The following is a 57,671-nucleotide window of genomic DNA, read 5'->3' on the forward strand; positions in this document are numbered from 1 at the left end:
ACTTTTACGCCCAAAAGGAGAGGACTTCAAATGCATTTGTCGGGCCAGTTCCGAGAAAGGGAACAGAGAATGGAGGCGACCTAATTCACTCGTTGCAAAACTTTGACGATATTTTTTAAGCATATCGAACTCGGTAAAACCTAAACAAGGTTCGATTTCTGAGATTTTTTGTATCTTTACCATGTGTTTTTATTTTTAATTACCCCCGTTTTGGCCGTCAAACCGTTTTTTGGGGGGAATGCTTAAAGATACAAAAAAGGCAACTAACTCGCAATGAATTAGTTGCCTTAAATTTTATTATTTTAGGAATATCCCGAGGGTAATCACGTTAAAAGAGAGTTTCGATACATCTCCTTACTATCAAATTCTTACATGAAGAACTATTTGGTCACCTTGTAAGTTCCACTTCCATACTCCTTTGACTTCATCTCTCCGGGAAGGGTTACGGTAGCGGTAACACCCTTAGGAATGGTGAATTCCCAAATCCAGGTATCTCCTTCGTATTTCCAGGCACTCTTGATGAGTCCGGCGGCGGAACGGTATTCGGCAGTCACGTGTCCTAACCGCTTGTCTGGAATGGGCTTCATAATGATATGTTTGAAGCCGGGGGTGGCAGGATCGGCTGCGATGCCGGCAACGGTTTCCCAAATCCATTCACATACGCATCCATAGGCATAATGATTGAAGCTGTTCATGCCGCGCGGTCCCATTCCTTTGTCTATCATATAGCTGTTCCACCGTTCCCAGATGGTGGTGGCTCCATTGTCCACAGAATACAGCCAGCTTGGGTTCTTACGTTGAAAGAGGAGTTCATAGGCAATGTCTTCCATGCCATTCTCCGTGAGGGTGGCCATGAGAATGGATGTGCCCAAGAATCCGGTCTGCAAGCAAAGATCGTGCTGTGCGAAGTTTTCACGCAGGCGGTCTATCATCTTCGCTTTGGCTTCGCCTTCCACAAGCTGGTTCTTTAGGGCAAATAAGGCAGGAGTTTGCATGGTGTTGAGGATGGCGGTTTTGAAGGTGCCGTCCTCGTTGAGGAAGTTCTCTTTGATGTATGCCTTTGCCGAATCGGCCATTTGCTGGTACTTGGCGGCATCGCGACCAGTGGCGGCAGCCATATCCCGCATCATGAAAGCATCTATCACCCAGTAAGAAGCGCTCAAATAGTTCCAATAGCTGACGGCATCAGGAAGCGGGCCTTGGGGAGAGAAAGCGAGTCCGCTACAACTTTCCAGTGGTTCGTAGCTCAACCAGTCGGCCCATTGGTAGTTGCCGTTCTCACCGCAGAGAGTCTCGTGATTATACTTGGTGTCGTTGATGTGGTTCATAAACAGGTCCATGGCGTTCCAGCTCTCTTCAATAATTTGCGTGTCACCGAATTGCTTCCATACCGTCCAGGGCACAATGATTCCGGCATCGGCCCAACCCAAACGCATTTTCTCATCACCGTATTGTGCCAAGGGAGCCACTCCGGGGAATCCACCCAAACTGTTTTGAGTGTCGCGCATGTCACGCATCCACTTATGGAAAAACTTCATGGTGTTAGCAAAGAACGTACCGGTTTCTGCAAACACTTGTGTGTCTGCTGTCCAGCCCAGACGCTCGTCACGCTGCGGACAGTCGGTGGGTATAGACAGGTAGTTGGATAGCTGTCCCCAATAAGTGTTGGAGATGAGCTTGTTCACAAGGTCGTTGCCTGTGGTGATAGTGCCGGTCTCCAGTTCCTTTGCGATGGAAGTAACGGGGATGGACTTCAACGACTTGATGGCAACATTCCCGGTGGCAGTTATGGAGACATAGCGGTAACCGAAGAAGGTGCAGTGAGGATAATAGGCCACATAGTTATCTCCGCCAGCAAAGGTGTAATCCAGACGGATACCGGTGTGGGGGATGCGCAGGTTTTCGCGATGGCAGCTTCCTTCCGGACCGTCCATCCCACGAATCTTGGCGCCGTTGCCGTCATTGAGCAGCTCTGCAGGAAGGCAGGTCAGCACCGTTCCCTCGGCAGCTTTGAATACGAAAGAGGGTATGCCGGCGCAATTTTGCCCGAAATCCACCACTAACGTCTCTCCCGGACTTACGGTTATCTCCTTGCCCGATGCGAACTCACGGGCGATAATCACCTTACCGAACTCGTTCTCTTTCGCTCCTTCTATATTCTTCCAAATATATGCTCTGATAGGAGCAAGAGCAAGATCTGTACGCAGATAGACTTCCGCTCCGTCCGAAGGCAGAATGTCGCCAGAAAATTCGGTGTTCTCTTCGGGTATGGAGAGTTTATCCACACATTCGAAGCCCATCGGTTCGCGTGCATCGTACTCTTCTCCGTCAAAGATACCGGCATGTTTCACCGGACCGGCAATTCCGGCTTTCCAGTTTTCGAGGTCGGTACCGTAACGCTTCTTACTTCCGTCAGAAAAAGTTAGTTCCAGTACACCACGGAAGGCACATTTCTTGCCTATCATGCCGTCATATCCTCCGGGAGTTATGATTTTGTCACCCCACCATCCCGGCGTTACCTGTACGGAAAGCATGTTCTCGGCGTTTAGCTTGGTACGGATGATGTCTGTAATATCATAAGTGAAAGAACGTTTGGTCTTGGCATAGTGTGTGAAGCCCGGTTTCAGAAATTCCTCGCCTACGGGTTTCCCATTCACATACAACTCGTAAACTCCCAGTCCAGCGGTCATCCACTTGGCGGAGACAATTTTCTGTTCATTTTTCACGGTGGACACGAACCAACTCGCGCCATCGGCTGCGCGATCGTCGTTATGTCCTTTCACTACAGGAGCGTCTACTGCGGAAATCCATTTGGATTCGTTCCAGGCTGATGCTTCCAATGCGTCAGTACGTTTTCCGACTTCGGTTGCGTTTATCAGTCCGCTATTCGAGAAAAGCGCGAGAATCATTATCGGGATAAGATTCGCAAAACAATGAAGATTCATTTTCATACTTATATGTATTTTTAGTATTAAAAGATTAACTTGGAAATGCTGTTTTAGTTTTACAGGGCTTGCACAACAAAATTACAGAATTATATGATATGACAGACGATTTCTGCATTTTTTTTGACTCAATGATGGTTTCTATTCAATCCGGAGAACTGACTCATAAGTCCGAACTGATTGAACAGACAGCAGGAGCTTTTTACGTTGAATGATCGATTATCGGGCAAAACAATGACATATTGTAAAATAATATAATCAATACACTCATTCAGTATATTGTAGAAATTATTTATTAAAGAAGAAAAGAAGATGCCGGTTATTCATTGCAATCATTCTTTCTTCTTTACACGAAAGCCTCGAAATCGAATAAACTCTATTCAAGTTTTTAATAAATAACAAAGAGGTTTATTATAAACGGTATCCAAGTTTATTATAAACTCTTTTTTGACACTTTCAATACCTAAAATAGAATTATTGCAACAAAAATGGGCAAGAACCTTCACAGTTTCTTGCCCATTCGTTATCCTCGTTATGCAATTCGCATATTAACCTATTGAACTTTATGTAATAAAATTTATATATTTCATTGTTATTTCTTTATTATTATTGACCTCAAATATACAAAATAAAAAGAAGAAAGTCAATAGGGAAAGCGTGGTTATCTGAAAATAAACACGTAAATTTGTGCCTCGAATTAGAAATAACAGTATAAATCACTATAAATAAAAACTTTATCACTATGGAGTACAATTTCAGAGAAATTGAAAAGAAGTGGCAGAAAAGGTGGGTAGAAGAGAAAACCTACCAAGTTACGGAAGATGATTCGAAGCAAAAATTTTATGTACTAAACATGTTTCCTTACCCATCAGGAGCTGGTCTACACGTAGGTCATCCGCTGGGATACATTGCTTCGGATATTTACGCCCGTTACAAACGACTGCAGGGCTTCAATGTACTCAACCCGATGGGATATGACGCTTACGGTCTGCCGGCAGAACAGTATGCCATCCAAACCGGACAGCATCCCGCCATCACTACCGTCAACAATATCAACCGCTACCGCGAGCAGTTGGACAAAATAGGTTTCTCTTTCGACTGGAACCGTGAAATCCGTACTTGCGACCCGGAATATTATCATTGGACCCAATGGGTCTTCCAAAAAATGTTCAACAGCTATTATTGTAACGACGAACAGGAAGCCCGTCCTATCGAAGAACTGGAAAAAGCCTTCGCCATCTACGGAAACGAAGGACTCAATGCCGCTTGCAGCGAAGATATCAGCTTTACTGCCGAAGAGTGGAACGCCAAAAGCGAAAAAGAAAAGCAGGAAATCCTGATGAACTATCGTATCGCTTATCTGGGTGAAACAATGGTAAACTGGTGTGCCGAATTAGGAACTGTACTGGCTAACGACGAGGTAGTAGACGGAGTCAGCGAACGTGGCGGTTTTCCTGTTATCCAGAAGAAAATGCGCCAATGGTGTCTGCGTGTATCCGCTTACGCACAACGCTTGCTTGATGGATTGGACACGATCGAATGGACAGATTCTCTGAAAGAAACCCAAAGAAACTGGATCGGACGTTCGGAAGGTGCTGAAGTGCAATTCAAAGTAAAAGACAGTGACCTCGAATTCACTATTTTCACCACTCGTGCAGATACCATGTTCGGTGTTACCTTTATGGTATTGGCTCCGGAAAGTGAATTGGTGGCACAGTTAACGACTCCTGAACAAAAAGCAGAAGTAGACGCCTACCTCGATCGTACCAAAAAACGTACGGAACGCGAACGTATTGCCGACCGTAGTGTTACCGGTGTGTTCAGTGGTTCGTATGCTATCAATCCGTTCACAGGTGAAGCAGTGCCTGTATGGATCAGCGATTACGTACTGGCCGGATACGGAACAGGAGCTATTATGGCTGTACCTGCTCATGATAGCCGCGACTATGCATTTGCCAAACATTTCGGATTGGAAATCCGTCCGTTGGTAGAAGGTTGTGATGTTAGCGAAGAAAGTTTCGATGCAAAAGAAGGCATTGTTTGCAACTCTCCGCGTCTTGATGTCACTCCTTACTGTGATCTTTCATTGAACGGACTGACCATCAAAGAAGCGATAGAAACAACCAAGAAATATGTAAAAGAGCACAATCTGGGCCGTGTGAAAGTGAACTACCGTCTGCGTGACGCTATTTTCTCTCGCCAACGTTACTGGGGTGAGCCGTTCCCTGTTTACTACAAAGACGGAATGCCCTATATGATTGACGAAGCCAGCCTGCCGCTGGAACTTCCGGAAGTCGCTAAATTCCTGCCTACCGAAACAGGTGAGCCTCCATTAGGACACGCAACTAAATGGGCTTGGGATACAGTAAACAAATGTGTCGTAGAAAATGAGAAGATTGACCATGTAACCGTCTTCCCGCTGGAACTGAACACCATGCCGGGATTCGCCGGTTCTTCGGCTTATTATCTCCGCTACATGGACCCGCATAATCATCAGGCATTAGTTGATCCGAAAATTGACCAGTACTGGAAAAATGTAGACCTATATGTAGGTGGTACCGAACATGCAACAGGGCACTTGATTTATTCTCGTTTTTGGAATAAATTCCTGTATGACATGGGTGTGTCTGTAATGGAAGAACCCTTCCAAAAGTTAGTAAACCAAGGAATGATTCAAGGCCGCAGCAACTTTGTATATCGTATCAAAGACACCAATACTTTCGTTTCACTGAACCTGAAAGATCAGTACGAAGTTACCCCTATTCACGTAGACGTAAATATCGTATCTAATGATATTTTGGATTTGGAAGCATTCAAAGCATGGCGTCCTGAATATAAAACAGCCGAATTTATCCTCGAAGACGGAAAATATGTCTGCGGATGGGCAGTTGAAAAGATGAGTAAATCTATGTTCAATGTAGTCAATCCGGATATGATTGTTGAGAAATACGGTGCAGATACACTTCGTATGTATGAAATGTTCCTCGGCCCGGTAGAACAGTCTAAACCGTGGGATACAAACGGAATCGACGGTGTACACCGTTTTATCCGTAAATTCTGGTCGTTGTTCTACAGCCGTACGGACGAATATCTGGTAACGGACGAACCTGCAACAAAAGAAGAATTGAAGAGCCTTCATAAATTAATCAAGAAGGTGACTGGTGATATTGAACAGTTCTCTTACAATACATCTATCAGCGCATTCATGATTTGTGTAAACGAACTCTTCAACCTGAAATGCAGCAAAAAAGAGATTCTGGAACAGCTCGTTATCACTCTCGCTCCTTTCGCTCCGCATGTCTGCGAAGAGTTGTGGGATGTATTGGGACACGAAACTTCCGTATGCGACGCCCAATGGCCTGCATACAACGAAGAATATCTGAAAGAAGATACTATCAACTATACCATCTCTTTCAACGGAAAGGCACGTTTCAATATGGAATTTGCAGCAGATGAAGCTTCGGACGCTATCCAAGCCGCAGTATTGGCAGACGAACGTTCACAGAAGTGGATTGATGGCAAGACTCCGAAAAAGATCATTGTCGTTCCGAAAAAGATTGTAAACGTTGTAATTTAAAGTATTAAGTATAAAACAATAAGTATTAAGTAATAAGTATTATCCGTAGTCGTTTTCCAAATATATCCGTCAGGTTAATACTTATTACCTAATACTTGAACTTAAAATCCATGCATAAACTGACAAAAGCGGAAATAATGAGAGAAGTGAAAGATTACATCTATATCACTCTCGGATTGATAAGCTATTCTTTGGGATGGGCTGCATTCCTGTTACCTTATCAGATAACTACCGGAGGAACTACCGGTATCGGAGCTATTATCTATTATGCAACAGGATTTCCAATTCAGTGGTCATACTTTATTATCAATGCAGTTCTGATGACGTTTGCCATCCGGATATTGGGTCCGAAATTCAGTATAAAAACGACTTATGCTATTTTTACGCTGACTTTTCTGCTTTGGTTATTCCAGTTAGTGGTGAACAATTACGTAGAAGCACCGGATATGACGCCGGACGGTAAGCCGCTATTGCTCGGTACAGGACAGGATTTTATGGCCTGTATTATTGGTGCAGCCATGTGCGGTGTAGGCCTCGGTATCACTTTCAACTACAATGGAAGTACGGGTGGAACAGATATTATCGCAGCCATCGTCAATAAATACAAAGATGTATCGCTTGGACGAATGATTATGATTTGTGATGTATTCATTATCAGTTCCTGTTACTTTATATTTCATGATTGGCGCCGGGTTATTTTCGGTTTTGTCACCCTATTTATTATTGGTGTTGTGCTCGACTGGATTATCAACAGTGCCCGTCAATCGGTTCAATTTTTCATCTTCTCCAAGAAATATGATGAAATAGCCGACCGTATCATTAAAGACGCCGACCGGGGAGTAACGGTACTCGACGGTACGGGATGGTACAGTAAAACCAATGTGAAAGTGTTGGTAGTACTTGCCAAGAAACGTCAGTCACTCGAAATTTTCCGTTTGGTAAAACGCATTGATCCGAATGCTTTTATCTCTCAAAGTTCCGTTATCGGTGTGTATGGCGAAGGATTCGATAAGCTGAAAGTGAAATAATAACCGGTTGATAAGTAGTGAACAACCCTGTTAAAACAAAAAATAAGATGATGAAACGCAAACTTGTATTTGCTACCAATAATGCTCATAAACTGGAAGAAGTGGCCGCTATCCTGGGAGATCAAGTAGAATTATTAAGTCTCAATGATATCGGTTGCCAAGCGGATATTCCCGAAACTGCTGAAACACTGGAAGGAAATGCGTTATTAAAATCTTCCTATATCTACAAAAACTATCATCTGGATTGTTTTGCCGATGATACGGGATTGGAAGTGGAAGCCTTGAACGGAGCTCCCGGAGTCTATTCCGCCCGCTATGCAGGAGGTGAAGGACACGACGCCCAGGCAAATATGCTCAAACTTCTTCACGAACTGGACGGAAAAGAAAACCGTAAAGCACAATTCCGCACCGCTATTTCGTTGATACTGGACGGAAAGGAGTATCTCTTTGAAGGAGTGATAAAAGGCGAAATAATCAAAGAAAAACGTGGTGATTCCGGATTTGGCTACGATCCTGTATTCATGCCTGAAGGTTACGACCGGACTTTTGCCGAATTGGGAAATGATATAAAAAACCAAATCAGCCATCGCGCACTGGCTGTACAGAAACTTTGTGAGTTTCTGCAAAGCTGATTATACATACCCACTTAAAATATAAAACACAATGAAGAAAATTACTTTATTTACTTTACTTACGCTCCTATTGTGTACTTCGTGTGTAACAAAAAAGAAGTTCATGCTTGCAGAGATGGCAGCCACCGCAAGCAAAGACAGTCTGCAAGGGTTGTTGAATAACTCCCGCGAAGTTGGTAACCAGCTATCGGCACAAGTCAAAAACCTCTTGCGTGATACGACCAAGATGGGGAACAGTATCCGCCAATATCAGAGTATGTTGAATGTCAACATGACTGAACAGGAAAAACTGAATGCGCTGTTGAGCCAGAAGAAAAATGAGCTGAACGAAAGAGAACGCACGATCAATGAATTGCAGGACATGATTAAGGCACAGAATGATAAGGTACAAAATCTCTTGAGTAATGTAAAAGATGCATTACTTGGTTTTAGTACTGACGAGCTGACCGTTCGCGAAAAAGACGGAAAAGTATATGTAGCGATGTCCGACAAATTATTATTCCAGTCAGGAAGTGCCCGCCTAGATAAACGTGGAGAGGAAGCTCTCGGCAAACTGGCCGAAGTATTGAACAAACAGACGGACATCGACGTATTTATCGAAGGACATACGGACAACAAACCGATCAATACTGTACAATTCAAAGATAACTGGGATTTGAGTGTGATCCGTGCCACTTCCGTAGTTCGTATCCTCATCAAGAATTACAATGTAAATCCTTTACAGATTCAGCCTAGCGGCCGCGGTGAATATATGCCTATTGATGACAACGAAACAATAGAAGGAAGAAGCAAGAATCGCCGTACGGAGATTATCATGGCTCCGAAGTTGGATAAGTTGTTCCAGATGCTTCAAAGTTCGGAAGAATCCAAATAAAAAATAATTGATTCAATAATCAACAATAAAAAATCCTCTCGGTTAATAAACTGGGAGGATTTTTTTATCTTTAAAGAATTGAATTATTTTAAAACAGTTTCTAACTGTTATTCATTCAAGAACAATAATAAAAACCAAATTTCTTTATAATCCCAACTTAGCCGAAATCTCCAACATCCGCTGAATCGGCTTCACTGCCTTCTTAGCCACCTCCGGATCTACCGTTATTTCCGGTGCTTCATTCTTCAAACACTCATAGAGCTTCTCTAACGTATTCAACCGCATGAAGCTACACTCATTACATCCACATGTACTATCGTTCGGAGGAGCAGGAATAAACGTCGTCTGCGGACACTTCTTCTGCATCTCATGCAGGATACCTGATTCGGTAGCCACAATATACGTGTTTTCCGGATGATTTACTGCATACTTCAACAATGCTGCCGTAGACCCTACCACATCCGCCAGTTTCAAAACCGTACTCTTACATTCGGGATGTGCCAAGACTAACGCTTTCGGATGCTGCGCTTTCAATTCCACAATCTTTTCAACAGAGAATTGTTCATGCACATGACAAGCTCCGTCCCAAAGAAGCATATTCCTGTTCGTAACTGAGTTGATATAATTACCCAAATTCCTATCCGGACCAAAGATTATTTTCTCATCTTTGGGGAAGCTTTCCACAATTTGCTTCGCATTGGTGGAAGTCACCACCACATCTGTCACTGCTTTCACGGCAGCTGTCGTGTTGACGTACGAAATAACGGTGTATCCCGGGTGTTCTTTGACAAACTGTGCAAACTGATCCGCCGGACAACTGTCCGCCAACGAACAACCTGCCATCATGTCGGGCACCAATACTTTCTTGTCCGGACAAAGCACCTTTGCCGTTTCCCCCATAAAGTGAACGCCACACATCACAATAATGTCCGCTTCCGTCTTGGCTGCCCATTGAGCCAATGCCAAACTGTCGCCAACGTAATCAGCGATGTCTTGTATTTCCCCCTTCTGGTAGTAGTGGCCCAGAATGATTGCATTCTTTTCTTTCTTTAGCTCATTAATAGCCTTTATGAGTTCATTCATAATAATATTCTTATTTCTTTCCTTTTAAAAAAAATCCTTTGTTAGTGATGATAGCCTGTTAATAATGTTAGCAAATAAATACGATTTTTCTTGCCGGATAAGTTATTAGTCCATACTTCTGCTTTATGAGTCGGTTATGAACTGATATAAAGGGCAAGATATCCTATCCTACTTGCTTCATTATCAATGAAAGCATCGTTAAATGCCGTCAAATGGAAGTTTGCTATTAACTCCCTGTTGATAAAGTGCAAAGTTAAAAACTTTATGGATATAAACAGGCAGATAAGTGCTGAAAAATATGTTTATGTCTGTGTAGAAAGTTTTGGGTTAGTTTTTTGGAATGTTCATAATGAAGGTCTCTTATATCTTCTTTTGAATAATGCAAGAATTATTTTTCAAAATCTTTGCCGATAGTTTTGACAGGTTTTAAACCGTTATCAACACCTTGTTAACTGAAAAGAATTACCTTTGTGGACAAGAACATAATAAAAGAAAAGACGTATGCGTAAACTGAAAATAACAGAGCTGAACCGTATCAGTGCCGAAGAGTTTAAACAGGTTGAAAAACTGCCTCTGGTGGTAGTGCTGGATGATATTCGTAGTTTGCATAATATAGGTTCTGTGTTCCGTACTTCGGATGCTTTCCGTATTGAATGTATCTATCTGTGTGGTATAACAGCTACCCCACCGCACCCTGAAATGCATAAGACTGCGCTGGGTGCAGAGTTCACTGTCGACTGGAAGTATGTTAATAACGCTGTTGATGCTGTTGATAACCTCAAAAATGAAGGGTATATCGTTTATTCTGTAGAGCAGGCGGAAGGAAGCATCATGCTTGATGAACTCCAACTGGATAAAACCAAGAAGTACGCTATCGTTATGGGAAACGAAGTGAAAGGGGTACAGCAGGAGGTTATTAACCATTCGGATGGCTGTATAGAGATTCCTCAATATGGTACAAAACATTCGTTGAATGTTTCTGTAACTACTGGTATTGTGATTTGGGATTTGTTCAAAAAGTTACACTAATAGTCATAATACAGGATTGGTTAATAAGTTGTTTATAACGAGTTAATAGCTTAGTTAATTCATTTATAATCAATAACTATGTTCTGTTTATAACTATATGGAGCCATGTTGATTCTATGGGTGTTGGGTAGTTATTATTATAGTTGTTGATAGTTCGTTTTCAGGCTGTTGATACTTGAGTTGTCAGGTATTAACAGCCTATATGATACATATTAATAGCTGGGAACTCAAGTATTAACTTCTGAGAAACCGGAAATTAATACCTTACAGGAAGTTTGTTAATTCTTGAAATGATAACTAGTATGGTTGAGTAGTGATCAATTAGTTTATAAAGTTGATAAACTTATAAGCTGATTGATTTTAGATCTGTCCGTTCTCCACCATCAACACTACACGTTCCGTTAGTTTGTCTTCACCTTGCGGATCATATTCTTTTTTTAAACTGGCTCCGAACAATGCAGCAAAAGTCTGATAGAATCCCGCTTTGAAAGGTCCCATAAATGCTTTCACCAGTTCATAACTGGTAGAATTGCTTTGGCGGTCTATTAATTTAATCAACAGTTTCCCCTGTGCAAACGATAGTTTTTTCATTCGGGGAGTATATTGATCTTTCAATCCTTTTTCAACCCGTTTGATATGTTTTTGGCGGGCTTTCTCATTGGGTAAAGTCTGAAGATATTCGTAAGTTTCAATGATGGCCTGGTTAATTTCTCTGGAGATAGGATATACCTTTTTCACATTGCGGATCAGTCGGTAATATTCCTGGCGTTCCTTTTCATTTTTGAATTTCAACGGACGGAAAATATACACAGTTCTTAACTGGACACATGGAATGGTATCTCCGTTGTAGATACACATCGGAACCAAATATCCATTGATGCTTTGTTTATCTTGAGCTTGCAGGCGCAACGAACAACAAACAATAGCAAACAGCGTCATTACTACTATGTTAAGCCTTTTTTTCACGATACAAAAATAGAATTAAAATTTTATTATTCAGACATTTCTCTTCGATGTTAACCTATTTAAAGTATCTTTGCGGCCTTATCTGTTAAAAAGCAGGAAGAATAAACCATTTTATTGATGAAAACTATTCAACTTTTACGGTTGATAAGTATTATAAACAGCCTGTTAATAATTCCTGCTTGTAGTGCTCAAAACCTTTCTGAAAGTCTTTTAGAAGATGTTCTTGAAGATTTATCTGTTAATAACGGAACTGATAACTCTGTTAATACTCCTAATTGGGAAAATGAATTGGAAGAACTTTCCAATCGTCTGCAGGAACCAGTTAATTTGAATGTTGCTACCCGTGAACAACTCGAACAGTTTCCTTTCCTTAGTGATATTCAGATTGAACATCTGCTGGCCTACATCTATATACACGGACAGATGAAAACCATCTATGAACTTCAACTGGTAGAAGAGATGGATAGGCAAACAATCCAGTATTTACTACCTTTTGTCTGTATAAAAGCTATTAACAATGAACCTGCTTTTCGGTGGAAAAGTCTGTTGAAAAGCGCAGCAAAGTATGGAAAGAATGAGCTGTTAACTCGCTTTGATATACCATTTTATAGGCGAAAAGGTTATGAACATACCTATTTAGGACCTTCTGTTTATAACTCTGTGAAATACAGTTTCCGATACAGTGACCGACTCTATGCAGGAGTCGTTGCTGAAAAAGATGCCGGAGAACCTTTTGGAGCTTTACACAATCGCTACGGCTACGATTATTATTCCTTTTATCTGTTATTAAAAAATTGTGGACGATTAAAAGCATTAGCTGTTGGTAACTATCGGCTTAGTTTCGGACAAGGATTAGTGATTAGCACTGATTATCTGATGGGAAAAACAATCTACGCCTCTTCTTTCAACAGCCGTAGTAGCGGGATAAAGAAACATTCTTCTACCGACGAATACAACTATTTCCGAGGAGTAGCTGCCACTGTTTCTTTAGCAAAAGATTGGGATATTTCCGGTTTCTATTCACACCGTTCATTAGATGGAGTAATCACAGACGGAGCAATCACCTCTATCTATAAAACCGGGCTACATCGAAGTCAAAAGGAAGCAGATAAAAAGAACCTGTTCACCATGCAATTAACAGGTGGAAACGTGAGTTATCAACACAACCGTATCCGACTGGGTATCACCGGTATTTACTACCTTTTCAACCGACCTTATGAACCGGAATTAACAGGCTATTCCAAATACAATCTTCATGGAAACAACTTCTATAATCTGGGAATAGAGTATGCTTATCGCTGGCATCGTTTTTCTTTTCAAGGAGAGACGGCCATAGGAAAACAAGGTTGGGCCTCTTTGAACCGTTTGCAGTATTCACCGGTTCAAAACACTCAAATCATGTTGATACACCGGTTTTATTCTTATAACTATTGGGCCATGTTTGCCCATTCTTTTGGTGAAGGAAGTACGACACAAAATGAACAGGGATATTATATCGGCATGGAGACTTCTCCTTTTGCCTATTGGAAATTCTTCGCCTCATTCGATTTATTTTCTTTTCCGTGGAAAAAATACAGAGTAAATAAACCCTCTCGCGGAACAGACGGATTGCTTCAAGCCACTTTCACTCCACGCAGCCATCTATCCATGTATCTGAAGTACCGCTATAAACGCAAAGAACGGGATTGGACAGGTAGTAAAGGATCACTAACACTTCCTATTTTTCACCATCAACTTCGTTATCGTTTGAACTATTCTTTAGGAGATGTGTTAAGCAGTCGTACAACTTTAGATTATAATCATTTTCATTCTCAGGACAGAGCTGCTAATATAGGATATCAGGTTACACAAATGATATCCTCCCAACTGCCTTGGGCCAGGCTGTTTGCTGACGTTCAGGGCAGTTACTTTTTTACAGACGATTATGATTCGCGTGTATATGCTTCGGAAAGCGGATTGCTTTATATGTTTTACACACCGTCCTTCCAAGGTTGTGGATTTCGCTGCTCCGTTCGTTTCAGATATGAACTGAATAAGCACTGGTTGTTCATAACCAAGTTTGGCGAAACAGTCTATTTAGACCGGAATGAGATCGGTTCGGGCAATGATTTGATCTGTGGAAATAAAAAAGCAGATGTACAAATGCAACTGCGTATTAAGTTTTAATGTATATTTGTCTGCCAGAAATAACAGAAGAATACGATATTAAATGGATGACAGGGCTACTTTTGACAAAATGTTTAATGAATGGTATGCACAGTTTGTATATTTTGCATATTATTTTATAAATGACGCTGAGGTATGCAGAGATATCGTAAGTGATGCTTTTGAGTATTTGTGGCGTAATTATGAAAAGATAGAAGAAGCGACGGCTAAAACTTATCTTTATACAATCATTCGTACACGTTGCATTGACTATCTTCGCAAGCAAAATATCCATGAAGAATATGTAGAGTTCACTTCGCAATTAACTGATAAAATGATAGAAGTCGATTCACAACATTCTGATTCTCGTGTTTTGCGTATTCGTAAAGCTATGGAAAAGTTGACTCCTTATAATTATCATATATTGGAAGCATGCTATATTCATAATAAGAAATATAAAGAAGTGGCCGAAGAATTGAATGTAAGTGTTGCGGCTATTCATAAGAATATAGTAAAGGCTTTGCGTATTCTTCGCGAAGAATTGGGGCAAGAGGGTAACCGGAATAGACTTTAAAACGTAAATATATATATTGAATACATTATTTATGGATGAAAAGAATATAAATATAAGTAAGTCGGAAGAAGAACTCCTGGAAATTATGGAGAATCGTTCTCATATAACTGCTGATCAATTACATAATTTGAAAGAAGATGAGGAGTGCTTGTAAGCATGTTCTGATTTGGCAGAAATTGTGATAGAGATGCAGAAAAAACAAAATATGCTGGCAATTGATGTCCGGAATGAACTGGCAGATTTTCATAATAAACATTCTAAAAACGATCGAAGAAAAAATACACGCATACTGTTGTGGGCCAGTATCACAGGTGTAGCGGCAACTGTTGTCATAATTTTAGTTTTGCGTGCAATGATGATTTCGTCGCAACCGGAAATCATTCAAGTGTTTCAAGCCAATCATGTTGCCCAACAAGTCACTTTACAAGTGAATGATGAGAAAGAAGTAAAGCCACTGAAAGAAGTAGTAGAATCTTTTTCGTCTTCTTCCGCTGCACAGTTGTCTTCTAAAGAAATAGATTATAGTCGCGCTCTTCTTCAAACAGAAACTAAGGAAGTGGGAAAGCAGAGAATACAGATACATAGATTAAGTATTCCCAGGGGAGAGACATTCAAAGTTGTTTTATCCGAAGGAACCGAAGTCTTCTTGAATTCAGACAGCCGATTAGCTTACCCTACGATTTTTAAAGGAAAAGAAAGAGTCGTCTCTTTGGAAGGTGAAGCTTATTTTAAAGTTACTAAAGATGCAGAACATCCTTTTATTGTGAAAAGTGGAAATATACAGGTTCGCGTATTAGGAACGGAATTTAATGTGCGTAGCTACTCTCCTACTGACGTTCGTGTTACGCTCATTACAGGAAAAGTGGCTGTTAGCGATACTTGTGGAGTTCATAGTGTTGAAATGATGCCGGGACAAAGTGCACAACTTTCTTCTAACGGAACATTTGCTGTGAAAGAGGTGGATATTGAATCATTTTTATATTGGAAGGAAGGATTTTTCTATTTTGACGATGTTGCTCTGGTTGACATGATGAAAGAAATAGGGCGTTGGTATAATATAGATATTGAGTTCCGCAACAGCAAAATTATGGATCTTCGTATGCATTTCTTTGCAAATCGTCATCAAGACATCTTTCACTTGATTGAATTATTGAATCGAATGGAGAGAATACATGCTTATTTTGAAGCAGGAAAACTAATTATCGAATAAAAAGCAAGCAAAAAGATATAAATCTGAATAGAAAAATATATTTCTGAAAAAAAACTCTTTTAAGGGTAACCATTCTTTTTTAAACTTCGTATACAATTAAAAGAATGAAATATTATTTAACTATTCAGGCTTATGAAAAAGAATCAAGCACAAAAGTTCATTGTTTTATTCTTGTTTTTCCTTTTTGCTTATTCATGGCGTGTTGAAGCACAAACAGGTAAGGAAAAGCAACTAACAATGGAGTTTAAAAATGAAGGGTTGCCCTCTATTTTTAAACGTTTTGAAAAGGTATCGGGATATAAAGTGCTTTTTATCTACGATGAAATCAGTTCTTATACTTCTACAGGAAAAGTAGAAAAAGCTACAGTTGATGAAGCATTGAAAGTGATTATTGGAAAAAACCCGTTAAAATACCACATTGACGGACAATTCATAAATATCACAAAAAAAGATTCTAAGAAGTTTTTCTCACAAGTAAAGGGAAAAGTTTTTTCCGAGGAAGACGGACTTCCGGTTATTGGTGCCACTATTATAGTGGAAGGTCCTAGTAATATCCGTACTATTACAGATAATAATGGTAATTTTCAGCTCTCTGATGTTCCGAAAGATAGCCGAGTCAGAATATCGTATGTAGGTTTGGAAACCCAGTTCTTGAATCCTTCATCCTATATGTCGGTAGTGATGAAGTCTGATACAAAGGCGCTGGATGAGGTAGTGGTGACAGGTATGTTCAATAGGAAGAAAGAGGGATTCACCGGTTCTGCTGTTACTATCAAGGGTGAAGACCTGAAAAAATATAGTACGAATAATGTGGCTAAAGCGATAGCTGCTGTCGCTCCCGGGCTTCGCATCATGGATAATATAAATATGGGGTCTAATCCGAATAATCTGCCTGATATGCGTATGCGTGGCGGTGCAAATATGGATATGGCTACACAGTCTGCGGTAGATTTTAATTCTACCAGTAATGACGTATTAGCAGTTCAGGGCGAATATGAGACCTATGCCAATCAACCGCTGCTTATCATGGACGGATTTGAAATCACCATACAGACACTTGCCGATATGGATCCCGACCGTGTTGCTTCTATCGTTGTGTTGAAAGATGCGGCAGCTACAGCTATTTACGGCTCGCGTGCGGCAAATGGAGTAATTGTTATCGAAAGCAAGACTCCCAAACCGGGACGGATTTGGGTGACTTATGGTGGGGAACTTCGTATTGAAGCTCCGGATATGACCGGATATAATTTAATGAATGCAAGAGAGAAGATAGACGCAGAGTTGCAAAGCGGGCTTTATACATACGGTGGCGAGACAGTTGAAAAATGGCAGCTCTATCAATCTAAATTGCGTGAAGTGCTGGCAGGAGTAAATACTTATTGGCTGGACAAGCCTTTGCAAACAGCTTTCCAACAACGACATACGGTTACGTTGGAAGGTGGTGACGAAGCCTTGCGTTATCGGATGTATGTCGGATATAATAGTTCTCCGGGTGTGATGAAAGACAGTAAGCGTGATGTATTGACTGGTTCACTTGATTTTCAGTATCGCCTGAAAAAAGTGTTGTTAAAGAATAGCATTACGTTGGATAATTCGGTAGCTAATGAGTCTCCGTGGGGAAGTTTTAGTGAATATACCCGCTTGAATCCTTATCTGCGTCCGTATGGAGAGAACGGAGAAATACAAAAACGGCTTGATAATTTCGAAGGAGTGGGTGGTGAGTCGAGCTACCTGAATCCGATGTATAATACGACATTCAACAGTAAAGACCAAAGTAAAAACTTTACAGTACGTGAACTTTTCAAGGTGGAATATAATCCTACTAATGAATTACGGTTTGAAGGAGCTTTTAATCTGTCCAAGAGCGTAGGACATCGTGATATTTTTCGTCCTGCACAACATACGCTTTTTGATAATGTGACTGATCCTACCTTAAGAGGTGATTATCGCAGAAGTCAGAGTGAAGCTGTCAATTGGGGCATAGATTTAACAGGAAGCTGGAATAAGCAACTGGAAGATCACTACCTGACTGCTAATGCACGTATGAGTGTATTGGAGAATAATTCGGAGACTTATGGAAACTATGTGACTGGTTTCCCGAATGATAATATGGATAACTTGTTGTTTGGTAAGAAATATAATGAGAAGGTGACAGGAGATGAGAGGACAACGCGCTCCATTGGTTGGGTAGCTGCTGGAGGCTATTCTTATAAATATAAGTATTCGTTCGACTTTAATATACGCTTGGACGGTTCATCACAGTTTGGAAAAAATAACCGTTGGGCTCCTTTCTGGTCAACCGGATTACGTTGGGATTTGAAAAAAGAGAACTTTTTGAAAGATGTATCTTTTATTTCCGATTTTATTTTGAGGGGTACATACGGTACGACCGGTTCCCAAGGTTTTGATCCTTATCAGGCACATGGTTATTATACATATTCCAATTTACTGCTTCCTTATTACTCGTCAGATGCAACAGGTTCGGAAATCTTGGCTATGCATAATGAAAGTTTAAAATGGCAGACTACAAAAAGTACTAATCTTGCCTTGGAACTCGGTTTTTTCGATCAGCGTTTTACTGCACGTGTGGAATATTATCGGAAAATAACAGATAATATGGTTGCCAATATAAGTCTTGCTCCTTCTCTTGGTTTCAGCAGTTATCCGGAAAATCTGGGAAAGATAGAGAATAAGGGTTGGGAAATTTCTCTCTCGGCTATTCCTTATAAAAACACTGCTAAACAAGCTTATTGGACAATTACAGTAAACGGTTCTCATAATACTGACAAACTATTGAAAATATCGGAAGCGATGAAATACAGAAATGATAAAAGTGCATCAGATTTAAAAGATACGCCGTTGCCACGTTATGAAGAAGGTGAATCTCTTTCCCGTATTTGGGTAGTACGTTCATTAGGTATTGATCCGGCTTCCGGAGATGAAATATTATTGAAACGTAACGGGGAGATGACGAGTGCCGTTAACTGGAGTGCGAATGATGTAGTACCTATTGGTAATACAGAACCTAAATGGCAAGGATATATTAATTCTTCCTTTACATACAGAGGTTGGGGAGCAGATGTCAGCTTCAGGTATCAGTTTGGCGGTCAGGTATATAATCAGACCTTGCTTGACAAGGTGGAAAATGCTAATTTGAAATATAATGTAGATCGACGGGTAACTCAGCTACGTTGGGCGAAACCGGGTGATAAGGCACAGTTCCGTGTTCTTAATCCTAACGGTTTGGAAACGAAAGCCACTTCCCGGTTTATAATGGATGAAAATATATTCCAGGGAAGTTCGTTGTCTGTTTACTATCGTATGGATCGTACTAATACAAAATTTATTAGTCATTGGGGATTGAGTTCCGCTAAAGTGACGTTTAATATGGAAGACTTTTTCTATTGGTCTACAGTGAAACGCGAAAGAGGTTTGTACTATCCGTATTCCCGTCAGTTTACATTTGCTTTGAATGTTGCTTTCTAATTAAAAACCTATTTGTATGAAACAGATAATATATATACTATTAACAACAACAATGCTGGGACTTATGTCTTGCAGCGACTGGTTGGATGTATCTCCGAAGACTTCTATTCCTACCGACAAGCAATTTGAGTCGGAATCAGGATTTAAGGATGCGCTTACAGGTATTTATTTGAAGTTGGGAACCACGACATTGTATGCCGGAGACTTGACTTATGCTTATTTGGATGAGTTGGCAGGATTATATTCCGATTATCCGGGGTATAATACAAATGCTGTTTTCGACCAAAGTATCGTGTTCGATTATGAGAACATGTTTTTGAGTAAGAAGAATGGGATTTACTCAACGATGTATAACATCATTGCCAATATTAATAACTTCCTGGAGTATGTAGACAAAAATAAAGATGTTTTAGTTACCGAACGCTATTATGAAACTATGAAGGGAGAAGCACTCGGGCTTCGTGCTTTTCTTCATTTTGATTTGTTGCGTATGTTCGGTCCTGTTTATAAAGAACATCCTGCATCCAAAGCTATACCCTACCGTATTGCTTTTGATAAGGATGCCACTCCTGTTTTACCAGCCAGCGAAGTGGTTGATGCTATTCTCAAAGATTTGAATGACGCTGAAAAGTTACTGAAAGAGAGTGATCCTCTTGATTTCTTTACCGATCAGACGGATGAAGATTTTATAGATAAAAATCATTTTCTTGTCAATCGTGAGTTTCGTATGAATTTATATGCGGTTAAAGCTATGCTGGCTCGTGTATATTGTTACAAAGGTGATGCGGAAAGTAAAGGATTGGCCACAGAGTACGCTAAACAAGTGATTGCTGCCTCTAAGTATTTTACATTGTACAAATCGCAGACTGCTTCCAATTACAATTCCATACGCTATGCAGAGCAAATCTTTGGAATAACAGTCAATGAATTCTCCAATTTGCTTATTGGAAATTATATGGATATGGAGAATACCAATACTCAGCAACATTTCTATCTGGATGGAGATAAATTTAAATTTTTCTATGAAACTGCCGATGCAGGGAATACTGACTGGAGAAAAAATACGGAAATGTTTGAGGTTATTAATGGGGCAAGTCGGACAGATGTTTTTTGTAGAAAATATAATCAGAAACCTTTGAATGGCGGATATGCTTATTCCGGTGCTGACGCTATCCCTTTGATACGCTTACCTGAAATGTATTATATTGTTGCAGAATGTGTTTCTTCTGCATCGGAAAGTGCTGATGCACTAAATACCGTACGTTTTGCACGTGGTATTTCTTATAGTGATGAGATATCGTCTATCGGATATGATGACCTTGATAATACTTCGGAAGAAGACAAAAACCAGACTAAACGTATTAATGAGATAATGAAAGAATATAGGAAAGAATATTTCGCGGAAGGTCAACTTTTCTATTTCTTGAAAGCGCATAATTATAGCACTTATTATGGTTGTGGGATTGAAACGATGACTGAAGCCCATTATCAGATGACGTTGCCGGATGATGAGTATATTTTTGGAAACAACTCTAAATGATGAAGCATTATGAAACGTATTATATATTTTGTTTTAGCTATTCTTGTTTGCGGCATTTATGTAGGATGCAGTGAAAACGAGATAGACTTATATGACCAGACACCTCGTATCAATTTCTATGGTAGCACTACGCATGTCCGTACTTTGGTTGATACGGATTATGTAAAGAAAGAACCTTATGCTGTAGACAGTTTCGAGGTAAGAATACAAGGAGATTTTTTGAAAGAGAATCGTGATTTCTGTGTGAAAGTAACTCCGAATAATGATTATCAGAATTCAGTGGATGTATTATTGGAAAGCAAGTATACATATACTGACCTTGATACAGTTTGCCAGATATTCTATTATAAAATAAATCGTCCGAAAGTACAGGCAGGTAGAAATATCTATGGTTGTTATCTGGAGTTTGATTTGAATAACCCTCTTCATCAGTTTGATAAAGGTCTGGTAGAAAAGAATCAAATCGTTTTAAATGTCAGATGGGAGTTGAAACCGACCGAATGGAGTGATTATGTGGGATTTGGTAGCTATAGCGATGCTAAATATATGTTTATTATGGATGTATGCCAACGTGTATGGGATGACTTGGAAGATGAAGATATTGATGTAATCAAGCAAGCTTATAGAGAATATAAGGAGGCGGGGAATCCACCGATTTTAGGTGAAGAAGGTGATGAAATAGAATATGAATAAGATTAAAAAGAAACGTTATGAGGAAATATATCATCTGTATAGTAAGTTTTATCGGAGCGGCTTTATTGCAAACAGGCTGTTACGATGACAAGGGAGATTACGATTATCATGATGTAAATACGATGGATATCGTAATACCTGAAACGAAGGTACGTATGCCTAAAGAGGAAGCAGTGGAAGTTTCAATTATACCCGAGATTTCTCAGACTTTGGAGCAAAATGAGGAAAACCTTGTGTTTCAATGGAAGAAAACAATCGAAGGAAAGAAAGCGGGGTCGGACAGACTTAGTGATTATAAAGATTATTCCGTAGGCAAAGAATGTAAAGTAACAGTCGAGCCTTATGAATCGGAAAATATAGGTTTAATGTTGGTCATTACGGATAAAAAGAGTGGAACAATCTGGTATCAGATAGGTGAAGTTGCAATTATTCGTCCTTTAAATCCTTGCTGGTTTGTATTGCAGGAAAAAGAAGGAAAGGGAGTATTAGGAGCGATAGAGGGTACTCCGGAAGGATATTATGTTTATCCGGATGTCTTTAAATCAGAACTGAATCAGTCATTTCCGTTAGAAGGAAAACCTTTGGCGGTAAGTGCAAGAAAAAACTATGGAGATTCGTTTTTAAGTAGTATGCTGGGTTTTTTTGGTTTTAAAGTAAGTCCGGCGTTAATGGTGGTAACCGATCAGGACTTGGCCTTATTGACTCCAAGTACTTTAATAACGAGATATCCGTCGAATAAAATACTTTTTGAACCGACTGGAAAAGGGGAACCGTTGAATATTGAGTTTTATAAAATGAGTACTCATGGTGAATTGTTTGTAAATAGTGGAAAAGCATATTGTGCTCCTATGGATGGGTTTTGTGTACCATTCTCGGTAAAAAAAGAAAGTGAGTTTCCTGCTATTTCCGCTTATGGTTCGTATGGAGGAGGCTTTTTGTTTTTTGATTCTGAAAATCATCGTTTTCTTAGTGCATCTATTCCGGGGGTTGGTGATTATATGGGGAATCAGGCTACTCAAAGTATACGTAATTATGGTACTAAATGGAGTGACCAGAAGCCTGTATCCACGTATTCAATGTCAGACGAATCTAATTTGTTTGATCCGGATGTAATTGATCCGTCTTTAGAAGTACATGATATTGTTACGGGTGGAAATTGGGGAAATTTTGCTTATGCGATTGCTTCTCCCCGGAACGGAAAAGAGCTGACTGTGTTTAAATTCAGTGCGCAAGATGAAGATCCTATTTGTGCTGCCCGGTATACGATTGCTTTACCGTCCGAAGTAAATGTAGAAACAGCAAAATTTGCAGCTTCTTACGCGTATACGGCAAACCTTATATTTATGACATCGGGTAATAAATTATATCGCATTGATCTTGATCGCGGAAGGGCAATTGAACTTTATACTTATGAAACTGATCCGTCAGCACAGATAGTTAGTTTAAAATTTAAGGACCCTGAAAGTGTGAGAGAGGAAGATGACGATGAGGAAATAGGCGAATATAAGGAGAAACTAGGTATGTCTCTCGGGTTGGGTATCAATACTGCTGACAAAGGTGTAGTTGTCGAATTGCAATTGACAGTGGCGGGCGATGTAGCTCGTGAAGAAAACAGCATTTGTGTTTACGAAGATCCCGATCAGCCTATTGGGAAGATTGTTGATATTAGCTATAATTATGAATAGTATAAACCGGTCTTTATGCTAAAAGGAATTATCGGTGCAGTATTTCTTGCTGTTGTCTGTACTTGTCTGTACGGGCAACAGCAAAGTATTACAACTTTTATTAAAGAAGAAGCACCAGTGGAAGTTATTCCCGGTATGTTTACTACCTACCGAAGTGATAAACATATCTATTGGGAAATCCCGGATTCATTGATTGAACGTGAGTTTGCCGTAACGACAACTATCCTGACAGCTCCTGCCCGTCCGGACCGGGATATGGAAAAGAAATTCGGATATGCGGGTGACATGATAGGTCCGGTATTTTTCAGTTTCCGTAAACAGGGTGACGAGTTGTGGATGATGGATCCACAATATGAGAGGGTGATAGAAAATCCTGAAGGAACGTATGCAAAAATCGCCGCCCAACGTGGGAACGAAAGGCTTTATAAGATATTACCGATTAAAGCTAGGAATCAGGGAAGCAGCTTGATAGAGATTGGTGAAGTATTAAAAGATTTTCCTTTGTTTACTCTTGATATTGTATCTTTTGATTTATTGATAGGTACGCGTTTAAGAGAGAAAGATTATATTAAGGAAATTAAAGGATATGACAACCGCTTGTTGATACACGCATCACGAGCTTATCGAAGTTCGTCAATGAAAATACCAGGTAAGCCTGTTGCACCTCCTTATATTGGAGACTGGGATACAGGTATCTGCATAAAATTACTGTCAAAAAGACCGTTGGAGGCAGTTGCTGCAAATACCGGAGCTTATTTTTCTATCAGCAAGGAGTGTTTTCAAGGGAATCAGCCTGCTATTCGGAAATCTGTTGTCAAACGATGGCGGCTGGAAATAAGGGCGGAAGATGAAGAAAGATACATGAGGGGGGAACTGGTAGAACCCATACAACCTATTATTTTTTATATAGATCGTAATACACCGGAAAAGTACATCGACTGTATCATTGAAGCGGTGCGTGACTGGCGTCCGGCTTTCGAGAAAGCTGGATTTAAGAACGCCATTGATGCGCGGCTGGCTCCTACCGTTGAGGAAAATCCTGATTTTAGTATTTATGACAGTACTTATCCGTTCATCTCATGGAAGATATCAGGACAAAATAACGCTTATGGACCGACTCCATGCGAACCCCGGTCCGGTGAGATTATTGCTTGCCACATCGGTATTTTTTGCAGTGTCTTGAATTTGGAACAGAAATGGTATTTTGCTCAATGTGGAGCGAATGATCCGCAGGCATGGAATATAGAGCTGCCGGACTCTTTGCAATACGAACAGATAAAACAAGTGCTGACACATGAAGTGGGTCATACATTAGGATTGGAACATAACTTTCTGGGTAGTTCTCATTACTCCATCGATCAATTACGTGATAATGACTTTTTAAGTCAATATAGTATTGGTAGTTCCATTATGGATTATGTGAGGTGTAATTATGCTTTGCGTCCTCAAGATAAAGTTGATTTGAGAAACAGGAGGGTACGTGTCGGTGAATATGATAAGTGGGCTATTGAATGGGGCTATCGTATATTTCCGGGTAAAGATGCTTCTGAAAGAGAAAAGAACAGGAGCCTTTGGAATCAGGAAAAACAGAAAGATCCCTCATTACATTTTTCGGGCAGAATGGATGTAAGGGCTCAGGCAGAAGATTTGGGTAATGACCATGTTATGGTTAATACACAGGGAATAGAGAACTTGAAATATTTGTGTGAACATCCGGATGTCTGGAATGTGACGGATAAAACGTCTTTGCGTGTATTACAGGGGCGTTATGAAGCGGTATTGGAGCATTATAAACAGTGGGTACAGCACGTTTTGTCTCATTTGGGCGGGAAACGTCTTGCTGAGCCGGATGATGAGAATATTTACATACCCGAAAAAGCCGATTACAATAAGAAGGTTATGAGCTTTATACAGGCTTATATATTACAACCGCCTGTGTGGATGTTTGATGAAAAACTTACCGCTAAGTTAGAAATAAACGGTAGTCGGGAGTTCGATCGCTTTTATGAAGAGCTGATGTCGGAAATGATTCGTTCCCTCCGGGAAGTGGAAAGAACGGAGAATGTTTGTGAGGATATGTTGTCTGTAGATGAGTTTTTGGAAAGCATACATAAAGAATTATTTGCCGAATGGGCTGACAATATTCCTGTAAGTGACGCTAAGTATAAAGTGCAGCTGCTTTATGTGAGTAAACTTGTTAAATTGTTGGATAGATCAGAAAAGATAACTTCGTCGAGATTATTGGTTTCCATTATGCAGGCTTTGAATAGAATAAAGGAGGAAAGTCTTGATTATAGCCATAAGATTACGGATCCGGTTGCCAAAAAACGGGCAATGTTTCTTGTAGATAGTATTTTGTTTTAATGATGAAAAGTAAATAAAGAAATTCATGAAGAGAAGAAGATATGTGATTGGTATATTGTTGTGTGTCACAGCTTTGCTTCAGGCACAGGATTCCGTCAAGTCATTTGACGAGTTTTTTGTTGCCGGGATGGATAAGATCGACGGTGTGTTTCCTGTGTATGTAGCGGAAAAAGAAATCTATTTGGAAATACCCGAAAAATATATCGGGCGGGAAATTGAAGTCAGTGGACAGATAGACCGAGGGTTTGATTTGTTGAATCGTCCGGTTGACGGACTGGGAGTAGTGCGTATTATATCTCCGGATAAAGCTACAATTTGCTTTCAAAAACCGTTTTATACAGAGCGTATTTTAGATGAAAAAAGCACATATCACCAATCTTTCTCGTTGTCAAATATGCAACCTGCCGGTAAAAGTTATTCAGTGGTGGCCTATTCAAAAGAGCAGGGAGCTATTATTCGGATAACAGAGTATCTGATGACTGGCGATGACTGGTTCAGCTATAATGATAGTTTTATTCGTTCCTTGGTTCCGGAACTGTCGGAAATAATGAAAATACATCCTTTTAAGGAAGGTGTGTCGTTTACGGTCAGGCGCTATCATGGAGTTGAAGCGGAAAGATATATGCTGTCCAGTTCTGCCGTTCTATTGCCTGAAGGTAGTATGCCTTTGGAAGTCACTTGTGCAGTACGCTTGCTACCTCTGAAAAAAGATCAGATCCGCCTGGCAGATTACAGAATACCCTACCGGACATTGAGTTTCAAAGATTACTCGCAAAATCCTTATTGTATGGTAGAAGATTCATTGATTCTTCGTTGGGATATGTCACAACCGCTTACTTTCTATGTAGATACCCTTTTTCCGAAGGAATATTTCCAGGCAGTAAAGGAAGGAGTGGAAGCATGGAATACCGCCTTCCATAAAGCAGGTATTCATGATGCTTTACAAGTAAGGTATGCAGACCGAAAGATAATTCCGGCGGAACAACGTGCTTTTATATCTTATGATTTAAGAATACCGGGGATCAAAAGTGACTTTATCTGTCATCCTCGTACCGGAGAAATACTTTCATGTCGTCTGAATATCGGACATGGATTCCTAAAAGGAAAATTAGACGACTATCTGTTAAGTTGCGGTGCCTCGGATTCGCGTATTCTGGCTGACCGTTATTCTAAAGAAGTGGAAAAAGAATTGTTGCAAAATGAAATAACGGAAGAAATTGGATATCTTTTAGGTTTGCGCAGAAGTTTATCGAAAAGTTCGTGTGGAAAGACTTTAAAAGTTGGAGATGATGATTGCCGTACTATTTATTTTGGTTATCATCCTTTCAAAGGAGACCAAAATTGTTATGATGAACGGGAGAAGCTCCGCCAATGGATAGAGCATAATTTACCAGATCACATTCGTTTATTCCAACCATCAGGGAAGGAGAATTCTAATTCTTCATTTCCAGAAGATTATACGGTCAAAATATCGGATTTACAGACTGTAGTGAGTCGGTTGGACAAGATTGTGTATAAGGGGAAGAAATACGATAAAGGGAGTTCGCTCACTGATATATACAGAAAGGCTATTCGTCTGTATGGGAGTTATCTGATGGAAATAGCAAAGGTGGTGGGTAGTTCTCAACCGGCAGATGCGCAGCGTCAGGCAATGCTTGATTTGGACAACTATTTATTTCATTCTGTTAAAAAGATGGAATGTACCTATGTAAAAGAGAATTTGTTGGAAACAAGAAACAATCTTCTGTATCCGGAACTGGCGAAGTTGTTCAAACAATTGTTGAGTGTAAAGACAATTTCAGCTCTTCGATTGCAGGCGTTGCAGAGTGACCGGAAGGGGTATGACGATATTGATTTTTTCCGGGATCTTTATAAAGGATTGTTTAATGGTTTTGATCCGCAGTCTGCCGTTAGTTATGAACAGATGGATATTCAGCTGATATGTTTGGAAGCGTGGCTGGATATTATGCAGGAAGCTACTGAACATAATAGTATAAAGAAACGTTTAACGAACGAATTGCATAGTCTGCACGATAGACTGGAGGAGCTTAGCACGACACATTCCCAAAGGGAAGTACGTGATATGTATATTCTGCTTTTGAGAAGAATGGATCAATATTTCCGTGTGGTTTCTTGAGTGGCGTTAGAGTAATAATTTGTTTGGGATGATGAAAAAATGGTCGTACAGATAGAATAACCTATAAGTTTTGGGTTATCTTTGCTATGATTTATGAATAAATAATTAGAATAAGATGACTATTATTTTTCCTTCACCCATCTTCGGCCCTATTCATTCCCGCCGTTTGGGCGTTTCTTTGGGAATCAATTTATTGCCGGACGACGGTAAGGTTTGTTCATTCGACTGCATTTATTGTGAGTGTGGTTTCAATGCCGAACATCGTACGAAGAAACTTCTTCCTACCCGTGAAGAAGTCCGCACGGCTCTCGAAGAGAAACTGAAAGACATGCAGGCAAACGGCCCTGCTCCCGATGTACTGACATTTGCCGGAAACGGTGAACCGACTGCGCATCCCCATTTCCCGGAAATCATAGAAGATACACTTGCGCTTCGCGACAAGTATTTCCCAAAAGCGAAAGTAAGCGTATTGAGTAACTCTACATTTATTGATCGCCCTGCTGTATTCGAAGCACTGAACAAGATAGATAATAATATCCTGAAACTGGATACGGTGGATGAAGAATACATTCATCTGTTGGACCGTCCTAACGGAAAATATTCTGTTAAGAAGATCATCGAAAGAATGAAAGAGTTCAAAGGAAACTGCATCGTACAGACGATGTTTCTGAAAGGAGGTTATCAGGGAAAAGACATGGATAATACATCCGACAAGTATGTGCTCCCCTGGATAGAAGCAGTGAAAGAAATCGCTCCCCGTCAAGTGATGATATATACGATTGACCGGGAGACTCCCGACCACGATTTGCAAAAGGCTACGCATGAAGAGTTAGACCGTATTGTGGCTTTATTGGAAAAGGAAGGTATTCCGGCAACAGCTTCTTATTAAAATATAATTTAAACAGGGATATATTTCTTCTTGATAATACGTAAGAAAATTAATATAAGAGGGCGAACTAATAGAATTCAGAAGTTTTATACTTCCTATTCTATTGCTCGCCTTTTTATTGGCTTCATGAGCTGTTTCAGCCTATTCTGACAAGGGTATATTCTCACTGCGATGAGAAAAAATTCTCATTGCAGTGAGAGTTTTTTCTCATTATAATGAGTATTTTTTCTCATCGCAGTGAGAATGCTTGAGAATGTGTACTTCCCTGATAATGTTTCCTTTCTTCACATAATCTTTCGGCAATATCCCGAACTGCTTCTGAAAGCAACGGGCAAAGTACGAAGGATTATTGAATCCTACAATGAAACAAACCTCATTGATCCGGTATTTACGCCAAGTGTTATCTGCAAAACGTTCTTTATAAAGAACACTCTTTTCAGATTAAAGGACTTGTTTACCTAACTATGTTTCGGTAAAATGATTATTTACAGGAAACATAATTAGGTAAACAAAATAAAGTTCTTATATTTGCATGAATTGAAGGTTATTAAAAAACTGATTTTGGTATGGAAAAGACCCTGATACGCCAGAATGCCCAATGGAATGGCAAAATGTTTGATCACTTGTGTCCGAGAGACATCATGGACAATCTTTTGAAAAAGAAAACGATGCGTCATGTTCAGATACTGACCGGTGTACGTCGTTGTGGCAAATCTACTGTCTTCAAACTATTAATTAATGACCTGTTGCAATCAGGAGTGAGCGGTAAGTCGATTCTTGTACTTAATTTGGATGATCCGCAGTTCATTCCATTTTGGGATGATTCCTCCAAATTATTCGGCGTGATTGAAAATGCAGAACGTCTGACGGGAGAGAAAGTGAAATTCCTGTTTTTGGATGAAGTACAACATTTATGTGATTGGGAGATATTCATAAAGAGTGCTTATGACACTGAGATATTTGAAAAGATATATATTACGGGGTCTAACTCGCAATTGTTACAGAACCGTTTTTCCGCCTTGTTGTCCGGTCGTTATTTCGAGAATGAAGTGCGTCCGTTTTCTGTTCGGGAAGTTTTTCGTTCGCAAGGAATAACGACTTTGCTTGATTGTTATACCCAAACACCGAAAGTTCTGCGTATCATGGACAATGTCCTTTCTACAGGTTGTTTTCCTGAAATCGTATTGGGTGATGCTGATGAGGACATCAAACAGGAATTATTGAAAAGCTATTTCGAATCCATTGTGCAGAAGGATTGCATCGTTTATAGTGGCATACGTGACACCCATTTGTTCTTTCGTCTGGTCAGTTACTTGATGCAGAATATGGGGAGTCGTTTTTCTATACCGGCTGTGGGTAAGGCACTGAAAAGCAATGAAAATACAGTTGCGTCCTATCTCAACTTTTTGTGTGACAGTTATATTTGCGTCGATGTACGTAACTTTTCTTATTCTTTGAAAGAGACTTCCCGTTCCCAGCATAAGTGTTATTTCATTGACAATGGCTTGGTTTCAGCCAATGTCTTTCGTTATTCTCCGCAAAGTGGTAGTGCCTTGGAGAATCTTGTTTATAATGAGCTGAGAAATAAAGGGTATATGAATATTTCATTCGACAATAGTAAGACGGAATGTGATTTTTTGGCGTATAAAAACGGGAAAGCTTATGGCTTTCAGGTTTGCTATGAACTGAATGACATGAACCTGAAACGTGAACTGTACGGATTCGAACTGGAAAATGTGATGCTCGAAAAGAAGACCCTGCTTACTTACAACCAGAAGGAAACTTATGGGGATATTGAAGTTGTTCCCTTTTGGGAATGGGTTATGTCACCACCTTTCACATAATCTTTCGGCAATATCCCGAACTGCTTCTGAAAGCAACGGGCAAAGTACGAAGGATTATTGAATCCTACAATGAAACAAACCTCATTGATCCGGTATTCTCCTTCACGCAGCAGTTCTCCGGCTGTTTTGAGCCGTATCAACCGGATATAATCATTGGGTGGCATTCCGGTCAGCCCTTTCAATTTGCGCTGTAAGTTGGAACGGCTGATAGCCATCTCCTCTGCCATCTTATCGATGGTAAATTCTTCATTGGTGAAATTGCGGGTAATGATTTCATTGATCGTGTTCAGCCATTTCACGTCTGTTTTGTTCATTAATGTCTGGTCGTATGACATATTCGGAACAGTTGTAAAGTGGTTGAACAGCATGCGCCGGTTTTCCAGCAGATTATTGATGGTGGCTTTCATGTGACTTAGCGAGAAAGGCTTTTCTATATAAGCGTCCGCGCCATAGTCAAGACCCGCAATTTTTGAATCGATGCTGTCGAGTGCCGAAAGCAGGATAAACGGGATATGGCAAAGCATATTGTCGGAACGGATGGACTTTAATAATTCGAATCCGTCCATGTGAGGCATGACGATGTCGCTGATAATAAGATCTACTGTTGTTGTCTCCAGACATTCCAAGGCTTCCTTGCCATTGGCGGCTGTATGGATGGTATAGGTATTTCCCAGATTCTTAGCCAGAAACTCCAGCATATCCGTCGTGTCTTCCACTACCAGAAGAGAGTAACCGGCGGGTTCGCCTTCTTCTTCCAAAGCGGGAACCTTGTCGGGCATGGAAGTAATGGAGGGGCTGACAGAGATGCTTTTCTCCAAATACGGAATTTCCACACATACCTCGCACCCTTCCGTATAGCTGGGATTGATATAAACCTTTCCTTTATGCTTTTCCACCAACAATTTGACGAGACTCAATCCGATTCCTACTCCCGAACCGTTGTTTCCTGTGTTTCCCACTTGATAAAACGGTTCGAAAACCTTGCTGCATTCCTCTTGCGGAATACCCGGACCGTCGTCGCGTACACACAAGGAGAGCGTACGCCCTTCTGCAGACAGATGTTCGTCCAAAATCACCATAATGCGGGTGCGGGCATATTTCATGGCATTCGTCAGCAGGTTGCTGACAATTTTAGTCAGCGCCTCCTGGTCTACATTATATTGCAGATGTTCTTTCGGCAGGGAGACACTGAAAGAGATTCCGGTCAGGGAGATGGCACGGAAACGGTCGATGATGTCCTCTATCATCCGGTTGATATCCACTTCATGGAATGAAAGCGTATAACCTTCCTTGTCCACTTTTCGGAAGTCGAGCAATTGTTTGATAAGCTCCATCAGCCGGTTGGTATTCTTTTGTATCACAGACAGGTTGCTTTCCACTTCACTGTTCCATTCATGTGTTTCCAAAATCGCTTCCAGCGGAGCTTTGATAAGACTAACCGGAGTCTTGATTTCATGTGCCACTTGGGTGAAGAATGTAATTTTCGACTGGAACAATTCCTGATTCTTGATTTGTTCCATCTCTTTCATCTTTCTTGCTTTCACAGCCTGCTGTTTACGCAAATAAAGCTGTATCAGGAAATATGCGAGGCCACACGCTATTAGTAAATAGAAAATCTTGGCATAAATGGTCTTCCAGGGTGGAGGAAGAATTTCAATATGCAGGCAACAGTCGTCATTGCTCCAATATTCATCGTTGTTACTGGCTTTCACACGGAAAGTATATTCACCTGGAGGCAGGTTGAGAAAAGATACGTTATGTTTATCCGTATATATCCATTCTTTGTGAATACCGTCCAGTTTGTAGGCATATAAATTCTTGCTGGGAGCCACATAACTAAGACTTTCGAATGCGATGTCGAACGATACTACCTGATAAGGAATCGTTACTTGTCCGCTAAGAGCAGGTATACGCTTGCTAAGGCTTACTTTGTCGTCGGGGCTGTGCATATATACCGCCGAGATAGACGCCGTAGGTCTTACCTTATTAATCGATAATTTGAACGGATAGAAACTATTGAACCCGTTCACTCCACCGAAATAGAATTTCCCGTCACTGGCTTGCAGGGAAGAGCGGAAATTGAACTGGTTGCTTTGTAATCCGTCCTCGATGGTATAGAGCTGTGCCCGTTTGTTCTGCGGCTCATACCGGATCAGTCCCCTATTGGAAGAAAGCCAATAGTTACCCGATTGGTCGTCCAGTATGCCATAGATGATATTGTTTGGCAGATTCTCTTTGGTAGAGAAGTTTTCAAAACGGTCCTCCTGATAGTGATAACGGCAGATACCACCGCCTTCGGTACAGAACCATAGATGCTGCTTATGATCGATATACACACGGATTACCCAGTTGCTACAAGGAGAATCAGGATTTACTGGGTCGTTGCGATAGTTGTGCAATTTACCGGTTTGGCGGTTGTAACGCCAAATGCCGTCCCTTTTGCTTGCCAGCCACATGTCCCCATGTTGGTCTTCAACCATATCGTAGATAAAGATATGGCTTAAAGGTTCCAATGTCCGGAAAGAGTCACTTTCCGGGTCATACCGGCAGAATCCGGAAAGCGTTCCCAGATAAATGCTGCCATCCTTCGTTTGATAAATGGAGTAGATATGATCGTTAGGAATTGAATGTGGGTTTGCGCGGTTATGGCGATAGTTTTTCATTTTTCCCGTTTGAATATCCAGGATATATAATCCACGGGAGAAACTGCCAATCCACAATTTCCCTTCATTGTACAACAGTGCATGGATATTGTGATAACCGATATTAGGGTTATTGCTTCTCAACAGATGGTTTTTAAACTTCTTCGTGCGGGGATCAAAGAGGTTCAGTCCCCCGTCTTCGGTGGCAATCCAAATGTTGCCGTTGGGATCTTCGCAGAATTGGCTGATTACATTTCCCGAAAGAGAATTTTCCGTACCATTGGGATAATACCACTCGATATCCTTATGCTTGGGAGACAGGTAACTCACTCCACTGAAATAAGTCCCGATCCAAATTCCCCCCTCCCTATCTTGATAACAGGCATAGATACTTTCTTTATTTTGTTCGTCGTCGGTAGGCAGACATTCTCCTGTCGTGGTGTTGAATGTATAAAGTCCGTCGTCGGAGCCGAGATAGAAAGAGTTGGCCGTCCGTTGAAACAAGGTGCGGATGCGTGGAATGGTAAGCGTGTCCCCTTCTCCGAAATAATAGCGGAATTGTCCCGTTTCCTTATTGAACCGTGCCAGTCCTCCGTACCATGTGCCCGCCCATAATACTCCCTGCGAACTTTCCATCAAAGAGATAATCTCGTTGCAGGCAGGACGTCCGAAAGAAGTGTCCTCGGATATATACCCTGTGAAGTTGTCCGTGCGTTGGTTGTATTTCGCCAAACCATTCCGGGTACCTATCCAGATAGTTCCGAACGAGTCGTTGTAGATCACCCACACGTGATTGTCCGGCAATGAATGGGGATCGGAAAGAGAATGTAGATACTGCTTCAACGTACCTTTTTTCTCGTTGTAGACAAACAGTCCGTTGGTTGTTCCGATCCATAACTGCCTGTCATTGTCGTATGCCATTCCGAAGACACTGTTGACTGTCACTCCGTCTTCCGTCTGTGTATCGAATACGGAGAATTTCTCCTCCCGCGAATCGAATAAATACAGTTTTTCCGTACTGGCCACCCAAATCTGATTGTTATCCTGATGGCGGCAGATCGTTACTATATTCATATAACTGTTTCCACCGTTTTCTGACGAATGTCCGTAGTTGGTGAACTCGATACCGTTGAAACGATTCAATCCATCCTGTGTTGCAAACCACATATATCCGATGCTATCCTGAAGGATGCTTCGGACACAATTGCCCGATAACCCCGATCTAACGTCATATTTCTTGTAGATATTGGCGAAGACCAGGGAAACCGATGCTAGCAGTATACATATAGATAAGATGGATCGTTTCATAATTTCCTTTCTTTGTATCTCCTTTGTAGAAGCCTTTATTTCACATCATCCCACGTATCTGTGCGGAATGGGAAAGCACTCAATCCGAAAGTATTCCGCAGCGTGATATTTCCCACATAATTACGGAAAGCATAGCGCACGGCAATCGGTTGGGCTACCTCTTCACTCCACACTTCTACTGTGTTGGTACGTCCTACAATCTTTGCTTTCGCCGGATAGAACTTCTTGTCCGCTCCCGCAATCTCAAATCCTTCCAGTTCGGAGAAAGTAGGGAACAACCCCGCAGGTGCATTATCAAATGTCACTATGGCCTTTTTGTCCGCATAGTCCACTTTGGTCATCGTCGGACCGTTGGATGGCAATCGGCGAATACCGTATGTTTTAGTCAGTGCAAGCGTAGCCAACCGAAGCCCTACTACATCCTTCTGTGGCGGATGGATACAGAATTCATCACCAATATCCGTAGTAGGCACCATGCCCGAATTAGGAATTGTTTTCAGTGCTTCCATCTGTGCTTCCCGCAATAGAGCGGCCCCTGTATCACGGCTGTCCTTATATTTATGAGGAGCAATCTGCACATAATAGAAAGGCATATCGGGAGCCTCCCATACATTTCTCCATAGCTGCACCATAGCAGTCATCATCGGAGCATAGAATTGATAGTTGGATATATTCGATTCTCCCTGATACCAAAGGAAACCGCGTGCCGTGAAGTTCTTAACAGGCCATAACATCGAGTTGTACAGACATTCCAAACGCTGGTGCACCCCTCTTTTAGGATTTTTGGCAGCTTCAATGTTCATACCTTCCACGGTTTTCAATGTCGGTTCATCCATCCATGCTTCAATCGCCGAACCTCCCCAACTGTTGATAACCAGTCCTACCGGGAGATGGAGACTTTCAGTCAGTTGGCGGGCAAAGAAATAGGCGGCGGCACTGCAATCAATGCTCGTTTCGGGTGACGATACTTCCCATTTTCTTTTCTCGAAATCCGTGCGGCGTTCTGTATCATTGGTTCTCGGTACGGTAATAAAACGAATACGGTCGCGATAATTTCCCGAGTTCAGCAGCGTTTCAAGTGAGTGGTCAATGGGTTGTGCTGCATTTCCCATCATACGCATTTCCATGTTCGACTGTCCGGAGCAGATCCACACCTCCCCTATCAGTATATCCGAGAGAGTGACCGGAGTGCCGTCACTGATCGTAATAGAATAAGGAGTATATCCTCCTTCGGGAGTGTCTACTTTTACCAGCCAGGCCCCGTCTTTATCCGTAGATGCCTGATAAGTCCGGTTGTTCCACGAAGTGGTGACAGTTACTTTTTTGCCGTCCGCCCAACCCCATAACTTAACGGAGCTGTTCTGTTGAAGTACCATGTGATCTCCCATCATTGCAGGAAGTTTTACTTTGCCTTGTGCAATCGGCAGGAATAAAAGTGATAAAATAAGAAGTAGAAAATGTTTTTTCATACTGTTTTTATTAGATATTCGACGAATAGTTATTAGGTATCGGGCAAAAATACAACCTATTTTTAAATATGGAATAAAATTATCTAGTCATTTTCTGATAAAAACTAGTCGAATTCTTAAAAGATTGTTTTTCCTTTCCATTCTCCTCCGAATTTTATTAATTAGTGGCATCAATCGCCTAAACAGTATTATTAGATTGGCTAAATATCCCATTTCTTTGCAGGGTGAGTATTTAACAACCTAATTGTTTCATTAAATCTAATAAAATGAAAAAGAAGCATTATCTATTATTTTTATTGGCTTTGCTCTTTTTACTGACAGATGTGGTGTGGGCACAAACATCTGCCACGGTAAGTGGAGTAGTGATCGATGAGAATGGAGAAACCCTGCCGGGTGTTTCCGTCGTCGAAGTAGGTACAACAAACGGTGTCCTGACAGACCTGAACGGACACTACACCTTAAAAACAACTTCTGCCAAACCTTCCGTTTCTTTCAGTTACATTGGTTATCAGACCACCACGCTTCTCCTGAACGGGCGTACGAAACTTGATGTACAGATGAAAGTGGAAACGAAAGTGCTGGATGAAGTAGTGGTAGTGGGCTACGGTGTACAGAAGAAAGTGAACCTGACCGGTTCTGTGACTTCCATCAACTTTGCCGACCAGACGGAAGGACGACCCATCATGAGTGTTTCTTCCGCCCTTTCGGGACTTGCCGCCGGTATGAACGTCACGCAGGCTTCGGGACAACCCGGTTCGGACGGTGCCACCATCCGCGTCCGCGGTAACGGTACGTTCAATACCAACTCCCCATTGGTCCTGGTGGACGGTATCGAATGGAGCATGGACAATGTGAACCCCAACGACATCGAAAGCATCTCCGTACTGAAAGACGCTGCCTCCACAGCTATTTATGGTACGCGAGCCGCCAACGGAGTCATCCTTATCACCACCAAAAACGGGAAAGGCAAACCGCAAATCTCCTATTCTTATTCGGGAGTTGTGCAGATGCCTTACAATAACCTCTCTTTCGTGAGCGACTATGCCCGCTATATGGGACTGGTGAACGAGGCTTGCGACAATGTGAATACCAAAGGCATCTTCTCGCAGGAAAGCATTGACCGCTGGAGGGCTGCTTCTGCCGATCCGAACGGGTTGAACGAGCACGGAGTACCCAATTACGTGGCTTATCCCAACACCGATTGGTTCGACGAAGTATTCGACACCGGATATTCGCAAGAGCACAACCTGTCTGTCTCCGGCAGTTCGGAGAAAGTGAAATACATGCTTTCATTGGGCTATCTTGACAATCAGGGAGTCATGAACCGCTGGAACCTCGACTCAAGTACGCAGAAAATCAATTTCCGTACCAACCTGGAAGCCAAGATAGTGAAATGGATGACTGTCGGCACCCGTCTCTACGGACAAAAGCAAGATTACGGGATGGCTAATATCAGCAACGGATTCAAGTATCTCTATCAGACCACTCCGGGTGTATACCCCGGCGAACCGAACTACTGGGGACGTGCCGCACTGGCCAGCGAAGAATCTTCCAATGCCAATAATATCTTCGGTCAGATGACAGGAGCCACCGGTTTCAATACCGTCTGGCGTCTCAACGCATCAGTCTACGGAATTATCACTCCCTATAAAGGGCTCAACATTGAAGGTACATTCAACTATTCGCCGACATTCACCGACAAGTCTTCTTATAGCCGCCAAAATGGTTATTGGGACTACGTCACCGACCAGCGTGTCAGTGAAAGCGCGTTGGAGAACGCTTCCATCACCAATACGAGTGCACGCACCTGGCGTCAGAGTGCCGAAATACTGGTACGCTACAATACAACCATCAAGAAAGACCACGACCTGGGCGCACTGCTCGGATATTCCGCACAGGAATATTACAGCAAGAGCTTTGCCGTTTCCCGTAAAGGCGCTACGGACTGGACGCTGAACGAATTAAGCACTTACGAGACGCTCGTCAGCTCTTCCAGCTCGGCACCCGCCAAATGGGGATTGCTCTCTTATTTCGGCCGTGTCAACTACGGATATAAAGGACGTTATCTCTTTGAAGCCAACCTTCGTGCCGATGCCTCCTCCCGTTTCGGTGTGAACCAGCGTTGGGGATATTTCCCCTCGTTCTCCGGCGGATGGCGTATCTCAGAAGAATCATTCATGCAAGGCGCATCGGACTATCTCTCTAACCTGAAACTCCGTGTTTCCTGGGGAAAGACAGGTAACAACTCTACGGGCAACTACGACTGGCAGGCAAACTACGCCACAGGCAATGTCGTAATCGACGGTGAAGGAACCAAAGGACTGGTACGCAAGAAACTAAGCAACGACAAGCTGCATTGGGAAAGTACCGCTACCACCGACATCGGACTTGATTTCGGCTTCTTCAACCACCGCCTGACGGGTGAGATAGACTATTATAATAAGTATACTTCGGACATTCTCTACCATCCCGAACTCTATCTTTCGATGGGTGTCGTAGGCTCTGCTCCCGAGAATCTGGGTGAAGTGCGCAACCGTGGTGTTGAATTTACCCTCAACTGGAACGACCGCATCGGAAAAGATTTCGAATACCGGGTGGGTATGAACTTCTCTTTCAACGCCAATAAAGTAATGAAGTTCAAAGGCGAACTCCAGAAATACTGGACGTATGATGCGCAGGGAAACAAAGTCAGCTATGTCAATAACTTCAGTGATGTGTCTGAATCCGGTTTCGGAGGTTATATCTGTGAAGGCCGCCAACTGGGGGAAACCTATATGTATAAGGTGTACAGAGGTTCCGGCGAAGGCTATACCGGAGGTGCGGTGGATATCCATGCGGGACCGAAGGACGGAATGATACGTACGAAAGAAGATATGGTATGGGTGCAGGCTATGATTGACTCCGGTTATTCGTTCGGAGGAATGAAGACGGTTGCCAAAGACCAGCTTTGGTATGGTGACATACTCTATGCCGACAGCAACGGTGATATGAACTACGGCGATACCAACGACCGGGATTTCTCCGGACACACCAGTGTCCCCAAATTCAACCTGGGTTTCAACTGTGCCTTCTCTTACAAGAACATTGATTTCTCCATGTTATGGTCGGGAGCTTTCGGGCATTACCTCAACTGGAATACGGATTACTACAACTCGACACTGGTCAGCCACGGATATGGCATTATCGAGCATATCGCCGATAACCATTACTTCTTCGATCCTTCCAACCCGGACGATCCGCGTACCAACCAGTCGGGCAAATATCCCCGCCTGACATACGGTACTACCTATAATAACAGAATCCAGAGCAACTGGAACGAATATAAGGGCGACTACTTCAAGTTGAAGAATATCCAGATCGGCTATACGTTGCCGCAACGGATTTCCAGCAAGTTCTTTGTTAATAAGCTCCGTGCTTTCGTGTCGATGGACAATATCCTGACGATCACCAGTTATCCGGGACTCGATCCGGAAATAGGAACTGCTATCGGTTATCCGTTGATGCGTCAGATCTCTTTTGGCGGACAGATTACCTTTTAATGATGTAGAACTAAAAAAACAGAATCTGATATGAAAAAGATATTAATGATTTTAACGATGGCGCTGGCGGCTACCTCCTGCATGGATATTCTCGATGTGGCTCCGGAAGACCAGATTGCAAGTGAAAACATGTGGACCACGGAAGAGCTTGCCGACAAGGGAATGGCAGGACTCTACTTCCCGTTCTATGCCACTCAACTCTCCTCTACTCAGCTTCGCCGTGCCGACGGACTGAACCGTCAGGGAATCGAAGCTATGAGCTTTGCAACCGATTATTATTCCAACAACTATCCGGTGGAACTGCTTTCGCTGGCCACCAAACCTGCCAATGACTTTCAGGTGTGGTATGAATGGAAGTTCTGTTACACCATCATCCATGCGTGTAACGATGCGATTTCCAATCTGCATAAAGCGGATATGAGCGCAAATAAACTGGCGCGTTACCAATGCGAAGCCCGTTTCCTCCGTGCCTGGGCGTACAATCGTCTGAATATGCTTTATCAGGGTGTTCCCGTTTATCTGGAACCCATCAATAATGAAGACTGTACCCGTGGCCAATCTTCGGTGGATGAGGTATGGCAAGTGATTCTGGATGATTTGACGTATTGCATCAACAATCCCGACTTCCCCAATAACACGCTGAATGAAAACTACGGCCGTCCTTCTAAAGGTGCCGCTTATGCCCTGCGTGGTATGGTATATATGTGGAAGAAGCAATACAAGGAAGCGGGCAACGATTTCAAAGAAGTGGAAACGTGTGGTTATGGTTTGTGGACAGGCGAATATGCCGATTTCTTCAAATATGAAAACGAGAAAGACAAAGAAATGATCTTCTCGCTCCAGTTCAGCGAAGAAACCGGTTATTGTGATAACATTCAGCAAATGACTGGCGCCCGCGATACGTATGATGGCTGGACGGAAATAAAACCTTCCGCAGACTTTGTAGATTACTATAAGAACGCAGACGGATCGGACTTCAAATGGTCGGAAGTAGACGGCCTGCAAGACTGGGACTTGCTGACTCCAAAACAGCGTGAAATCTTTTTCTGCCGTGACGGATTGGAATCTATGTCCTCACAAAAAAATGCCCTTATCAAACGGGTTGGCGAAGATATTTATCAGAAATATTACCTGAACAGCGGTAATGAAGCCCGTATTAAAAAGGCGTATGACAGTCGTGACCCGCGTCTGCAACAGACCGTCGTCACTCCTTATGTGCCGGTGGACTGTTACAAGCCTAATTATGCAGGAGATGCTAACCAGATCGGTAAACAACTCCGTTGGCCGTTGAAGGAACAGGGAACGAATGGCGGAGACTTCTGGCTCGATAAACGTACTTCTGCTTTCTACTGCTATCGCAAGTACAATGAGTTTGAGAAAGGCCGTTTGATTAGCCGGAGCCGTTGCCATACCGACTGGCCGTTGATTCGCTATACCGATGTACTGTTGCAGTATGCCGAAGCATTGGCGCAGACCGATCAGTTGGGAGAAGCCATCCGTTTGGTGAATAAAGTACGTACCCGTGCCCACATGCCCGCACTGACAGAGGGCGGAAGCGGTCCGTGCGCAGTGAACGGAAAAGAAGACATGCTCGAAAGGATACGTTACGAACGTCGCGTGGAATTCTGTCTGGAAGGAATCAACTTCTTCGATGAAGTACGTTGGGGAACCTACAAAGAAACCAAATTCCAGGGAAAAGACGTCAATGGCGGCAAGTCCTGGTGGGGCGAACTGGCAGAGTATAACTGGTATTACACCGATTACATGTGGCCGTGGACTGCTCCTATCGTTGAAACGCAAAAGAACCCGAACCTGACTAAACGAAGCGGTTGGGCGTATTAATCATAAAGATTTGAATAAGGATGAAGAAAATACTTTTACTATTACTCATTTTTGTATCCGGTTGCACGGGTGTAGTTGCGCAACAGTTTGATTATGGCAAGATAGCGCCTCATCCCCGGTTGTTATTGCCGGCGGGAGGAGAAGAAGCCATCAGGAAAGCCATTGCGGAGTATCCCCCGTTGGCCACTGTTCACCAGCGGATCATGGAACTTTGCGACCGGACACTTACGGAACCACCTGTGGAACGTATCAAAGAGGGCAAACGCCTGCTGGCGATTTCGCGCATCGCATTGAAGCGTATCTACTACCTGTCCTACGCTTACCGTATAACGGGAGAACGGAAATACGCTCTCCGTGCGGAACAGGAGATGCTAGCCGTCAGTCGTTTCACCGACTGGAACCCCACTCATTTCCTAGATGTGGGTGAGATGGTAATGGCATTGGCTATCGGTTATGACTGGCTGTATGACTCTTTGCAGTCCGACACTCGCCGGGTGGTGCGCGAAGCAATCATCGCGAAAGGCTTCGACGCGGCAAAGAACACCCGTCATGCCTGGTTCTATACAGCCAAGAACAACTGGAATTCCGTATGTAATAGTGGATTGGCGTATGGCGCGCTGGCTCTTTTTGAAGAGATTCCGGAAGTATCGAAAGGCATCATTGAGAAATGTATGGAGACAAATCCGAAAGCGATGGTAGGTTATGGTCCCGACGGAGGTTATCCCGAAGGGTTCGGATATTGGGGGTACGGGACAAGTTTTCAGGTAATGCTCATTGCTGCGCTCGAAAGTGCTTTCGGCACAGACAATGGGCTCTCCCAAGCCCCCGGTTTCATGGAGTCTGCCCGTTTCATGCAGTATATGACGGCTCCGGGTGGAGACTGTTTCTGTTTCTCGGATTCTCCGGTAGAGGCGGAGTGCAACATGATGATGTTTTGGTTTGCAGGCAAAGCGAAAGACCTTTCCCTGTTGTGGATTGAACGTCAGTATCTCGACCGGCCGGATATGCCGTTTGCCGAAGACCGTTTACTGCCCAGCCTGATGGTGTTCTGTTCGCAGCTCGATTTGAAGCATATCGGCAAGCCGAAGAAAAACTTTTGGTTCAGTCGAGGAGATACGCCTGTGTTTATCTACCGTGGCGGATGGGACAGCAAGGAAGATACCTATCTGGGAGTGAAAGGCGGTTCGCCTTCTACCTCTCATGCGCACATGGATGCCGGTTCGTTTATCTTCGAGAGAGACGGGGTGCGTTGGGCGATGGACTTGGGTATGCAGAGTTACATTACGCTCGAAAGTAAGGGAGTAGACCTGTGGAATATGTCGCAGAACGGACAACGCTGGGAAGTATTCCGGCTAAGCAATATCGCTCACAACACCCTGACGATTAACGGCGAACGCCATTTGGTAAAGAGTAATGCTCCGATCACCCGTACTTTCGAGTCGAAGAAACAGAAAGGGGCGGAAGTAGACCTGTCGAGTGTGTTTGCCAACAGCGTGAAGAAAGTCGTCCGCACCGTGATATTGGATCAGAAAGACCATCTGGAAGTAACCGACCGGTTGGAGACGGGGGACAAGGAAGCTGCCGTATCCTGGATCATGGTCACTCCGGCGGAAGCCAAAATAACGGGCAAGAACCGGATGGAATTAACCAAAGACGGACAACGGATGCTATTGACGGTAGATGCCGATACGGAAGTAGAAATGAAAACCTGGTCGAACGTGCCCCCGCATGAATATGATTTCCGCAATCCGGGAACCATCCGCGTGGGTTTTGAGACGGTGATTCCTGCCAATCGTGCCTCGCAACTGAAAGTACGACTTATTCCTTTGAAGTAGTAATACAAATAAATTCATTGAACCATGAAAACGATTCTTTTTAAAACAATCATCATAGCTTTCTTTGTAGGAACAGCCGTTAGTTGTTCCGATGAAGATGAGAACAGATTCCGTCCGGGATCTACCCATGAGAAACCGAATCCCACGGAGCCGGAGGGCGGACTGGATTATTCCAAACTGACTGCGGACAATCATCCCCGCCTGTTGATGAACGCCGAGGCCTTCACTGCGTTGAAAGCCAAAGTGGATGCCAATTCGAGTGCCAATCTGACCTTGCTCCATAATACCATTATGAGTGTATGCAACAGTAAAGGGATGAACGCCACGGCACTGACTTATAAATTGGATGCCAGCAACAAACGTATCCTCGATGTGTCCCGCGACGCGTTACTGCGTATTTTCACCTGTGCTTATGCCTACCGGATGACCGGCGATGCCAAATACCTGACTAAAGCGGAAACGGATATGAACGCTGTCTGCAACTTTCCCGACTGGAACTCGAAACGCCACTTTCTCGATGTGGGCGAAATGGCTACAGCTGTTGCATTCGGCTACGACTGGCTTTACAACGAACTAAGTGCAGCCACCCGTACGAAAGCGGCCAACGCACTGTTGAAGTTTGCCTTCCAACAGGCACAAGATAAGAACTGGAACCTCAACTTCTACGAAGCCACCAACAACTGGAACCAGGTTTGTAATGGCGGACTGGTTTGTGCGGCACTGGCTTCCTATGAAAACAATCCTTCCGAAGCAAAGGACATGATTGAAAAGGCGTTAGAATCCAACAAACCTGCATTGGAAGTGATGTATTCTCCCGACGGCAACTATCCGGAGGGCAGCGGTTACTGGTGTTACGGCACGCTCTATCAGGTATTGATGCTTGCCGCCCTCAACAGTACGCTTGGCACGGATAACGGGCTTTCCGATACACCGGGATTCTCCAAGACGGCAGAGTATATGCTGTATATGACAGGCCTGAACAGTAAGTTCTTTAATTATTCTGATTGTGCCCCCTCTTCTACCGCGGCATTGGCTTCGTGGTGGTTTGCCGATAAATACAGTAATCCGTCCTTATTATATAATGAGCTGAAAATGCTGAAGAACGGCGAATACGCTTCTTGTGCCGAAAACCGCCTGTTGCCGATGATTATGGCGTTTGCCAATAATCTGAATCTGGACGCAATCTCCGCTCCTTCCAATAAACTATGGAGTGGAAAAGGGGAAACGCCCGTGGTGATGGTACATACCGACTGGACATACACCGATACGGACAAATATCTCGGAATCAAAGGCGGCAAGGCAGGTTCGAGCCACGGACACATGGATGCCGGTTCGTTTGTATACGACGCGTATGGAGTACGCTGGTCGATGGATTTCGGTCTGCAAAGTTATACAACGCTCGAGTCGGTATTAGCCGGCTTAGGTGGTAATCTTTGGGATATGGGACAGAACTCGATGCGTTGGGATGTATTTCGTTTGAATAACTTGAATCATAGCACGATTTCAATTAATGACGCCCGTCACCGGGTAAATGGGGCGGCTACGCTGACTACTACTATCAATACCGCTACGGAATTGGGAGCCACTTTCGATCTGACAGAAGTTGTGTCCGATCAGGCTGCGTCCGCTACCCGTACCGTGAAAATCGTGAACGATAAAGATTTAGTGGTTATGGATGAGATCAAGGCAAGAACGGATAAATCCGCCAAAGTGCGTTGGTGTATGGTGACGCCTGCCGTTCCGACGGTGGAAAGTAACCGCATCGTACTAACGAACGGAAGCAAAGTGATGTATCTCACAGCCAGCGGAAGCGTGAAGCCTACCTACAAGCAATGGAGTACCACCAGTGAGAACTCTTATGACCAGGCTAATCCGGGCACCTATATGGTCGGCTTTGAAGCAACGGTCACCGCCAATCAGACCGCCACATTTACCACAACCCTGTCCCCTAAATAAAAAAGAATGGAACGTATGAGAATCCTATTAATATCTATACTCGGACTTTTGACATTGGCCTCCTGCACGAAGCAGGAGCCGATGGAGGCATTGATTGACCGTGTATTTGCCGTTGCGGAGCAACAATACACGACTATGGACACCCGCCTGACAGAAAAGACACTTCCCCGCACGCTCTCTGCCGACGGTGAGTTTGTTCCCTCAAATATCTATTGGTGGTGCAGCGGCTTCTATCCCGGTTCCCTTTGGTATATCTACGAATATACCCGGAAGGACGCAGTGAAAACACTGGCCGAGAAGAACACGCTGAAACTCGACTCTATACAATACGTGACCAGAGATCATGATGTCGGTTTCCAGTTGAATTGCAGTTATGGCAATGCTTTCCGGCTGACAGGTAATGAGGCTTATAAACAAGTGCTCTATCAGGGCGCCAAGTCCTTGTCAACCCGCTTCAATCCTGCTGCCGGTGTGATTCGTAGCTGGGACTTTGTGCGCAAAGGCTGTGACTGGAAGTTCCCGGTGATTATTGACAATATGATGAATCTTGAACTGCTGTTGTCCATGTCGAAAGCCTATGCCGACGACTCTTTGCAGAACATTGCCTGTACGCATGCCAATACCACTATCCAGCATCACTTCCGGGATGATTATTCCACGTATCATCTGGTGGATTATGACCCTGAAACAGGTGCAGTGCGCGGCAAGCAAACGGTGCAGGGCTTCTCGGACGATTCCTCCTGGAGCCGCGGACAGGCATGGGCCTTGTATAGCTATACGATGATGTTCCGTCTGACGGGGTATCAGAACTATTTGCTGCAAGCCGGGCATATTGCCGATATGCTGCTCCGTCGTTTGCCTGCCGACGGTATTCCTTACTGGGATTTCGACGCTCCGGTAGAAGAACAGACTTATCGGGATGCTTCCGCAGCGGCTATCATGGCCTCCGCCTTTATTGAGCTAAGCCGTTATATCCCCGGCACGGACGCCAAGGAATCTTATCTTGCCATGGCAGAAAAGCAACTCCGTACGCTTGCCTCGAAAGAGTATCTGGCAGAACCGGGTACGAACGAATGTTTCATCCTGAAGCACAGCGTGGGTGCACTTCCTGATAAAAGCGAAGTGGATGTCCCCCTGACGTATGCCGATTATTACTTTTTAGAAGCATTGCTGCGGTATAAGAATTTACAAAAATAAGACTAATACAATATGATTATGAAGAACTTATATATAAATATGGCATTTATCTTCGTACTGCTGCTGATAACTGCCTCCTGTTCGGACAAGGATGATTCGGCTCCGCGTGTCATCCCCACCATGAACCTAACAGTTTCGGAGATTGCGGACAATACGGCTCTGATTACTTCCGAACAGCAAACAGGTACTACATTCGGAGCGAAAGTCATTGATTTCTATCCGGTGGCCGACATCGGCTTTGACTATAACATTGAAGTGAAACTGGTGAAATTCGTAGAAGAGAACGGAGAACCCGTATCTCTGCCCTATACGCGCAAAATCACTGAAGGATTACGTCCGGGGGTGAATTACATCAGTGCGATTATCGCCTATAATGCCGAAGGGCGTGCCGTGTGTTCCGCTTTCCAGACCTGGAAAGCTTCAGGAACGGAAGGAGCATGGAGTGACGGCGGTTCTGCCGGTGATCTGGAAGAGAATGAATGGTAAAGAATGGTGTAACTCAAAAGAATGAATGGTATGAAAAATAGATTATTTGCAATAGGTGCAATGATTCTCATGATGACAAGTTGCACGCAGGACGAACTTATTTCGTCCGATAACGGCAAAGAACCGGCAACGGCAGGTTCATGTCTGACGTTGGTTGGACTCTCGTCTCCGCAGACACGTGTTTCTATCGGTGACAAAACAGGTGACGTTTATCCGGTGCTCTGGAGCGAAGGGGATGCCTTGGGTGTTTTCTCCCGTACGGCAGGGACCGACATCAATAATGTGCAGTCTTTATTGAGTGATGAGTCGATCGGGCAGAACTCCGGCGTCTTTACTTCGGACGACGTGAAGATGGCGGAAGAAGGAGCTACGGAACTTCTTATTTACTATCCTTACCGGGCAAGTACGGAACTGGCCGAAAATGGCAACAAGATTACTTCTACCCTGTCTGTTGAGCAGGAACAAAGCCGTCCCGGCGATAGCCATCATATTGGAAAGTATGGTTTTGCGTTTGCCAAGGCTACGGTCAGCAGTCCGGATATGCTTGCTAAATTTACGTTGAACCATGCGATGGCGTATGTGAAGTTCAGCATCTCATCCCAGGAGCTTTCTACGTACAAGCTAAAGAGTGTTTCTTTATATGACAAGGAGACAAAAACTCCTCTTTCCGGTGTATTCACAGCAGATTTGGATACGGACGAACTGACCTACGGTACAGATGTGAAACCGTATGCCACTGTTTCACTGACTACTCCCGAACTGCTCGCTTCCGCACAGGATATATACCTGACTACATATCCTGCCGATTTAAGTGGCAAAGAAGTGTACATTGTCATCACTTTGGAAAATGACCAGCAGACTGTTACCATTCCTATTCTCAAAGAAGGAAAGCAACTGAAAGCCAATGCTGTCAATACGATTGCTGTCAACAACCTGAAACTTTCGGATAACTCCTGCGAATGGTATGAGCCGGTAGAGACACGTTTATTGGCAGGAGGATGGGCTTATGGCGAGTCCAACTGTCTGTTGACGAATATTTCTACCAGTGGCGTGAGCAATACGATGAGTGTGAAAGCACGTGGTAACTTTATGGAAGTGGAAGAACCCAAGTATGCCAAGACTATTCTGGGTTGCGATTTGAACGTTAATCATAAGATGATTGCCGTGAATGGCTCTACTACGGACATCTCCCCGATTGGCAGTGATTACAATATTACGATCAACACCTATAAAGTAAGCGGAGGCTATGACGGCGGTTGCGGTCAGGTGGCTATCTATGGAGCGGATCAGACTACCGTCATCTGGAGTTTTATTATCTGGATGACCCCTACTCCGGCAGAACATCCTTATGGTAATACGGGATATGTAGTGTTGGATCGTAATCTGGGTACTTATATGACGTGTGAAGGAGACAACTGGAAGCAAAACGGTGTTTACTTCCAATGGGGACGTCCTACGCCGGTCGGCTGGTCGGGAACCGTGGGTACTAATATACCTACCGAAGCCACCAACGTCCGCTTCTCTATAGAAAATCCCCGTGCGTTGCTTTATACTAATAATGTGGAGAATACAAAATCCGACTGGTATCTGGGTGCATGGACCGGTGCACGTACCGATCGTAAAGATGACTTCTGGGGCAACCCGAACGAATCGAGCACTTATCTCAATCCTTCTGACGGTCATAAATCTATTTATGATCCTTGTCCGAAAGGTTACCGGGTTGTATCTCCTCGTGTATTGGATGAGATAGAGCAGAAAGGAGAATTTGTGAAACAGAGCGCAACTGCGGTATTTAAATATTGCTATGACGGTACGAATTACGCATATTGGCCGTTGGCAGGTTGTAAGTGGGGTTCCAACGGCGGTAATAATGGCAACAATACAGGATTGGATACCGCTAAGGGTGCCGCTTGCTATTGGTCTAACTCATCGGCTAGCAGTTATGGAAATGACAAGGATCAGGGAGCTACTTCTCTGTATTATAAAGTCTCCGATAAGACCTGGACACATTCCTCCGGTCGTTCTCATGCATTCTCCGTGCGTTGTATGAAAGATACCGAGAATCGTTGATTCTCTTCATGGATTCTCTTCATTGAGAATATGAAATAGAATTCCCCGTTATATGAAAGTTTCTGCCTGTCTCCGGATACAAGGTACTTTCATATAACGGGGAATCTGTTCTGTTTTTAAGATATTCACGAAAAAAGGAAAGAAAGAAAAGGGCCAAACAGAAAATAAACTGCATGAACAATTGCAAGAATATGCATTATCTCTCTTTATCTTGTATTTATTTCCTTGAAATATGCACGATATGGTGTAACTAAACCATCCGTTTGCCGTAATCAAACCCTCCGTTTGGTTTAAACAAACCGTCCGTTTGCTATAATCAAACCATCGGTTTCTTTTAAAGGAAGCTAAACTTGGTTTTTGAAGAGGATATATTGAGCTGGTTTGTCTTTTTCTACTGCCTATTTATAAATAGCAATCTGATATATCCTTTGTGATATGATAGCTATTTATGCTTTTGATTAACTGCTTTTATTGTAACTTGTTTGCTAATAATGCCTATTTTGTGTTATTTGCGAAATCTGTAACTCTAAATGGAGGGCGTTTTTCATGAAGTGCAAGGAAGGGCTCGAAATATAAAGAGCAGGATAGGTAAAATATACAATTCTTCATGTTGGCACTTCTTTCAGCAATCAATGTCTTTCCTTTATAAGCATGTATCTCTTTTAAATCACCATATATGGTGAAAAGCATGATAGTATGCTTTAATACTATGCTATTTATGTGCAAATTCACTGTATATGGTGAATTTACTTGTTTTTATACTAAAAAGATTCTATCTTTGTGAGAAAGTTTCTATATATGGTGAATTATGGATTTAATAGAGATAGGAAAACATATTCGCGAAAGGCGTAAGGAGTTGGGGTTGGATCAGTCTACGTTGGCCACTCTTGCAGGAATAGGGATTAACGCTTTGGTCCGCTTGGAACGTGGAAGTGGTAATCCCCGCTTCGATGTTCTTTTTAATGTCCTGAAAACTTTAGGACTTAGTATTCATATTCAATAATAGACACACATATGAGTCGATCTGCCAAAGTCTATATAAAAGGTATTTATGCCGGTCTGTTAACAGAAATAGATCGTGAACACTATTCATTCTGTTATGATACGGACTATTATAATAATCCACAACTCCCAGCTGTCTCACTGACCATGCCCAAGACACAGCAGGAATATACCTCTTCCTATCTTTTCCCTGTCTTTTTTAATATGACATCTGAAGGGGATAATCGGATTATTCAAGCTAGAAACTTGCATATTGATGAAGAGGATGATTTTGGTATTCTTCTGGCTACTGCCCATACAGATACAATCGGAGCAATAACAATTAAAAAAATGTGATAATGGAAACTGATATTCATATTTGTCCCTCACTTTTACGGGAGACTGGTGGAGAAAGCGGATATTCACCCAAAGCCTTGAAGCAGCTTTCTGATGGGAAAAATATATCTTGTGAATTACCTTACAGGCATTTTGACGATAATGTCGGTATTGATCTCTTCAATAACAATAGCAAACGCATATCCGTTTCTGGAGTCCAGATTAAGTATTCTTTAGTTGCCGATGACGGGATATTGCGATTGACCAAAGAGGGAGAACAGGGCGAATTCATATTAAAGCCTGTTCCCAATAATCTCCGTAACAAGGAGTTTTGTCCTGCCAACGAACATTTGACAATGCAGATAGCTGCGCAAGTATATGGGATTCCGACAGCTCCTAATGGATTATGCTTTTTTCAGGACGGAACCCCTGCTTATTTTGTACGACGTTTTGATTTGTCGGAGAAAGGAAAGTTACAAAAGGAGGATTTTGCTTCTTTAGCCGGGCTTACCAGGAAAAATGGAGGTTCCGATTATAAATATGACAATCTGGCCTATGAAGAGTTTGCAGGAATTATAGATAAATACAGCTCTGTCCCCCAAGTGGATAAATTGCGTTTTTTTGAACTTATCTTGTTCAACTTTGTCTATTCTAACGGCGATGCCCATTTAAAGAACTTTTCTTTATTGGAAGAGAAGAAAGGAAGATTCCGCCTATCTCCTGCTTACGATTTATTGAATACTCATCTCCATATAAACGATGGTATCTTTGCCATGAGCAAAGGTTTGTTTGTTAATCCTGAACCGGATTATTTCGGTGGTGCATCGGCGGTTACTGGGAAGACTTTTTATCACTTTGGCTTAAAAATAGGTCTACCCGAGCGTTTGGTAAACTCTTGTCTCGAAAAATATAGTAAGATATATGAATTGACTGATCAACTGATTGAACATTCTTTTCTCTCTAAAGAATTGAAAAAGCAATATAGACTTATGTATAAGTCAAGAGTCGGGAGCTATCTTAGTGTTATTGAGTAATAATGTGCACATTATTACTCTTTTTTTATATTAAGATGAACAAGATCCCCAAAAAGATTTGTCTAACATAAGAATCTGTTCTTTTTGTCATTCTTCTTTTCTGTTCCGATAATTGGCCGGTGATGTTCCCAAATGCGCTTTTACGTATTTCCCGAAAAAGGACTGATTGGGGAAGTTGAACTCTTCCGCAATTTCCTTGATAGACTTTTCCGAACGTTTTAATCGGTATTTGATATGCTCCACGGTAGTTTCGTTAATCAAATCCAACGGAGTCCTGCCACATGCCTGCTTGATGACTTTCGAGAAATGCTTCGGAGTATAACAAAGCTCGTTGGCAAAATAACTCACCGAACGGTGCATACCCTTGTCCTTCGATAACAGTTCCATGAACTTCCGCAAAATGTAATTCACCTGTTTGATGCCTTCTTTCGAACCTTCCGTATTGCCGGCGGCTTCCATTTCCTTGTGAAGCTGTCCCAGCATTTCGCAAAAGATAGCGGAAAAGAGATATTGCATCACTTCTTTGTGGTAGCAATGAGGCTCATCGTTTATCTTGGCTATAATTAAATCCCGGTAGAATCCGAAGAAAGTTTTATCCTCCCCGTTGCCAACCGACTTCACCGGATTGTTGTGGATATGAATGGCAGTATTCCACGTTTTCCTTTTCCATTTTAATAATACGTTGCAGGAAACGGGTAGAGAATCCGGCAAGCCTGACTTTATATTTAGGACTAAGCATCGTATGGCTGATAATCGTGTTGGGCAGACCGAGCAGCAGCTCGCCCGCCTGCAACTTATAGGTCCGGTAGTTGACGTCCAGCTGGATGCACCCTTCTATACAAACCGCGATGAGAAAACAATTCAGTTTGATTGTATCATTACTATAAGGAGTCCCCTCCAGACTGTTGACTATCGCAAAGTCATCATCGATATAATCAAGGACGTGCTGACTGTCCTTAAAATCCTCTATATCCACCGTAATAATGTTCTCTTTTTCCATGTTCTTTCCTTTTTTACTTTTTGCAAAGTTGGTGAATAATCGGGAAAACAGAATGTCCCATACTTCTTCAGATTTGTTTGATATGTCGTTTATTGCCAAATAGTTAGCTATAATAAACGTAAATGGCGAAAATAGGACATTTATGGAGGGAAATTGGTCACTCTTGCCTTGTTCTTTTCTCCTACTTTTGTCCAGGATTTAACAAAAGACCAAAAGAGAAAGTATGATTACAGTAAGCAAAAAATGGATACGGCTGATAGGGATTGTCGGTTGTACAGTGTGGATGGCATCTTGCAAGCAAGCATCGGATGCGGGAGTGAAATCTTCTTCTTATGCAGTAATGCAGATAGAAGCGGTGGATAAGGAATTTTCTTCTTCCTATTCGGCGAGCATACGTGGGCGGCAGGATATTGATATTTATCCGCAGGTGTCGGGAACGATTGAGAAACTCTGTGTGACCGAAGGGCAAAAAGTACGCCGCGGGCAATCGCTTTTCATTATCGACCAAGTACCTTACAAGGCCGCACTCAAAACTGCCATTGCCAATGTGGAAGCAACACGTGCCGCACTGGGTACTGCCGAACTGACCTACAAGAGCAACAAAGAACTGTATGCGCAGAAAGTAGTTTCGGAATTTAGCCTGAAAACGGCCGAGAATTCTTATCTCACCGCCAAAGCTCAACTGTCGCAGGCCGAAGCACAAGAGATCAGTGCCCGCAACAATCTCTCTTATACCGAGGTGAAAAGTCCCAGTGACGGAGTCGTAGGTGCGTTGCCTTATCGTGCAGGCGCATTGGTAAGTGCCAATATGCCCTATCCGCTTACTACGGTCAGCGACAACTCGGATATGTATGTCTATTTCTCCATGACCGAGAATCAGTTGCTTGCCCTCACCCGCCAGTATGGCGACATGGACGAAGCCTTGAAGAACATGCCGGAAGTGGAATTGCGCCTCAATGATAATTCGGTTTATGATAAGAAAGGTGTCATCGAATCCATCAGCGGCGTCATCGACCGGCAAACGGGTACTGTGGTGGCGCGCGTGGTGTTTCCCAACGAATCGCGGTTGCTTCATAGCGGAGCCTCGGGCACGGTGGTAGTGCCGAGCATTTATAAAGACTGTATCGCCATCCCGCAGACGGCCACCGTGAAGATGCAGGATAAGACGATTGTATATAAGGTAGTGGACGGGAAGGCTGTCTCTACCCTGATAACAGTGGCCGAAAACAATGACGGACGCGAATATGTGGTGCTGGACGGACTGAAAGCAGGTGATGAAATCGTATCGGAAGGCGCCGGACTGGTGCGCGAAGGCACGCAAGTTAAATAAGAAGGAGATTGATTATGAAAGGAAATGTGTTTATAAAACGGCCGGTGATGGCTATCTCCATCTCTGTCCTGATTCTGGCCATAGGGCTTATTTCGCTCTTCACGCTGCCGGTGGAGCAATATCCTGACATTGCGCCTCCAACGGTATATGTAACTGCCAGTTATACGGGTGCCGATGCCGAGGCAGTGATGAACAGTGTCATCATGCCACTGGAGGAGAGTATCAACGGTGTGGAAGACATGATGTATATCAGTTCCAGTGCTTCCAATGCAGGTTTGGCTATTATACAGGTTTATTTCAAGCAGGGCACAGACCCCGATATGGCGGCAGTCAACGTGCAAAACCGTGTGGCTAAAGCGCAGGGATTGCTTCCGGCTGAAGTAACGAAAGTCGGCGTCAGCACAATGAAGCGGCAGACCAGCTTCTTGCAGATTGGTGCTTTGGTCTGCACGGACGGTCGATACGATCAGACGTTCCTCGCCAATTATCTGGACATCAATGTCATTCCCCAGATTAAACGTATCGAGGGAGTGGGAGACGTGATGGAGCTGGGCGATACGTACAGTATGCGTATCTGGCTGAAACCGGAACGGATGGCGCAATACGGACTGGTTCCGTCGGACATTACCGCCATATTGGGTGAACAGAACATCGAAGCTTCCACCGGTTCACTGGGCGAGAGTTCGAAGAATGTTTTCCAGTTTACAATGAAATATCGCGGACGTCTCAAAAGCGTGGAAGAATTCCGGAACACGGTTGTCCGTTCGCGGGAAGACGGTTCCATACTTCGCCTGCAAGATGTGGCAGAGGTGGAGTTGGGTACGATGACGTATAGTTTCCGCAGTGAAATGGACAGTCAGCCGGCCGTTCTTTATATGATATTCCAGACAGCCGGTTCCAATGCTACCGCTGTCAACAAAGAAATCACTGCGCAGATAGAGCGGATGGAGAAGAATCTGCCGGCAGGAACGGAGTTCGTCACGATGATGAGTTCCAATGACTTCCTTTTCGCTTCCATACACAACGTGGTGGAGACGCTGATTATCGCCATCATTCTGGTCATCCTCGTGGTCTATTTCTTCTTGCAGGATCTGAAGAGTACGCTGATCCCCTCCATCTCTATCATTGTGTCGTTGGTAGGTACGTTTGCCTGTCTGGTGGCTGCGGGCTTCAGTCTGAACATCCTGACGCTGTTTGCATTGGTGCTTGCCATCGGTACGGTGGTGGATGATGCCATTGTGGTGGTGGAGGCCGTGCAATCCAAGTTCGATGCCGGATATAAGTCTGCCTATCTTGCCACGAAAGACGCAATGGGCGACGTGACGATGGCTATTGTCTCCTGTACCTGTGTATTTATGGCTGTGTTTATTCCTGTAACCTTCATGGGAGGTACTTCGGGCGTGTTCTATACACAATTCGGTATCACGATGGCAACTGCCGTAGGTATTTCGATGATTTCGGCTTTGACGCTCTGTCCCGCTTTGTGCGCCATCATGATGCGTCCGTCGGACGGAACCAAGAGCGCCAAGAGCATCAACGGACGGGTACGTGCAGCTTACAATGCTTCGTTCAATGCCGTATTGGGTAAATATAAGAGAGGTGTGATGTTCTTCATCCGCCATCGCTGGATGGTGTGGACTTCACTGGCTTTTGCCGTTGCCTTGCTGGTTTACCTGATGAGTACCACTAAAACGGGACTTGTGCCGCAGGAAGACCAAGGTGTCATTATGGTGAATGTCAGCATTTCACCGGGAAGTACGCTCGAAGAAACCACGAAAGTGATGGACCGCTTGGAAAATATTCTAAAAGATACGCCTGAAATAGAACACTATGCCCGCGTAGCAGGATACGGACTGATATCCGGTCAGGGAACTTTGTACGGTACGATTATTATCCGCCTGAAAGACTGGAGCGAACGAAAGGGCAAGGAGCATAGCTCGGATGCTGTGGTGTCCCGCCTCAACGGACAATTCCAGGCGATAAAGGAAGCGCAGGTATTCAGCTTCCAGCCTGCCATGATTCCGGGTTACGGTATGGGTAACTCCCTCGAACTGAACCTTCAGGACATGACGGGTGGAGAACTGGCTACGTTCTATGAAGCGGCTATACAGTTCCTCGGTGCTCTGAACGAGCGTCCGGAGGTAGCGATGGCTTATACATCGTATGCTATCAACTTCCCGCAGATATCGGTGGAAGTGGACGCTGCCAAATGTAAGCGTGCAGGAATTTCGCCGAGTGCAGTGCTCGATGCAGTGGGCAGTTATTGCGGTGGCGCGTATATCTCCAACTATAATCAGTATGGTAAAGTATATCGTGTGATGATGCAGGCTTCGCCTGAATACCGCCTCGACGAGCAGGCACTGAATAATATGTTTGTACGCAATGGTACGCAGATGGCTCCGGTGAGCCAGTTCGTGGCGCTGAAGCAAGTGCTGGGACCGGAAACGGCCAACCGTTTCAATCTTTACAGCACCATCACCGCCAATGTGAATCCTGCCGACGGTTACTCCTCCGGCGAGGTGCAGAAAGTGATTGAAGAAGTGGCTGCACAGTCTTTGCCGGCAGGCTACGGATATGAATATGGTGGTATGGCACGCGAAGAAGCAAGTAGCGGTGGTGCGCAGACGGTTTTCATTTACGCCATCTGTATCTTCCTTATCTATCTGATTCTGGCCTGTCTTTACGAAAGTTTCCTCATACCGTTTGCCGTTATCTTCTCCGTGCCGTTCGGACTGATGGGGTCGTTCCTTTTCGCCAAAATACTCGGGTTGGAGAATAATATCTATCTGTAGACGGGTGTGATTATGTTGATCGGTTTGCTGGCTAAGACGGCCATTCTGATTACGGAGTACGCCATAGAACGTCGCCGCAAGGGAATGGGTATCGTGGAGTCTGCCTACTCTGCCGCACAAGTCCGCTTGCGTCCTATCCTGATGACGGTGTTGACAATGATCTTCGGTATGCTTCCGCTGATGTTTTCCTCCGGTGCAGGTGCCAATGGCAACAGTTCGTTGGGTACGGGTGTTGTGGGCGGTATGGCTGTCGGGACACTGGCATTGCTCTTTGTCGTTCCGGTTTTCTACATCATCTTTGAGTTTTTGCAGGAGAAAATCCGTAAACCGATGGAAGAGGAACCAGATGTGCAGGTGCTTTTAGAGAAAGAAAAGAGTGAAGTTGAACGCGAACGTAAATAAATGAAAGAAAGAATGAAGAAGAATATCATCACATTAGTTGCCATCAGTCTGTCGTTGAGCGGTTGTGGCATCTATACCAAATACGAACCCGCCACTGTCGTTCCCGACGATCTTTACGGCGGGGAAGTGGTGACCGAAGACACTGCCGGTCTGGGTAATATGGACTGGCGGGAACTCTTCACCGACCCTTATCTGCAATCCCTCATTGAAGTGGGATTGCAGACCAATACCGACTATCAGTCTGCCCAGCTCCGTGTGGAAGAAGCACAGGCCGTACTGATGTCCGCCAAACTTGCTTTTCTGCCCGCTTTTGCGCTTGCTCCGCAGGGAACAGTGAGCAGTTTCGATACGCAGAAGGCTACGCAGACTTATTCGTTGCCCGTTACTGCCAGTTGGGAGTTGGACGTTTTCGGGCGTATGCGCAACTCCAAGAAACAGGCGAAAGCGCTTTATGCTCAAAGCGAGGATTACCGTCAGGCAGTCCGTACGCAGTTGATAGCAGGTATCGCCAATACCTATTACACCCTGTTGATGCTGGACGAACAACTCGACATCTCCCGTCAGACGGAAGAGGCATGGAAAGAAACCGTTGCGTCCACCCGTGCATTAATGAATGCCGGATTGGCAAACGAATCGGCTGTGTTGCAGATGGAGGCGGCCTATTATCAGGTGCAGGGTTCGGTCCTCGATTTGCAGCAGCAGATCAATCAGGTGGAGAACAGTCTTGCCTTATTATTGGCGGAGACGCCAC

The 57,671-nt window shown here is 43.3% G+C and carries 32 protein-coding genes and 5 pseudogenes (1 of these 37 running past the window's edge); 29 read left to right on the plus strand and 8 right to left on the minus strand.

The window, feature by feature from the left end; all coding sequences use genetic code 11:
- Together HMPREF0106_RS06350 and HMPREF0106_RS06345 are read right to left on the minus strand one after the other, a co-directional pair.
- Window positions 1-183: pseudogene (locus HMPREF0106_RS06350) on the minus strand (DDE transposase); the annotation flags it as partial.
- 197 nt (window positions 184-380) lie between these two features.
- Window positions 381-2,951: a family 78 glycoside hydrolase catalytic domain gene (locus HMPREF0106_RS06345; RefSeq protein ID WP_009040663.1), complete on the minus strand. Its 2,571-nt coding sequence runs from the start codon at window positions 2,949-2,951 to the stop codon at window positions 381-383.
- A 736-nt stretch (window positions 2,952-3,687) separates the two neighbouring features.
- On the opposite strand from HMPREF0106_RS06345, the gene leuS reads away from it, so the two are divergent.
- The 4 genes from leuS to HMPREF0106_RS06325 all read left to right on the plus strand — a co-directional run bounded on the left by leuS (window position 3,688) and on the right by HMPREF0106_RS06325 (window position 9,056).
- Window positions 3,688-6,522, plus strand: coding sequence for a leucine--tRNA ligase (gene leuS, locus HMPREF0106_RS06340; protein WP_009040664.1), 2,835 nt, complete (start codon window positions 3,688-3,690; stop codon window positions 6,520-6,522).
- 110 nt (window positions 6,523-6,632) lie between these two features.
- Window positions 6,633-7,550 (plus strand): YitT family protein, encoded by a 918-nt coding sequence (locus HMPREF0106_RS06335; protein ID WP_008775348.1) that lies wholly within the window; start codon window positions 6,633-6,635, stop codon window positions 7,548-7,550.
- 50 nt (window positions 7,551-7,600) lie between these two features.
- Complete coding sequence (locus HMPREF0106_RS06330) at window positions 7,601-8,182, plus strand: non-canonical purine NTP diphosphatase (RefSeq protein WP_008775349.1); 582 nt, start codon at window positions 7,601-7,603, stop codon at window positions 8,180-8,182.
- Between the two features lie 31 nt (window positions 8,183-8,213).
- A complete protein-coding gene (locus HMPREF0106_RS06325; protein ID WP_008775350.1) occupies window positions 8,214-9,056 on the plus strand; it encodes a flagellar motor protein MotB in 843 nt (280 codons plus the stop codon).
- 144 nt (window positions 9,057-9,200) lie between these two features.
- Here the strand turns inward: HMPREF0106_RS06325 and nadA are convergent, their stop codons facing one another.
- Window positions 9,201-10,139 (minus strand): quinolinate synthase NadA, encoded by a 939-nt coding sequence (nadA, locus tag HMPREF0106_RS06320; RefSeq protein ID WP_009040665.1) that lies wholly within the window; start codon window positions 10,137-10,139, stop codon window positions 9,201-9,203.
- A gap of 501 nt (window positions 10,140-10,640) precedes the next feature.
- Here nadA and HMPREF0106_RS06310 point away from each other — a divergent pair.
- Complete coding sequence (locus HMPREF0106_RS06310) at window positions 10,641-11,168, plus strand: RNA methyltransferase (protein ID WP_004298728.1); 528 nt, start codon at window positions 10,641-10,643, stop codon at window positions 11,166-11,168.
- Between the two features lie 360 nt (window positions 11,169-11,528).
- Here HMPREF0106_RS06310 and HMPREF0106_RS06305 read toward each other — a convergent pair whose 3' ends face one another.
- The gene (locus tag HMPREF0106_RS06305) at window positions 11,529-12,107 is read right to left on the minus strand and encodes a DUF4294 domain-containing protein (protein WP_004308443.1); all 579 of its coding nucleotides are present in this window, start codon (window positions 12,105-12,107) and stop codon (window positions 11,529-11,531) included.
- 144 nt (window positions 12,108-12,251) lie between these two features.
- Here HMPREF0106_RS06305 and HMPREF0106_RS06300 point away from each other — a divergent pair, with 144 nt between their 5' ends.
- The 10 genes and pseudogenes from HMPREF0106_RS06300 to HMPREF0106_RS06255 all read left to right on the plus strand — a co-directional run bounded on the left by HMPREF0106_RS06300 (window position 12,252) and on the right by HMPREF0106_RS06255 (window position 28,857).
- Entirely contained in the window at window positions 12,252-14,300 is a 2,049-nt protein-coding gene (locus tag HMPREF0106_RS06300) for a helix-hairpin-helix domain-containing protein (RefSeq protein ID WP_009040667.1), read from the plus strand.
- 43 nt (window positions 14,301-14,343) lie between these two features.
- A complete protein-coding gene (locus HMPREF0106_RS06295; RefSeq protein WP_004298736.1) occupies window positions 14,344-14,853 on the plus strand; it encodes a sigma-70 family RNA polymerase sigma factor in 510 nt (169 codons plus the stop codon).
- Between the two features lie 31 nt (window positions 14,854-14,884).
- A pseudogene (locus HMPREF0106_RS06290) lies at window positions 14,885-16,063 on the plus strand (FecR family protein).
- Between the two features lie 132 nt (window positions 16,064-16,195).
- Window positions 16,196-19,549: a SusC/RagA family TonB-linked outer membrane protein gene (locus HMPREF0106_RS06285; RefSeq protein ID WP_004308446.1), complete on the plus strand. Its 3,354-nt coding sequence runs from the start codon at window positions 16,196-16,198 to the stop codon at window positions 19,547-19,549.
- 16 nt (window positions 19,550-19,565) lie between these two features.
- The gene (locus tag HMPREF0106_RS06280) at window positions 19,566-21,089 is read left to right on the plus strand and encodes a RagB/SusD family nutrient uptake outer membrane protein (protein ID WP_009040668.1); all 1,524 of its coding nucleotides are present in this window, start codon (window positions 19,566-19,568) and stop codon (window positions 21,087-21,089) included.
- Between the two features lie 9 nt (window positions 21,090-21,098).
- Window positions 21,099-21,782 carry a DUF4843 domain-containing protein gene (locus tag HMPREF0106_RS06275; RefSeq protein WP_004322644.1) on the plus strand — a complete coding sequence of 228 codons (684 nt, stop codon included), beginning with the start codon at window positions 21,099-21,101 and terminating at the stop codon, window positions 21,780-21,782.
- A gap of 17 nt (window positions 21,783-21,799) precedes the next feature.
- Window positions 21,800-23,467: a PKD-like family lipoprotein gene (locus HMPREF0106_RS06270; protein ID WP_009040669.1), complete on the plus strand. Its 1,668-nt coding sequence runs from the start codon at window positions 21,800-21,802 to the stop codon at window positions 23,465-23,467.
- Between the two features lie 15 nt (window positions 23,468-23,482).
- Window positions 23,483-25,831, plus strand: a complete 2,349-nt coding sequence (locus tag HMPREF0106_RS06265; RefSeq protein ID WP_009040670.1) for a zinc-dependent metalloprotease — start codon at window positions 23,483-23,485, stop codon at window positions 25,829-25,831.
- A gap of 25 nt (window positions 25,832-25,856) precedes the next feature.
- On the plus strand, window positions 25,857-27,968 hold the full coding sequence (locus HMPREF0106_RS06260) for a DUF5117 domain-containing protein (protein ID WP_004298753.1): 2,112 nt from the start codon (window positions 25,857-25,859) through the stop codon (window positions 27,966-27,968).
- A 115-nt stretch (window positions 27,969-28,083) separates the two neighbouring features.
- Window positions 28,084-28,857 carry a radical SAM protein gene (locus HMPREF0106_RS06255; protein ID WP_004298756.1) on the plus strand — a complete coding sequence of 258 codons (774 nt, stop codon included), beginning with the start codon at window positions 28,084-28,086 and terminating at the stop codon, window positions 28,855-28,857.
- Between the two features lie 210 nt (window positions 28,858-29,067).
- Here the strand turns inward: HMPREF0106_RS06255 and HMPREF0106_RS28455 are convergent.
- Window positions 29,068-29,247 (minus strand): annotated as a pseudogene (locus tag HMPREF0106_RS28455) (helix-turn-helix domain-containing protein); the annotation flags it as partial.
- Window positions 29,248-29,423: 176 nt separating this feature from the next.
- Between HMPREF0106_RS28455 and HMPREF0106_RS06250 the strand changes: the two are divergent.
- A complete protein-coding gene (locus HMPREF0106_RS06250) occupies window positions 29,424-30,701 on the plus strand; it encodes an ATP-binding protein (protein WP_009040671.1) in 1,278 nt (425 codons plus the stop codon).
- On the opposite strand, the gene HMPREF0106_RS06245 is transcribed toward HMPREF0106_RS06250, so the two are convergent.
- Complete coding sequence (locus HMPREF0106_RS06245; RefSeq protein ID WP_009040672.1) at window positions 30,641-34,651, minus strand: hybrid sensor histidine kinase/response regulator transcription factor; 4,011 nt, start codon at window positions 34,649-34,651, stop codon at window positions 30,641-30,643. The genes HMPREF0106_RS06250 and HMPREF0106_RS06245 overlap by 61 nt on opposite strands.
- A gap of 35 nt (window positions 34,652-34,686) precedes the next feature.
- Window positions 34,687-36,120, minus strand: a complete 1,434-nt coding sequence (locus HMPREF0106_RS06240; RefSeq protein WP_009040673.1) for a sialate O-acetylesterase — start codon at window positions 36,118-36,120, stop codon at window positions 34,687-34,689.
- A 266-nt stretch (window positions 36,121-36,386) separates the two neighbouring features.
- Between HMPREF0106_RS06240 and HMPREF0106_RS06235 the strand changes: the two genes are divergently transcribed.
- The 10 genes from HMPREF0106_RS06235 (at window position 36,387) to HMPREF0106_RS06190 (ending at window position 51,396) form a co-directional block, all read left to right on the plus strand.
- Window positions 36,387-39,659 carry a SusC/RagA family TonB-linked outer membrane protein gene (locus tag HMPREF0106_RS06235; protein WP_009040674.1) on the plus strand — a complete coding sequence of 1,091 codons (3,273 nt, stop codon included), beginning with the start codon at window positions 36,387-36,389 and terminating at the stop codon, window positions 39,657-39,659.
- 30 nt (window positions 39,660-39,689) lie between these two features.
- On the plus strand, window positions 39,690-41,501 hold the full coding sequence (locus HMPREF0106_RS06230) for a RagB/SusD family nutrient uptake outer membrane protein (protein ID WP_009040675.1): 1,812 nt from the start codon (window positions 39,690-39,692) through the stop codon (window positions 41,499-41,501).
- Between the two features lie 20 nt (window positions 41,502-41,521).
- Window positions 41,522-43,336 carry a heparinase II/III family protein gene (locus HMPREF0106_RS06225; RefSeq protein ID WP_009040676.1) on the plus strand — a complete coding sequence of 605 codons (1,815 nt, stop codon included), beginning with the start codon at window positions 41,522-41,524 and terminating at the stop codon, window positions 43,334-43,336.
- Between the two features lie 24 nt (window positions 43,337-43,360).
- Window positions 43,361-45,292 carry a heparinase II/III family protein gene (locus HMPREF0106_RS06220; RefSeq protein ID WP_009040677.1) on the plus strand — a complete coding sequence of 644 codons (1,932 nt, stop codon included), beginning with the start codon at window positions 43,361-43,363 and terminating at the stop codon, window positions 45,290-45,292.
- Between the two features lie 15 nt (window positions 45,293-45,307).
- Window positions 45,308-46,489 (plus strand): glycoside hydrolase family 88 protein, encoded by a 1,182-nt coding sequence (locus tag HMPREF0106_RS06215; protein ID WP_032851566.1) that lies wholly within the window; start codon window positions 45,308-45,310, stop codon window positions 46,487-46,489.
- 12 nt (window positions 46,490-46,501) lie between these two features.
- The gene (locus HMPREF0106_RS06210) at window positions 46,502-46,975 is read left to right on the plus strand and encodes a hypothetical protein (RefSeq protein ID WP_009040679.1); all 474 of its coding nucleotides are present in this window, start codon (window positions 46,502-46,504) and stop codon (window positions 46,973-46,975) included.
- 30 nt (window positions 46,976-47,005) lie between these two features.
- Complete coding sequence (locus HMPREF0106_RS06205; protein WP_032851567.1) at window positions 47,006-49,045, plus strand: fimbrillin family protein; 2,040 nt, start codon at window positions 47,006-47,008, stop codon at window positions 49,043-49,045.
- Between the two features lie 808 nt (window positions 49,046-49,853).
- Entirely contained in the window at window positions 49,854-50,048 is a 195-nt protein-coding gene (locus HMPREF0106_RS06200) for a helix-turn-helix domain-containing protein (protein WP_004316118.1), read from the plus strand.
- A gap of 11 nt (window positions 50,049-50,059) precedes the next feature.
- Entirely contained in the window at window positions 50,060-50,383 is a 324-nt protein-coding gene (locus HMPREF0106_RS06195) for a HipA N-terminal domain-containing protein (RefSeq protein WP_004308471.1), read from the plus strand.
- A 2-nt stretch (window positions 50,384-50,385) separates the two neighbouring features.
- The gene (locus tag HMPREF0106_RS06190) at window positions 50,386-51,396 is read left to right on the plus strand and encodes a type II toxin-antitoxin system HipA family toxin (protein ID WP_004308472.1); all 1,011 of its coding nucleotides are present in this window, start codon (window positions 50,386-50,388) and stop codon (window positions 51,394-51,396) included.
- An 87-nt stretch (window positions 51,397-51,483) separates the two neighbouring features.
- On the opposite strand, the pseudogene HMPREF0106_RS06185 reads toward HMPREF0106_RS06190, so the two are convergent.
- Window positions 51,484-52,396 (minus strand): annotated as a pseudogene (locus HMPREF0106_RS06185) (helix-turn-helix domain-containing protein).
- 223 nt (window positions 52,397-52,619) lie between these two features.
- Between HMPREF0106_RS06185 and HMPREF0106_RS06180 the strand changes: the two are divergent.
- From HMPREF0106_RS06180 to HMPREF0106_RS06170, 3 genes and pseudogenes are all read left to right on the plus strand, one after another.
- Window positions 52,620-53,726 (plus strand): efflux RND transporter periplasmic adaptor subunit, encoded by a 1,107-nt coding sequence (locus HMPREF0106_RS06180; protein WP_009040681.1) that lies wholly within the window; start codon window positions 52,620-52,622, stop codon window positions 53,724-53,726.
- 14 nt (window positions 53,727-53,740) lie between these two features.
- A pseudogene (locus HMPREF0106_RS06175) lies at window positions 53,741-56,920 on the plus strand (efflux RND transporter permease subunit).
- A gap of 12 nt (window positions 56,921-56,932) precedes the next feature.
- A protein-coding gene (locus HMPREF0106_RS06170) for an efflux transporter outer membrane subunit (protein WP_032851568.1) crosses the window boundary here: on the plus strand, window positions 56,933-57,671 show its 5' portion. It continues 626 nt past the right edge of the window; 739 of the gene's 1,365 nt are visible here — the first part of the coding sequence; its start codon is at window positions 56,933-56,935; the stop codon falls past the right edge of the window.

It is taken from the genome of Bacteroides sp. D22, from assembly GCF_000163675.1.
GTDB lineage: Bacteria > Bacteroidota > Bacteroidia > Bacteroidales > Bacteroidaceae > Bacteroides > Bacteroides xylanisolvens.

Excerpts from the sequence above, each read along its gene's own strand:
- HMPREF0106_RS06310 (WP_004298728.1), top strand. The coding sequence starts at position 10,641 with ATGCGTAAACTGAAAATAACAGAGCTGAACCGTATCAGTGCCGAAGAG.
- HMPREF0106_RS06260 (WP_004298753.1), top strand. The coding sequence starts at position 25,857 with ATGAAGAGAAGAAGATATGTGATTGGTATATTGTTGTGTGTCACAGCT.
- HMPREF0106_RS06330 (WP_008775349.1), top strand. The coding sequence starts at position 7,601 with ATGAAACGCAAACTTGTATTTGCTACCAATAATGCTCATAAACTGGAA.
- HMPREF0106_RS06325 (WP_008775350.1), top strand. The coding sequence starts at position 8,214 with ATGAAGAAAATTACTTTATTTACTTTACTTACGCTCCTATTGTGTACT.
- leuS (WP_009040664.1), top strand. The coding sequence starts at position 3,688 with ATGGAGTACAATTTCAGAGAAATTGAAAAGAAGTGGCAGAAAAGGTGG.
- HMPREF0106_RS06205 (WP_032851567.1), top strand. The coding sequence starts at position 47,006 with ATGAAAAATAGATTATTTGCAATAGGTGCAATGATTCTCATGATGACA.
- HMPREF0106_RS06300 (WP_009040667.1), top strand. The coding sequence starts at position 12,252 with ATGAAAACTATTCAACTTTTACGGTTGATAAGTATTATAAACAGCCTG.
- HMPREF0106_RS06295 (WP_004298736.1), top strand. The coding sequence starts at position 14,344 with ATGGATGACAGGGCTACTTTTGACAAAATGTTTAATGAATGGTATGCA.
- HMPREF0106_RS06195 (WP_004308471.1), top strand. The coding sequence starts at position 50,060 with ATGAGTCGATCTGCCAAAGTCTATATAAAAGGTATTTATGCCGGTCTG.
- HMPREF0106_RS06255 (WP_004298756.1), top strand. The coding sequence starts at position 28,084 with ATGACTATTATTTTTCCTTCACCCATCTTCGGCCCTATTCATTCCCGC.
- HMPREF0106_RS06240 (WP_009040673.1), bottom strand. The coding sequence starts at position 36,120 with ATGAAAAAACATTTTCTACTTCTTATTTTATCACTTTTATTCCTGCCG.
- HMPREF0106_RS06190 (WP_004308472.1), top strand. The coding sequence starts at position 50,386 with ATGGAAACTGATATTCATATTTGTCCCTCACTTTTACGGGAGACTGGT.
- HMPREF0106_RS06200 (WP_004316118.1), top strand. The coding sequence starts at position 49,854 with ATGGATTTAATAGAGATAGGAAAACATATTCGCGAAAGGCGTAAGGAG.
- HMPREF0106_RS06270 (WP_009040669.1), top strand. The coding sequence starts at position 21,800 with ATGAGGAAATATATCATCTGTATAGTAAGTTTTATCGGAGCGGCTTTA.
- HMPREF0106_RS06335 (WP_008775348.1), top strand. The coding sequence starts at position 6,633 with ATGCATAAACTGACAAAAGCGGAAATAATGAGAGAAGTGAAAGATTAC.
- nadA (WP_009040665.1), bottom strand. The coding sequence starts at position 10,139 with ATGAATGAACTCATAAAGGCTATTAATGAGCTAAAGAAAGAAAAGAAT.
- HMPREF0106_RS06305 (WP_004308443.1), bottom strand. The coding sequence starts at position 12,107 with ATGACGCTGTTTGCTATTGTTTGTTGTTCGTTGCGCCTGCAAGCTCAA.
- HMPREF0106_RS06245 (WP_009040672.1), bottom strand. The coding sequence starts at position 34,651 with ATGAAACGATCCATCTTATCTATATGTATACTGCTAGCATCGGTTTCC.
- HMPREF0106_RS06225 (WP_009040676.1), top strand. The coding sequence starts at position 41,522 with ATGAAGAAAATACTTTTACTATTACTCATTTTTGTATCCGGTTGCACG.
- HMPREF0106_RS06265 (WP_009040670.1), top strand. The coding sequence starts at position 23,483 with ATGCTAAAAGGAATTATCGGTGCAGTATTTCTTGCTGTTGTCTGTACT.
- HMPREF0106_RS06280 (WP_009040668.1), top strand. The coding sequence starts at position 19,566 with ATGAAACAGATAATATATATACTATTAACAACAACAATGCTGGGACTT.
- HMPREF0106_RS06215 (WP_032851566.1), top strand. The coding sequence starts at position 45,308 with ATGAGAATCCTATTAATATCTATACTCGGACTTTTGACATTGGCCTCC.
- HMPREF0106_RS06250 (WP_009040671.1), top strand. The coding sequence starts at position 29,424 with ATGGAAAAGACCCTGATACGCCAGAATGCCCAATGGAATGGCAAAATG.
- HMPREF0106_RS06210 (WP_009040679.1), top strand. The coding sequence starts at position 46,502 with ATGATTATGAAGAACTTATATATAAATATGGCATTTATCTTCGTACTG.
- HMPREF0106_RS06235 (WP_009040674.1), top strand. The coding sequence starts at position 36,387 with ATGAAAAAGAAGCATTATCTATTATTTTTATTGGCTTTGCTCTTTTTA.
- HMPREF0106_RS06220 (WP_009040677.1), top strand. The coding sequence starts at position 43,361 with ATGAAAACGATTCTTTTTAAAACAATCATCATAGCTTTCTTTGTAGGA.
- HMPREF0106_RS06285 (WP_004308446.1), top strand. The coding sequence starts at position 16,196 with ATGAAAAAGAATCAAGCACAAAAGTTCATTGTTTTATTCTTGTTTTTC.
- HMPREF0106_RS06180 (WP_009040681.1), top strand. The coding sequence starts at position 52,620 with ATGATTACAGTAAGCAAAAAATGGATACGGCTGATAGGGATTGTCGGT.
- HMPREF0106_RS06345 (WP_009040663.1), bottom strand. The coding sequence starts at position 2,951 with ATGAAAATGAATCTTCATTGTTTTGCGAATCTTATCCCGATAATGATT.
- HMPREF0106_RS06275 (WP_004322644.1), top strand. The coding sequence starts at position 21,099 with ATGAAACGTATTATATATTTTGTTTTAGCTATTCTTGTTTGCGGCATT.
- HMPREF0106_RS06230 (WP_009040675.1), top strand. The coding sequence starts at position 39,690 with ATGAAAAAGATATTAATGATTTTAACGATGGCGCTGGCGGCTACCTCC.